This window comes from Flintibacter muris, assembly GCF_943192995.1.
GTDB lineage: Bacteria > Bacillota > Clostridia > Oscillospirales > Oscillospiraceae > Lawsonibacter > Lawsonibacter muris.
In genome coordinates this window covers 1-56,436 of the sequence record NZ_CALPCP010000025.1, presented here as the reverse complement: position 1 = coordinate 56,436, position 56,436 = coordinate 1, and the positions used below count along the sequence as shown (strand labels likewise).

At 54.5% G+C, this 56,436-nt stretch carries 59 protein-coding genes (1 of these 59 only partly in view); 11 read left to right on the top strand and 48 right to left on the bottom strand.

Annotated elements, in window-relative coordinates; all coding sequences use genetic code 11:
- The 15 genes from NFS22_RS16440 to NFS22_RS16380 all read right to left on the bottom strand — a co-directional run.
- Positions 1 to 725 carry the 5' portion of a YitT family protein gene (locus NFS22_RS16440; protein WP_251318790.1) on the bottom strand. It extends 154 nt beyond the left edge of the window, so 725 of the gene's 879 nt are visible here — the first part of the coding sequence; the start codon lies at positions 723 to 725; its stop codon lies beyond the left edge, outside the window.
- Between the two features lie 12 nt (positions 726 to 737).
- Complete coding sequence (gene pgsA / locus NFS22_RS16435; RefSeq protein WP_251318789.1) at positions 738 to 1,262, bottom strand: CDP-diacylglycerol--glycerol-3-phosphate 3-phosphatidyltransferase; 525 nt, start codon at positions 1,260 to 1,262, stop codon at positions 738 to 740.
- Between the two features lie 9 nt (positions 1,263 to 1,271).
- A complete protein-coding gene (rimO, locus tag NFS22_RS16430; RefSeq protein WP_251318788.1) occupies positions 1,272 to 2,600 on the bottom strand; it encodes a 30S ribosomal protein S12 methylthiotransferase RimO in 1,329 nt (442 codons plus the stop codon).
- 28 nt (positions 2,601 to 2,628) lie between these two features.
- A complete protein-coding gene (locus NFS22_RS24125) occupies positions 2,629 to 2,844 on the bottom strand; it encodes an endonuclease domain-containing protein (protein WP_420908880.1) in 216 nt (71 codons plus the stop codon).
- Positions 2,844 to 2,984, bottom strand: coding sequence for a DUF559 domain-containing protein (locus NFS22_RS24120; protein ID WP_420908879.1), 141 nt, complete (start codon positions 2,982 to 2,984; stop codon positions 2,844 to 2,846). Before NFS22_RS24120 ends, NFS22_RS24125 begins: the two co-directional genes overlap by 1 nt.
- A 186-nt stretch (positions 2,985 to 3,170) precedes the next feature.
- Positions 3,171 to 3,785: a regulatory protein RecX gene (locus NFS22_RS16425; RefSeq protein WP_251318787.1), complete on the bottom strand. Its 615-nt coding sequence runs from the start codon at positions 3,783 to 3,785 to the stop codon at positions 3,171 to 3,173.
- Complete coding sequence (gene recA, locus NFS22_RS16420; protein ID WP_251318786.1) at positions 3,785 to 4,906, bottom strand: recombinase RecA; 1,122 nt, start codon at positions 4,904 to 4,906, stop codon at positions 3,785 to 3,787. Before recA ends, NFS22_RS16425 begins: the two co-directional genes overlap by 1 nt.
- A 189-nt stretch (positions 4,907 to 5,095) precedes the next feature.
- Positions 5,096 to 5,596 (bottom strand): hypothetical protein, encoded by a 501-nt coding sequence (locus NFS22_RS16415; protein ID WP_251318785.1) that lies wholly within the window; start codon positions 5,594 to 5,596, stop codon positions 5,096 to 5,098.
- A 17-nt stretch (positions 5,597 to 5,613) separates the two neighbouring features.
- Positions 5,614 to 6,477, bottom strand: coding sequence for a peptide chain release factor N(5)-glutamine methyltransferase (prmC, locus tag NFS22_RS16410; protein ID WP_251318784.1), 864 nt, complete (start codon positions 6,475 to 6,477; stop codon positions 5,614 to 5,616).
- Positions 6,478 to 6,666: 189 nt separating this feature from the next.
- On the bottom strand, positions 6,667 to 7,626 hold the full coding sequence (locus NFS22_RS16405) for a DUF1385 domain-containing protein (RefSeq protein ID WP_251318783.1): 960 nt from the start codon (positions 7,624 to 7,626) through the stop codon (positions 6,667 to 6,669).
- 79 nt (positions 7,627 to 7,705) lie between these two features.
- Positions 7,706 to 9,133 (bottom strand): sensor histidine kinase, encoded by a 1,428-nt coding sequence (locus NFS22_RS16400; protein WP_251318782.1) that lies wholly within the window; start codon positions 9,131 to 9,133, stop codon positions 7,706 to 7,708.
- A 199-nt stretch (positions 9,134 to 9,332) separates the two neighbouring features.
- Positions 9,333 to 10,022, bottom strand: coding sequence for a response regulator transcription factor (locus tag NFS22_RS16395; RefSeq protein ID WP_251318781.1), 690 nt, complete (start codon positions 10,020 to 10,022; stop codon positions 9,333 to 9,335).
- Positions 10,023 to 10,069: 47 nt separating this feature from the next.
- Positions 10,070 to 11,518: a hypothetical protein gene (locus NFS22_RS16390; RefSeq protein ID WP_251318780.1), complete on the bottom strand. Its 1,449-nt coding sequence runs from the start codon at positions 11,516 to 11,518 to the stop codon at positions 10,070 to 10,072.
- A gap of 230 nt (positions 11,519 to 11,748) precedes the next feature.
- A complete protein-coding gene (locus NFS22_RS16385) occupies positions 11,749 to 13,833 on the bottom strand; it encodes a sensor histidine kinase (protein WP_251318779.1) in 2,085 nt (694 codons plus the stop codon).
- A gap of 2 nt (positions 13,834 to 13,835) precedes the next feature.
- Positions 13,836 to 14,528: a response regulator transcription factor gene (locus NFS22_RS16380; protein WP_251318778.1), complete on the bottom strand. Its 693-nt coding sequence runs from the start codon at positions 14,526 to 14,528 to the stop codon at positions 13,836 to 13,838.
- A gap of 272 nt (positions 14,529 to 14,800) precedes the next feature.
- Here NFS22_RS16380 and NFS22_RS16375 point away from each other — a divergent pair, with 272 nt between their 5' ends.
- Positions 14,801 to 16,039, top strand: coding sequence for an IS256 family transposase (locus tag NFS22_RS16375; RefSeq protein ID WP_251318777.1), 1,239 nt, complete (start codon positions 14,801 to 14,803; stop codon positions 16,037 to 16,039).
- A 29-nt stretch (positions 16,040 to 16,068) separates the two neighbouring features.
- Entirely contained in the window at positions 16,069 to 16,437 is a 369-nt protein-coding gene (locus NFS22_RS16370; protein ID WP_338147987.1) for a transposase, read from the top strand.
- A gap of 127 nt (positions 16,438 to 16,564) precedes the next feature.
- On the opposite strand, the gene NFS22_RS16365 is transcribed toward NFS22_RS16370, so the two are convergent.
- Complete coding sequence (locus tag NFS22_RS16365; RefSeq protein ID WP_251318776.1) at positions 16,565 to 17,065, bottom strand: hypothetical protein; 501 nt, start codon at positions 17,063 to 17,065, stop codon at positions 16,565 to 16,567.
- A 154-nt stretch (positions 17,066 to 17,219) separates the two neighbouring features.
- On the opposite strand from NFS22_RS16365, the gene NFS22_RS16360 reads away from it, so the two are divergent.
- Positions 17,220 to 18,014, top strand: a complete 795-nt coding sequence (locus NFS22_RS16360; RefSeq protein ID WP_251318775.1) for a hypothetical protein — start codon at positions 17,220 to 17,222, stop codon at positions 18,012 to 18,014.
- Between the two features lie 483 nt (positions 18,015 to 18,497).
- Here NFS22_RS16360 and NFS22_RS16355 read toward each other — a convergent pair whose 3' ends face one another.
- The 6 genes from NFS22_RS16355 to NFS22_RS16330 all read right to left on the bottom strand — a co-directional run bounded on the left by NFS22_RS16355 (position 18,498) and on the right by NFS22_RS16330 (position 24,844).
- Positions 18,498 to 19,517: a polysaccharide deacetylase family protein gene (locus NFS22_RS16355; protein WP_251318774.1), complete on the bottom strand. Its 1,020-nt coding sequence runs from the start codon at positions 19,515 to 19,517 to the stop codon at positions 18,498 to 18,500.
- Positions 19,518 to 19,657: 140 nt separating this feature from the next.
- Positions 19,658 to 20,902 (bottom strand): murein hydrolase activator EnvC family protein, encoded by a 1,245-nt coding sequence (locus tag NFS22_RS16350; protein WP_251318773.1) that lies wholly within the window; start codon positions 20,900 to 20,902, stop codon positions 19,658 to 19,660.
- Positions 20,903 to 21,096: 194 nt separating this feature from the next.
- Complete coding sequence (gene ftsX / locus NFS22_RS16345) at positions 21,097 to 21,990, bottom strand: permease-like cell division protein FtsX (RefSeq protein WP_251318772.1); 894 nt, start codon at positions 21,988 to 21,990, stop codon at positions 21,097 to 21,099.
- Positions 21,974 to 22,663, bottom strand: a complete 690-nt coding sequence (ftsE, locus tag NFS22_RS16340; protein WP_251318771.1) for a cell division ATP-binding protein FtsE — start codon at positions 22,661 to 22,663, stop codon at positions 21,974 to 21,976. Before ftsE ends, ftsX begins: the two co-directional genes overlap by 17 nt.
- A gap of 256 nt (positions 22,664 to 22,919) precedes the next feature.
- On the bottom strand, positions 22,920 to 24,011 hold the full coding sequence (locus NFS22_RS16335; protein WP_251318770.1) for a PucR family transcriptional regulator: 1,092 nt from the start codon (positions 24,009 to 24,011) through the stop codon (positions 22,920 to 22,922).
- Between the two features lie 107 nt (positions 24,012 to 24,118).
- A complete protein-coding gene (locus NFS22_RS16330; RefSeq protein WP_251318769.1) occupies positions 24,119 to 24,844 on the bottom strand; it encodes a pseudouridine synthase in 726 nt (241 codons plus the stop codon).
- An 83-nt stretch (positions 24,845 to 24,927) separates the two neighbouring features.
- Here NFS22_RS16330 and NFS22_RS16325 point away from each other — a divergent pair, with 83 nt between their 5' ends.
- Positions 24,928 to 25,404 carry a DUF4830 domain-containing protein gene (locus NFS22_RS16325; protein WP_251318768.1) on the top strand — a complete coding sequence of 159 codons (477 nt, stop codon included), beginning with the start codon at positions 24,928 to 24,930 and terminating at the stop codon, positions 25,402 to 25,404.
- Positions 25,405 to 25,474: 70 nt separating this feature from the next.
- On the opposite strand, the gene NFS22_RS16320 is transcribed toward NFS22_RS16325, so the two are convergent.
- From NFS22_RS16320 to coaBC, 8 genes are all read right to left on the bottom strand, one after another.
- Positions 25,475 to 26,317 (bottom strand): mechanosensitive ion channel family protein, encoded by an 843-nt coding sequence (locus NFS22_RS16320; protein WP_251318767.1) that lies wholly within the window; start codon positions 26,315 to 26,317, stop codon positions 25,475 to 25,477.
- A 53-nt stretch (positions 26,318 to 26,370) separates the two neighbouring features.
- Positions 26,371 to 27,402, bottom strand: a complete 1,032-nt coding sequence (mreB, locus tag NFS22_RS16315; RefSeq protein WP_251318766.1) for a rod shape-determining protein — start codon at positions 27,400 to 27,402, stop codon at positions 26,371 to 26,373.
- Between the two features lie 150 nt (positions 27,403 to 27,552).
- On the bottom strand, positions 27,553 to 28,212 hold the full coding sequence (locus NFS22_RS16310) for a ComF family protein (protein ID WP_251318765.1): 660 nt from the start codon (positions 28,210 to 28,212) through the stop codon (positions 27,553 to 27,555).
- Positions 28,209 to 28,391 (bottom strand): toxin-antitoxin system HicB family antitoxin, encoded by a 183-nt coding sequence (locus NFS22_RS16305; protein WP_251318764.1) that lies wholly within the window; start codon positions 28,389 to 28,391, stop codon positions 28,209 to 28,211. The genes NFS22_RS16310 and NFS22_RS16305 overlap by 4 nt, the downstream gene beginning before the upstream one ends.
- Before the next feature lie 379 nt (positions 28,392 to 28,770).
- The gene (locus NFS22_RS16300; RefSeq protein WP_251318763.1) at positions 28,771 to 30,102 is read right to left on the bottom strand and encodes an MATE family efflux transporter; all 1,332 of its coding nucleotides are present in this window, start codon (positions 30,100 to 30,102) and stop codon (positions 28,771 to 28,773) included.
- Positions 30,103 to 30,108: 6 nt separating this feature from the next.
- Positions 30,109 to 30,561, bottom strand: coding sequence for a MarR family winged helix-turn-helix transcriptional regulator (locus NFS22_RS16295; protein WP_251318762.1), 453 nt, complete (start codon positions 30,559 to 30,561; stop codon positions 30,109 to 30,111).
- Between the two features lie 125 nt (positions 30,562 to 30,686).
- Positions 30,687 to 30,815, bottom strand: coding sequence for a hypothetical protein (locus NFS22_RS23765; protein WP_277614835.1), 129 nt, complete (start codon positions 30,813 to 30,815; stop codon positions 30,687 to 30,689).
- A gap of 33 nt (positions 30,816 to 30,848) precedes the next feature.
- Positions 30,849 to 32,045 carry a bifunctional phosphopantothenoylcysteine decarboxylase/phosphopantothenate--cysteine ligase CoaBC gene (gene coaBC / locus NFS22_RS16290; RefSeq protein WP_251318761.1) on the bottom strand — a complete coding sequence of 399 codons (1,197 nt, stop codon included), beginning with the start codon at positions 32,043 to 32,045 and terminating at the stop codon, positions 30,849 to 30,851.
- A 382-nt stretch (positions 32,046 to 32,427) separates the two neighbouring features.
- On the opposite strand from coaBC, the gene rbr reads away from it, so the two are divergent.
- Positions 32,428 to 32,964 (top strand): rubrerythrin, encoded by a 537-nt coding sequence (rbr, locus tag NFS22_RS16285; RefSeq protein ID WP_251318760.1) that lies wholly within the window; start codon positions 32,428 to 32,430, stop codon positions 32,962 to 32,964.
- 155 nt (positions 32,965 to 33,119) lie between these two features.
- Positions 33,120 to 33,326: an SHOCT domain-containing protein gene (locus NFS22_RS16280; RefSeq protein ID WP_251318759.1), complete on the top strand. Its 207-nt coding sequence runs from the start codon at positions 33,120 to 33,122 to the stop codon at positions 33,324 to 33,326.
- A gap of 160 nt (positions 33,327 to 33,486) precedes the next feature.
- Here the strand turns inward: NFS22_RS16280 and NFS22_RS16275 are convergent, their stop codons facing one another.
- Positions 33,487 to 34,113 (bottom strand): recombinase family protein, encoded by a 627-nt coding sequence (locus NFS22_RS16275; RefSeq protein WP_251318758.1) that lies wholly within the window; start codon positions 34,111 to 34,113, stop codon positions 33,487 to 33,489.
- A 344-nt stretch (positions 34,114 to 34,457) separates the two neighbouring features.
- A complete protein-coding gene (locus tag NFS22_RS16270; protein ID WP_251318757.1) occupies positions 34,458 to 35,756 on the bottom strand; it encodes an FAD-dependent oxidoreductase in 1,299 nt (432 codons plus the stop codon).
- A gap of 140 nt (positions 35,757 to 35,896) precedes the next feature.
- Between NFS22_RS16270 and sigK the strand changes: the two genes are divergently transcribed.
- Positions 35,897 to 36,544, top strand: a complete 648-nt coding sequence (gene sigK / locus NFS22_RS16265) for an RNA polymerase sporulation sigma factor SigK (RefSeq protein ID WP_251318756.1) — start codon at positions 35,897 to 35,899, stop codon at positions 36,542 to 36,544.
- 160 nt (positions 36,545 to 36,704) lie between these two features.
- Here the strand turns inward: sigK and NFS22_RS16260 are convergent, their stop codons facing one another.
- The 11 genes from NFS22_RS16260 to NFS22_RS16210 form a co-directional block, all read right to left on the bottom strand.
- Positions 36,705 to 38,423, bottom strand: coding sequence for a DUF3732 domain-containing protein (locus NFS22_RS16260; RefSeq protein WP_251318755.1), 1,719 nt, complete (start codon positions 38,421 to 38,423; stop codon positions 36,705 to 36,707).
- 104 nt (positions 38,424 to 38,527) lie between these two features.
- Positions 38,528 to 40,033, bottom strand: coding sequence for a recombinase family protein (locus tag NFS22_RS16255; RefSeq protein ID WP_251318754.1), 1,506 nt, complete (start codon positions 40,031 to 40,033; stop codon positions 38,528 to 38,530).
- Between the two features lie 544 nt (positions 40,034 to 40,577).
- Entirely contained in the window at positions 40,578 to 41,000 is a 423-nt protein-coding gene (locus NFS22_RS16250; RefSeq protein WP_251318753.1) for an RNA polymerase sigma factor, read from the bottom strand.
- 331 nt (positions 41,001 to 41,331) lie between these two features.
- Entirely contained in the window at positions 41,332 to 41,502 is a 171-nt protein-coding gene (locus NFS22_RS16245; protein ID WP_251318752.1) for a cysteine-rich KTR domain-containing protein, read from the bottom strand.
- 19 nt (positions 41,503 to 41,521) lie between these two features.
- Complete coding sequence (locus tag NFS22_RS16240) at positions 41,522 to 41,950, bottom strand: FMN-binding protein (protein ID WP_338147986.1); 429 nt, start codon at positions 41,948 to 41,950, stop codon at positions 41,522 to 41,524.
- Positions 41,951 to 41,974: 24 nt separating this feature from the next.
- Entirely contained in the window at positions 41,975 to 42,487 is a 513-nt protein-coding gene (locus tag NFS22_RS16235; RefSeq protein WP_251318751.1) for a flavodoxin family protein, read from the bottom strand.
- Entirely contained in the window at positions 42,484 to 43,128 is a 645-nt protein-coding gene (locus NFS22_RS16230; protein WP_251318750.1) for a TetR/AcrR family transcriptional regulator, read from the bottom strand. The genes NFS22_RS16235 and NFS22_RS16230 overlap by 4 nt, the downstream gene beginning before the upstream one ends.
- A gap of 260 nt (positions 43,129 to 43,388) precedes the next feature.
- Entirely contained in the window at positions 43,389 to 43,790 is a 402-nt protein-coding gene (locus NFS22_RS16225; RefSeq protein WP_251318749.1) for a plasmid mobilization protein, read from the bottom strand.
- A 707-nt stretch (positions 43,791 to 44,497) separates the two neighbouring features.
- Entirely contained in the window at positions 44,498 to 44,980 is a 483-nt protein-coding gene (locus tag NFS22_RS16220; protein WP_251318748.1) for a three component ABC system middle component, read from the bottom strand.
- A complete protein-coding gene (locus tag NFS22_RS16215) occupies positions 44,961 to 46,118 on the bottom strand; it encodes a hypothetical protein (protein WP_251318747.1) in 1,158 nt (385 codons plus the stop codon). The genes NFS22_RS16220 and NFS22_RS16215 overlap by 20 nt, the downstream gene beginning before the upstream one ends.
- A 163-nt stretch (positions 46,119 to 46,281) precedes the next feature.
- A complete protein-coding gene (locus NFS22_RS16210; RefSeq protein ID WP_251318746.1) occupies positions 46,282 to 47,592 on the bottom strand; it encodes an ATP-binding protein in 1,311 nt (436 codons plus the stop codon).
- 215 nt (positions 47,593 to 47,807) lie between these two features.
- On the opposite strand from NFS22_RS16210, the gene NFS22_RS16205 reads away from it, so the two are divergent.
- Positions 47,808 to 48,932, top strand: coding sequence for a tyrosine-type recombinase/integrase (locus NFS22_RS16205; protein ID WP_251318745.1), 1,125 nt, complete (start codon positions 47,808 to 47,810; stop codon positions 48,930 to 48,932).
- A 399-nt stretch (positions 48,933 to 49,331) separates the two neighbouring features.
- Positions 49,332 to 49,526 (top strand): DUF5348 domain-containing protein, encoded by a 195-nt coding sequence (locus NFS22_RS16200; protein WP_251318744.1) that lies wholly within the window; start codon positions 49,332 to 49,334, stop codon positions 49,524 to 49,526.
- 27 nt (positions 49,527 to 49,553) lie between these two features.
- Here the strand turns inward: NFS22_RS16200 and NFS22_RS16195 are convergent, their stop codons facing one another.
- Positions 49,554 to 50,120, bottom strand: a complete 567-nt coding sequence (locus NFS22_RS16195; protein ID WP_251318743.1) for an SOS response-associated peptidase — start codon at positions 50,118 to 50,120, stop codon at positions 49,554 to 49,556.
- A 53-nt stretch (positions 50,121 to 50,173) separates the two neighbouring features.
- Between NFS22_RS16195 and NFS22_RS16190 the strand changes: the two genes are divergently transcribed.
- Positions 50,174 to 51,427 (top strand): DNA polymerase Y family protein, encoded by a 1,254-nt coding sequence (locus tag NFS22_RS16190; protein ID WP_251318742.1) that lies wholly within the window; start codon positions 50,174 to 50,176, stop codon positions 51,425 to 51,427.
- Positions 51,428 to 51,431: 4 nt separating this feature from the next.
- On the opposite strand, the gene amrS is transcribed toward NFS22_RS16190, so the two are convergent.
- The 4 genes from amrS to NFS22_RS16170 form a co-directional block, all read right to left on the bottom strand.
- On the bottom strand, positions 51,432 to 52,259 hold the full coding sequence (gene amrS, locus NFS22_RS16185) for an AmmeMemoRadiSam system radical SAM enzyme (protein ID WP_251318741.1): 828 nt from the start codon (positions 52,257 to 52,259) through the stop codon (positions 51,432 to 51,434).
- Positions 52,256 to 53,644, bottom strand: coding sequence for an AmmeMemoRadiSam system protein A (gene amrA / locus NFS22_RS16180; protein WP_251318740.1), 1,389 nt, complete (start codon positions 53,642 to 53,644; stop codon positions 52,256 to 52,258). The genes amrS and amrA overlap by 4 nt, the downstream gene beginning before the upstream one ends.
- On the bottom strand, positions 53,632 to 54,363 hold the full coding sequence (locus NFS22_RS16175; RefSeq protein WP_251318739.1) for a DUF434 domain-containing protein: 732 nt from the start codon (positions 54,361 to 54,363) through the stop codon (positions 53,632 to 53,634). The genes amrA and NFS22_RS16175 overlap by 13 nt, the downstream gene beginning before the upstream one ends.
- Before the next feature lie 336 nt (positions 54,364 to 54,699).
- Complete coding sequence (locus NFS22_RS16170; protein ID WP_338147988.1) at positions 54,700 to 55,131, bottom strand: GNAT family N-acetyltransferase; 432 nt, start codon at positions 55,129 to 55,131, stop codon at positions 54,700 to 54,702.
- Positions 55,132 to 55,638: 507 nt separating this feature from the next.
- Here NFS22_RS16170 and NFS22_RS16165 point away from each other — a divergent pair.
- The gene (locus NFS22_RS16165; RefSeq protein WP_251318737.1) at positions 55,639 to 56,376 is read left to right on the top strand and encodes a hypothetical protein; all 738 of its coding nucleotides are present in this window, start codon (positions 55,639 to 55,641) and stop codon (positions 56,374 to 56,376) included.
- The last annotated feature ends 60 nt before the right edge of the window (positions 56,377 to 56,436 follow it).

Here is a 56,436-nt window from a genome sequence, read left to right as displayed (position 1 = left end):
TTATACAGCCCCACCCCTTCAATAAGGGTGGCGGTGTGGTTGGTCTCCTGAATCTGGGCGCACACACCTCCAGCGCTCTCCCTTCCGGTGACAATCAGCAGGGTGGCCCGCCGCCCGTCCGGGTCCAGCATCTTGATAACCTGGGTACAGGCGTACTGATACAGCATGGAGTACAGCGCCCGATCCCAGCCAAACAGGTAGCCGGCGATGGCCAGCAGCACCACGTTGCCGCAGAAGATATAGCTCCAGGCGTCCACATTCTTCCGCTCTGAAAGGGCAATGGCAATAAAGTCGGTGCCGCCGCTGGTCACCCGCACCCAAAGGCACAGACAGCCGGCAAAGCCGCTTATCATCCCGCCAAAGATGCTGATGAGCAGGATGTCCTCAGTGATATCCAGTGCGGGCACCAGGTCGGTGAAGATACTGGTGAGCACAATGGTCAAGCAGGAGTACAGGGTAAACCGCTTGCCCACCAGCTTGAAGCTGATAAAGGCGGGGATGGCGTTAAGCGTCAGGTTAATGGGGCCGAAGGGCAGCTCCACCCCAGCAAATTCCAGGGCACACCGCTGGATCAGGCGGGTTACGCCGGTAAAACCGCCGGGGAACAAATCACCCGCCGCCACAAAGCTGTTCAGATTGACGGCCACAATGAGGGAGGACAGGGTTATCACCAGCACCCGAATGACAAACTCCTTCAGGCCGGTCTTCTGGGTCATTGTTGTCATAATCGCTCCTTTTTATTTCGCCTCAGCCAGGACATCCGCATTCTTCATAAAGTACTCCACCCCGGAATAGATGGTGGTCAGTACAATCACCGCCGTACAGATCTGGTTGACAATAAAGGGCAGGGGCAGCAGCATCAGGATGATACATACCATTGTAGCGGCGGTTTTCACCTTGCCCGACCATCCGGCGGCGATAACCCGGCCCTTGTCCGCCGCCACCATCCGCAGTCCGGACACGCCAAACTCCCGGACAATGACAATAAGCAGCGCCCATGCGGGCATCTGGCCCACCTCCACAAACCACAGCATAGCGGCTGTAACCAGGCACTTATCGGCCAAGGGGTCCATAAACTTGCCAAAGTCGGTAATCTGGTTGTAGTGCCGGGCAATGTAGCCGTCCAGAGTGTCGGTTATGCTGGCGGCGGCGAAGATGGCCAGTGCCCAATAGTTGGCGTGGGGCACATCCAGATACAGCACCAGCAGAAAGGCGGGAATCATCACAACCCGCAGGATGGTAAGCTTATTGGCGGTATTCATAGTATTACCTCATTCCTCAATCTCACCTGTCAGGTCCCCATCGGCGACCCCGGTAATCCGCACGTTGACAAATTCCCCCGCTGGGACCGGCCCGGCGGCGGTGAACAGCACCCTGCCGTCAATATCCACCGAGTCGGCGTAAGTACGGCCTGTGAAGCAGCCCTCGGTGGAGTCAAAGCCCTCGCACAGGACCTCCATCACCGTGCCCAGCCGCTCCTCGTTGCAGGCATCCATAATTTGGGACTGCAAATCCACCACCAGCTCCACCCGGCGGGCGGCGGTGTCCGGGTCCACCTGGTCCTCCATGGCGGCGGCCAGGGTGCCCTCCTCCGGCGAGAACTGAAATACACCCACCCGCTGGAGCCTCTGCTCCCACAGAAAATCGCACAGCTCCTCAAACTCCTCCTCCCCCTCTCCGGGCAGGCCGCAGATCAGGGAGGTGCGCAGCACCACGTCGGGCATGGCTCTGCGCAGTTTCGCGAACAGCTCTCTCAGCTCCGCCTTGGTGTTCCGGCGGCGCATGCGGGCCAGAATGGCGTCGTTACAGTGCTGGATGGGGATATCCAGATAGTGGAGGATCTTGGGCTGGGTGGCAATAGTCTCAATCAGTTCGTCGGTAATGGCCTCCGGGTAGAGGTAGTGCAGGCGTATCCAGTGAAAATCCAAGCGGCAAAGCCCCCTCAGCAGTCCGGCTAAGGAATCCCCGTTTTCCCCCAGGTCCAGGCCGTAGCGGGTGATATCCTGGGCGATTACAATGAGCTCCTTCACCCCGGAGGCAGCCAGCCTCCGGGCCTCGTCCAGCACGGCCTCCACAGAGCGACTGCGGTATTTCCCCCGCAATTTAGGGATAATGCAGAAGGCACAGCCGTTGCTGCACCCCTCGGCGATTTTCAGGTATGCGGTGTAGGGGGGCGTGGATACCAGCCGCTCCCCGTCCTCATAGGTACGGTGGATGTCAGCAAAATATTCCGGTCTTTTCCCCTCCATCAGCTCCTCCACAGCGGACACCACATCAGTGTAGCTTCCCGTGCCCAGCATGCCATCCGCCTCAGGCAGTTCAGCTCGGATGCCGTCGGGGTAGCGCTGGGTAAGGCACCCCGCTACCAGCAGCTTTTTCAGCTGACCCGCCTTCTTCAGCTCCCCCAGCTGGATGATGTTGTCAATGGCCTCACTCTTGGCTGACTCAATAAATCCGCAGGTATTCAGCACGGCCACGTCCGCCCCCTCCGGCTCTCCGGTGACCACATGCCCCGCCTTACGGCACAGGGCCATCATCTGTTCAGTATTCACCAGATTCTTGGCGCAGCCCAGAGAGATAAATGCAATTTTGTATGGCATGGTATCGCTCCCGTTACAGTTAAATTGTCTACGAATCTTCCGTTCTAAGAATGGCTAAGATCGAGGCGCATACTTCATCAAAGTGATAATCAACATCCAAATTTGTAAACCGAATCACACGTATCCCAGCCTGATTCAATGTCTGTGTGCGCCATTCATCATTTTCCCGGTTTTCTGGTTCAAAATGCTGCCTTCCATCTACCTCGATCACTAAGCTTCTGGTTGGGCAGTAAAAATCCGCAATTAATGGTCAAGGGGCTTTTGCCTTACAAATCTTGGCGACAAATCCCGCAAAAAATTGTACCAGAGTTTTCGTTCCTGAGATGTCATCTTTCTCCGCAAATCAGCCGCTATGGGTTTCAAATATCTTTGATACTGAACCATTTTTCCACCTGCCGTCCAAAAAGCTCTCTCGCCCTCCGCAGAGCAAGCCTCCCTTCGCAAAGGGAGGTGGCATCCGCACAGCGGATGACGAAGGGTTTTCCCTTATCGTAATGTAGCTGTTTCTGTTAGGAGAAAACCCCCACCCGGCTTCGCCGGGAGCCCCCTTTGCGAAGGGGGCCTTTGGAGCTAGTCCCATACCTCCATCCCGTACCGCCGCAGGGCCTCGTTGATTTCGGGCCAGCGGAAGCCCCGGCGGGCCAGGGCGTCGGAGGCCCGCTTGATATCCTTCGGGTCGTGGCTGCCTTTCAGCTTCTTTTCCAAAAAGGCATCAATGGCTTGTGAGTTGTCCTCGATCTGAGCCATAGCCTCCTCCCACAGCTCCCGGGGGATACCCCGGCGGTAGAGCTCATCCCGCAGCTTGCGTTCCCCAAAGCCCTTGGCGGCATAGTGACGCACAATCCGTCTGGCGTACTCCCGCTCGTCGAGATAGCCCAGCTCCTCCATCCGGTCGCAGATGGCGGAGGCCTCCTCCTCAGAGGCCTCCCATTCCAGCAGCTTGCGCACCAGCTCCTTTCGGGACTGGGGCTTTCGCATCAGCAGCTCAATGGCTCTGGTTTTCAGCCCGCTTCGGCGGGCGGCATCCTGAAGCTGGGCCGCCTCCTCTTCTGACAGCTCCTTACCGGTATAAAGGGCAAAGCTGACCACCTCGCCCTCGCCCACGCGGAGGATGGAACCGTCTTCCAGCACTGCCAGCCAGCGGCCCTCCACACGTCTGGAGGGCTTTAATTCCTGGATAACCATTACGCCTCGTCCGCCGGAGCGCCGTCGTCAAAGTCGTCAGCGGACACGTCCACCGCGCGACCCGCCGCCTTGGCCGCCGCCTGGGACTGCTTGCTCATCAGCTTGAAGGCGTTGGCCCGGACCTGCTCTTCCACGTCGGCGGCAATCTCCGGGTTGTCCTTCAAAAACTGCTTGGCGGCGTCCCGGCCCTGGCCAATGCGGGTCTCGCCCATGGAGAACCAAGAGCCCGACTTCTGGATAATGTCCAGCTTGGCGGCCAGGTCCACCATCTCGCCCCATTTGGAGATTCCCTCGCCATAGAGGATGTCAAACTCCGCCTCACGGAAGGGGGGTGCCACCTTATTCTTCACGATTTTGGCCCGGGTACGGTTGCCGATAATCTCTCCGCTCTCCTTGATGGCCTCGATGCGGCGCACGTCGATGCGGACGGAGGAGTAAAACTTCAGCGCCCTGCCGCCGGTGGTGACCTCCGGGTTGCCGTACATCACGCCCACCTTTTCCCGCAGCTGGTTGATGAAGATGACAATGCAGTTGGTCTTGGCAATGGAACCGGCCAGCTTGCGCAGGGCCTGGCTCATCAGCCGGGCCAGCAGGCCCACATGGCTGTCCCCCATGTCGCCCTCAATTTCCGCCCGGGGGGTGAGGGCAGCCACCGAGTCCACCACCACCACGTCGATAGCGCCAGAGCGGACCAGGGCCTCACAGATCTCCAGCCCCTGCTCGCCGGTGTCGGGCTGGGAGATCAACATGGAGTCGATATCCACACCTAGGGCTCGGGCGTAGGAGGGGTCCAGGGCGTGCTCGGCGTCGATAAAGGCCACCTCGCCCCCCCGCTTCTGGGCCTCAGCCACGATATGCAGGGCCAGGGTGGTCTTGCCCGAGGACTCAGGGCCGTAGACCTCGATAATCCGGCCCTTGGGCACGCCGCCAATGCCCAGGGCAATGTCCAAGGACAGAGAGCCGGTGGGGATGGAGTCCACCACCACGCCGGTGTTCTCCCCCAGGCGCATAACGGTGCCTTTTCCGTAGGTCTTGTCCAACTGGGCCAGGCAGGTCTCCAGTGCCTTCTTCTTATCTGCAGCCGGGGCGGCCGACTCGATCATGGGTTTTTTCTGTGCCATGTCAATCATCCTTTCCCGCCGGAAGCTCGGGGCCCCGGCCTCTTACTGTCCCGTATATTACTCTTTTAGCTGTCCTATAAAACGGACTTTTACCTCATCCGCCCCCCTTCGGGGGCACCTTCCCCTTTAGGGGAAGGTGGCGCGGCCCAACGGGCCGTGACGGATGAGGCGGGCGGCCACAGGCCACCCCTACTCCTCCACCCACTCCTGCCAGCTCTTCATCCAGGGGATGCCGTCCCACAGCCTGCCGGTGCGGATGAAGTACTCAATGGCGGTCATTACCGCCCCTTTATCAGAGGTGGTATACTCCCGGCAGATCACGGACTGGCCGTCGGAGCACTCGATGTCGGTCTCCTCGTCTGAGTCCAAGTACTCCGGGTCAAAGGTGGAGAACCAGGCGGCCTCCTCCCCGCTTCCCCCGGTGTTATCCCGGACAAACTGGAGGGCGTACAGGCCTCCGCCGCTCTCCAGCTGCATAAAGTTCTGCTCAAAGCTGGTGTCGTTGGTAAGAAAAATATTCTCCCACTTGCCATCCCGCAGATTTTTCTTCAGCCGGCTCAGGCTGTTGGATGTAATCTCCTTTGGCTCGCCCGGCCAGCGCACATAATATTGTATCGCAATCCCCTTGGGCATTTCTGCCGGGACCTCGGCTACAGGGATAAATTCTCTGTGCTCAATGCACTTTCTCACTTCTAAGCCCCCTGCTTTTAGTTGTTAATTGTCCCCTCCACCACCCGGAGGATATTCTGGGTGTCGGGCAGGACCTTGATGTCCTCATAGCCGTTTTTGTCCAAAATGTCCTCCACGGCTCCGGCCTGGCCCATTCCCACCTCAAAGATCAGCGTGCCGCCCAGGCGGAGGGCGGATTTCCACTTGGCAGCAATGGCGTGGTAGTAGTCCAGGCCGTCCAGGCCGCCGTCCAAGGCCATGCGGGGCTCGTAGTCCCGCACGGAGGTATCCAGGCTGGGAATATCCCCGCTGGGAATATAGGGCGGGTTGCACACAATGGTGTCAAAATCCCACAGAGCGGAGCCGGGGACCTCCAGGGCGTTGACCGACAGGCAGGTGACCCGGGCGTTGAGCTCGTTGCGGCGGACGTTCTGCTTGCACACCCGCAGCGCCCCCTCTGACAGCTCCCCCAGCACCACCCGGCACTCCGGGGCGTTGGCGGCGATAGCCAGCCCCACGCAGCCGCTGCCGGCGCACAGGTCCAGCACCCGGGCCCCTTCCCCCGACTCCCTGGCCTTTAAAATACCCCGCTCGGCCAGCAGCTCGGTGTCCAGCCGGGGGATCAGCACATCCCGGGAGATGTCCAGGGACAGGCCGTAGAACTCCCACTCTCCAATAATATAGGCCACCGGCTCACCCGCCAGGCGGCGCTGGACCAGCTCCTCCACCCGCTGCTCCATGGCTCCGCCGACGTACAGCGACATATCCCGGTAAAACTGCTCCCGGCTTTTGTCGGCGGCAAAGCAGATGATCTCCCGGGCCTCCAGCTGGGCCGACTCCACCCCCGCTCTCTTCAGCCGGGCGCGGGTATCCAGGAATAGATTGTTATAGGTGGTGGCCATCAAATCACCTTCCTGTAATTTTTCACTTCTGTTCAGGTGTGCATACGCCTCCCCTTGTGAAGGGAGGGGGACCGCCGCCGCAGGCGGTGGTGGAGGGTTTTCCTCTCTCAAAAGCTTTTGTTTCTTACGGGGAAAACCCCCAGTCACGGCTTCGCCGTGACAGCCCCCTTTGCGAAGGGGGCCTTTAGGTCACCACGCATCCGTCCCTTTCTCCTCTGGCAGCACCAGCTCCAGGGCCCGGATGCCCACCTCGATCATAGAGTCGTCGGGCTCAAAGGTGGTAAAGTTTTGCAGCCACAGGCCGGGGGCGGTCAAAATTTTGGTGACAGGTCCGTCGTGCCGGCCGGCCCAGCGGTTGAACTCATAGCTGACTCCCACAATGACAGGCAGCATGGCCAGATGGGCCAGAAAACGGAGAATCGCGTTGTGAACCGGCCAGACGGCGAAGACCACAGTGGACACAAGGATGGACACGGCGATTACCATAAACAGAAAGCTGGTGCCGCACCGGGGATGGTGCCGGGGCTGGACACGCACATTGTCCACCGTAAGGGGCAGGCCGGCCTCATAGCAGAAGATGGTCTTGTGCTCGGCCCCGTGGTAGGAAAAGACCCGCTTCATCTCCCCCATCCGGGAGCACAGGGCCAGATAGGACACAAAAATGAGCACCTTTAAAGCGCTTTCGGCCAGATTCCGGGCCAGCATGGAGTCGGTCAGCAGGGTAACAGCCGTCCCCAGCAGGGTGGGCAGAAGGAAAAACAGGCCCACGGACATGGCCAGCCCCAGAATTACCGCCAGAGTGGTAATCAGGGCGGCAAACTTTTCGCTGCCCAGCCGGTCGTTGAGCCAGGCCTCAAATTTGGAGGGCTCTTCCTCTTCCTCCCCGTCCTCGGGGAAAAACTCGGCGGAGTACATCAGGGCGGTGACGCCGTTGTACATGGAGTCGGCAAAGTTGACCACTCCCCGGATCAGGGGCCAGCCCAGAATGGGGTATCTGTCCTTGATGAATTTAAGCTCCTTCTCCTGGATTTCCAGCTCACCGTCCGGCTTGCGGACCACTACAGCCTGCTTTTTGGGGCCGCGCATCATAATGCCCTCAATCAGGGCCTGTCCGCCGCACATGGTCTTGAAATTCTGCTGCTTTGGCATTGAGGTTCTCCTTTGTTGATGAAATCGCTGTCTCCCTTGTCAAAAGGGAGATTTCATATTTATTCTACCAGACCCGCCTCTAATTTTCAATGGGCATGCGGATGGTAACCTGAAAACCGCCGCCCTCGGCGTTGCTCACGTCCATATAGCCCTCATGGCGGGTGACAATCTCCTCGCACACGGCCAGACCAATGCCGGAGCCCCGGGCCTTGGAGCTTCCCTTGTAGAATTTGTTTTTCAGGAAGGGGAGTTCCTCCTCAGGGACGCCCGGGCCGTAGTCCCGAATCCGGATGACGGCCACGTCCCCGGACTGCTCCACTGATACGTCAATCTTTTTGCCGGCCCCGCCGTGTTTGGCGGCATTGTCCAGCAGATTGCAGAACACCTGCCGCAGCCGCTCCGGGTCGCCGGAGATGGGGAGCATCTCCTCCGGGCAGTCGAAGTATTCCAGCACAATGCCCTCCTTGCGGAAGAACTCGGTATAGGTATACACGGCGTCCTCCAGTTCCGCCTTCAGGTCCAGGGGCTCCACCGACAGGGTGAAGCGGCCGTCCTCCATGCGGGAGAACTCCAGCAGCTCCTCCACCATATTGCTCAGCCGCTTGGCCTCGGAGACAATGATGCCCATCCCCTTGCGGATGTCTCCGGCAGAGCGGCACTCCCCGTTCTGGATGGTCTCCGCCCAGCCGGTGATAGCCGTCAGCGGGGTGCGCAGCTCGTGGGAGACGGAGGAGATAAACTCGCTCTGGGTCTTCTCCGCCTGGCGTATCTTTCGAGACATGTCGTTGATGGCGTCGGTGAGCTCACCAATCTCGTCGTCATACTTCTTTTCAATCTGCACCCCGTAGCTGCCGTCGGCGATCACCTGGGCAATCTCGGTGATGCCGGCCAGGGGCTCCACAATGGAGCGGACAAAGTACAGGTTGGAGAAGTAGACCATGGCAAAGATGCCCAGGGCAATGGCGGCGATTACCGTGATGGAAAAGGTGAACTGCCGGTCGATTTCAGACAGGGAGGTGACATACCGGATCACGCCTACCACCTCCCCCTGGTAGATCACCGGGCTGGAGGCGGCCAGGATGCGCTCCCCGGTGGAGGGGTCCCGGCCCCGCCAGGACTTGGTGCTCAGCTCGGCCATGGCCTGCTGGATATCCGGAGTCCCCGGCGTACTGCCGGCGGTGAGATCGTTGCCCGACAGGATGACAGCCCCGGTGGTGTCTAAAAATTGCAGTTCCAGACTGCTCTTGTCCTCATAGCTGCTCACTGTCTGCTGGGCCGCCGCCCGGTAGTCTGACCGGGTGTACATCCGAAAGCCGTTGGCGGAGGAGGTAGCCTTGCGCATCAGGTCGTCCGCCGTGCCGGTGTAGTAGTAGCTCACCAGCATGGCAGCAAAGGCCCCCACCGCCAAAGTCAGGATCAGCAGCACAATGGCCACGCTGTTCAGCAGCCACCGCCGCCGGATACCCCTGATTTTTACTTGGTCCTGTACCCTTGTGGTTTTGGCCATTGTGCCTCACCTGCCTTTCAAAAGCCTCCCTTCGCAAAGGGAGGTGGCATCCACGAAGTGGATGACGGAGGGTTTTCTCCCGGCGAAACGTGTCTGTCTTTTTGGGAAAACCTCCAGTCAGCCTGCGGCTGACAGCCCCCCTTGCGAAGGGGGCCTTTTGCTGCAAAGCTGTTCCAAATCCTTTTGCAACGGGGCTTCTCTAGCTCCCCCATTTATACCCGTAACCCCACACGGTGTTGACAAAGGTTGGCTTCTGGGCGTTGTCCTCAATTTTGATGCGCAGGCGGCGGATGTTCACATCCACAATTTTCAGCTCGCCGAAATAATCCTTGCCCCATACGGTGTCCAAAATCTCCTCCCGGGACAGGGCTTTTCCGGGATTTTCCATAAACAGCTTGACAATGGAGTACTCCACCTGGGTGAGCTTGACCCGCTGGCCGTTTTTCTCCAGGGTACGGTTGCGGGTGTTGAGCAGGAAGGGCGGGTCGCTGATCTCATCAGGGGACAGGGTCGTCTCATCCCCGCCGGTACGGCGGAACAGGGCGTCCACCCGGGCGGTGAGTTCGGCGGGGGAAAAGGGCTTTGTGACATAGTCGTCCGCCCCGGTCATCAGGCCGGTGACCTTGTCCATCTCCTGGGTGCGGGCGGTGAGCATGATGATGCCAATCTTGTTGTCCATGGCCCGCAGGCGGCGGCACACCTCAAAGCCGTCAATGCCGGGCAGCATAATGTCCAGCAGGGCCACCTTGATATCCGGATTATCCCGGACAGCCTCCAGGGCCTCTTCGCCGGTGCCCGCCTCCACAGTCTGGTAGCCCGCCCGCTTCAGGTTGATGACCACAAAGCTGCGGATATTTTCCTCGTCCTCCAGGACCAGTACCTTTCGCATATTGCTCCTCCTTCCCCTCCAAAGGCTCCCTCTATGAGGGAGGCTGATTATTCGTTGTACCAGCTTCTTTTAATGGTGTCAAACCGCTCCAGCAGGTCCATCTCGTCCAGGCCGGAGTTCCAGCCGTCCTCATGGAAGCGGGCGGCGTAGGTGACGTTCTCCTCCTCCCGGAGGATGGTCCAGCCCTCCTCCTCCAAATCGGAGGTGCGGCTGCTGGCCATGCGGTAGATGGACAGGAAGGGCACCGGCTCCCGGTCCTCCCCCAGCCAGTGGGAAAAGACCACCTCACGCCGCCCGGTGACCTGGTCGTTGCGGGAGATGGTAATCTGATCCCGCCAGCTCTCCGGGATGGTGAGATACCAGCCGTCGCTCACATTGTGGTAGGTGGTGACCACATGGTTGCGGTTGCCCCGCTCGTCGTACTGGGCCCAGTCGATGAGCCAGAAGTTGCTGGAGGCGCTCTCCTCGTAGCTGGGCAGCTGGTAGGGAGAGGGCAGCTCGGCCACTATGTCGTTGTTGATGTCGGTGGGGTTGATATCGGTGTAGCCCTGGATTATCTCCCGGCTGATCCCCTCGTTTCCCATGGAAATATTGACCAGCGCGCCGTCCCGGTAGGCCACCACATCAATGACCCGCCCCCCCTCGGCCAGGGTGCTGGTGACATAGAGGGCGGGCTGGTTGTGGCTCCCGGCCAGATAGTTGGTGCGGATGCGGCTGAGGGCGTTAATGCCGGCGGACAGCTCGGTAACGCTCAACGAGGTCATGGCTCCGTCCTCCCAGCCATACAGCTCCACCTGGCTGCTGGGAGCCCCTGCGTCCATCCGGGTAACCAGCACCTCGGTGCGGGAGTCCCGGTCCATATCCAGCAGACGGCATCCGCTGGAGCCGTCGGTGGCCACACTGCACCGGGTGAGCAGCCGTTCAGTGCCCATCAGGTCGCTCCGGGTCATGGCCCGGACTGCGGCCAGGGCCTCCTCCTCATCCACATCCCCGCCGGGCAGGTCCACGTCGTCCAGGGTGTACACCCCCAGCTGATAGGCCCCGGTACTGATCTGCCAGTTGACGGCCACCTCCTTGCGGCCCTCGCCGTTGATCTGGGCGTAGTCGATGGCGTAAATGGCGCTTCCCTCGCCCTCCACCACGCCGGTGACCACATATTCCTCTCCAATTTGGTTGAAAATGTAAATTTTAATGGGCTTTTCAATGCCGGGCACCCGGAAAAAGGTGACCGCGCTCTCCCGAACGCCGTCCCCGTCCAGGTCCTGGAGCTGGATGCTGGCAGTGTTGTCCCCCGCCATGATGGTCACATCCTCCACACGGGCGTTAAACTCCGTACCCAGCCCCGTGCGCACTGCCCGGATGGCGGCATTGAGCTGCTCATAGCCTGGAGACTTCTCCGGCTGCCGGTACAGGTCGTCCGGCGAGCGGAACAGACAGCCGCTCAGCAGTGCCAGCGCCAACAGCGCCATGCCCGCCGCGGTCCACCGCTTTTTCACAGCCCTCCGCCCCCTTTCGACGCAAAATCCACCACATACGGGCGGTATCTATCATCATACCACAAATTACAAAAAAAGCCATAGGTTTTTGTAATTTTTCCGGAGGACAAAAAATCCCGCCCGAATCGGGCGGGATGGGCGGGTCCATGTTACTCCCTCAGTCAGCCCTGCGGGCTGCCGGCTCCCTCTCTGAGGGAGCCGTCGCCGCCAAAGGTGGTGATGGAGGGAGTTCAATTTGCCTGGGGCAGGGTCACGATCGCCTTAAACAGGTCGCCGTCCACGGCCAGGTCAAAGGAGCCTCCCTGGAGCTCGGTGAGGGATCGGGCGATGGACAGTCCCAGGCCGGAGCCCTCGGTGGACCGGGACTCCTCTCCCCGGACGAACCGCTCCATCAGCCGTTCGGCGGGGACATTCAGCGGCTCCCGGGAGATGTTCTTTACTGACAGGGCCACCTGGCCCTTCCCCCGCTCCAGATCCAAGTAGACTCGGGTGCCCTCCATGGCGTACTTGGCGCAGTTGGACAGCAGGTTGTCAATGACCCGCCATAGGTGGCGGCCGTCGGCATAGACCCAGGTCTCCCCCTCGGGGAGGGTGGTCACCAGGGTGAGTCGCTGCTGGGTCAGCCGCTCCTCCCACTCCGCCGTCGCCTGGTCGATGAGCTGGGCCATGCCAATCTTCTCCCGAGCCACCGACAGCACCCCCGTGGACGCTTTCGACGCCTCCACCAGATCCTCGGTGAGCTTTTTCAGCCGCTGGGACTTCCGGTCCAGCACCTCGATATACTCCGCCGCCTTGGGGTCGGTCTGGTCGGTGGATTTCAGCAGGTTGACATAATTTATGATTGAGGTGAGGGGCGTCTTCAAATCGTGGGAGACGTTGGTAATCAGCTCCGCCTTGAACCGCTCGCTCTTCATCTTCTCATCCACCGCCGCCGACAGCCCGGCGGAGATGTTGTTCAAATCCTCCGCCTGGAGGCGCAGGTCGTAGGGCATCCGCCGGGTGTCGATCTGGTATTCCAGATCCCCCTTGGCGATGGTCTTGGTGCCCTGGCGCAGGCGGTGGTAGCCGTAGGCCCACCAGGACAGGAAGAGCAGCAAGACCAGCTGCAAACAGAAATACATCAGCATAAATACACCGTCATACCTCCCCACCGCGATCAGCCAGAAGGAAAATACCACATACGCCCCGAAGCCCAGCACCAGTTTCCAGGTGAAGGGCAGGAAGCGAAGGAAGTCATGGATGGTCTTCACCATCCATGTGACCACCCTGCACAGCAGGGTGGTTTTCCCCAGACAGCCCGCCTTGAGTCGGACAGCCAAGGTGCGCAGCAGCAGAGCGGCGCACCCCACCCCGGCGGCAAAAAAGGCTCCGGCCCCCATCACGCCCAGCTTGTAAAAGCCGTTGAAATCCTGATTCGGAATGGAGTAGACATTGGCCGCTCCCCAGTAGAGCTGCTCCGCCGTCCAGATAAAGCAGGCAGCCAGACAGACCTCGGAAGCAATCATAACCGCGGCGTACAGGTCAAAGAATATCCGCTCCTGCCAGGTGGTGACGGTCCCCTCCGCCCCCGCCCTGTGTCCGGCGGTCCAGAGCACCCAGACCAGGGCCAGCAGGATGAGCGCCCCCAGGCTCAAAAAGCCGGTGAGGTACTGGTCAAAGGCCGCCCGGTCCATGTTCCACATGCTCCAGATCTGGCTGAACTCGTCCTGAATCGAATCGTCAATCTTTTCAGGCACCCCGTACTCCAGCACCAGCTTCAGCGGCGCGGCTTCGGTCTCCGGATTGAGTCCCGCAGTGGGAGGATCAGAATATCCTTCGCCCGTTTCCGGGTCATAGTAGGATGCATTCCCATAGATATCCCCCTCCCAAAGCTCAAAGGAGAAGTAGTGTACATTCTGGACCGCCCGGATCATGGCCTCGTCGTCGTTGAGGTTGGTGCCCAGAAGGGTCTGCCCGTTGTCGGTGAGCACCCGGAAACGGAACCAGGTGTTCTGCCGGGAAAACTGCTCCTCCACCTTGGCCCGCTCCTCCCGCAGGGCCTCCGCGTCAGCGTATGCCAGGGGACTGGCGGTTCCCTCCTCCATCTGCCGCTCCAGCTGCTCCAGCTGCTGGGAGAGCTTGATCCCCTCCACCAACTCCCGCCGGCGTTCGTTCACGGCGTTGTAGTACCGGGAGGAGTTCTGCCAGCTGTCGTCGGCCACCGATCCGAAGCTGAGCATCGCCCGCACCCCGAAGATCCCCGCCCCAAAGGCGGCGGCCAGCAGAACGGCCCAGGCACACAGCTTGGCGATTACATTGCCTTGTAGCTTGTTCACGGCTACGCCCCCTTCTCAATCTTATAGCCCAGGCCCCAGACCACCTTCAAGTACCGGGGCTCGGCAGGGTTGATCTCGATCTTCTCTCGCAGGTGCCGGATGTGGACGGCCACCGTGTTTTCCGAGCCGTAGGCCGGGTCATTCCACACCTGCTCATAGATCTGCGCGGAGGAGAACACCTGCCCCGGGTGGGACAGCAGCAGCTTTAAAATGTTGTACTCAATAGGGGTGAGGCTGATTGGCTCCCCGTCCACGGTGACCACCTTGGCACCGTCGTCCATGGCGATAGGGCCTGCGCTGAGGAGGCCCGGGCCTTTCTCCGCCCCGCCCAGGGAGGTGTACCGCCGAAGCTGAGACTTCACCCGGGCAATTACCTCCAGAGGGTTGAAGGGCTTGGTGATGTAGTCGTCCGCCCCGATGTTCAGGCCCAGAATTTTGTCGGTGTCCTCACTCTTGGCCGTCAGCAGGATGATGGGCACGTTGCTCCCCTCCCGCAGCTTGGCGGTGGCCCGGATGCCGTCCAGCTCAGGCATCATGATGTCCATGAGAATCAGATGGATTTCGTGGGTCTCCGCCGCCCGGATAGCCTCCTTGCCGTTGAAAGCCTTGATGGTTTGATAGCCCTCGCTGGTCAGGTAGATATCCAGCGCAGATACAATGTCTCTGTCGTCGTCGCAGATCAGGATGGTGTACATAAATGCTCCCCCCGTTGTCTTTTCTGTCCTTAGCATAACACAGACTGTTTAAATCGCAAGTGGGAAAATATTAAGATGGCTTTAAAATTTTATTTTCAGTGCGTTGTACTGTAATAGTTTTCGGTTTTTTTGTATCTAACCTGTATCCAACGTGTAAGCAATTCTATGTAGAATGCGGAACTATAGATCATAAAACTCCAGTTATTGTGAAATCACAAGAGTTGAAGCATGAAGGATATGGTGCATATTCGGGGTATTTGATTGTTGAATGTATGGCTAGAAAGAACCGTACGCCGGAAGAAAGTGCTCGTCGAGAAAAAATCCGTGAGCTGCTGCAGATGGCAAACATCGACAGCATGGATGACATCCAGAACCTGTTCAAAGAGACCATTGCCGAGTTCATGGAAAAAGGGCTGGAGGCGGAGCTGGATGACGAGCTGGGCTACAGCAAATACGACTACAAGAACAAGGACACAGATAACAGCCGCAACGGGCACAGCAGCAAGAGACTGCGTACCAGTTTCGGCGACGTGGAGGTGTCGGTTCCCCGAGACCGCAAGGGTGAATTTGAGCCTCAGGTACTGAAGAAAAACCAAACCAGCATTAGCCAAGACATTGAAGAGAAAATCCTGTCCATGTACGCCAAGGGGATGACGACAGGGGACATTGAAACACACATTCAGGAGATTTACGGCATTTCCGTCTCGGACAGCACAGTCAGCCGGATCACGGACAAGATCCTGCCTGTAGCTCGTGAATGGCAGCAGCGCCCCCTGGAATCCATTTACGCCGTGGTATTTCTGGATGCCATCCACTACCATGTCCGCAGCGAAGGGCAGATCGTGAAGAAAGCAGTGTATATCGCAATTGGAGTCAACCTGGACGGAAGGAAAGATGTCCTGGGCATGTGGGTTGGTGAAAATGAGAGCGCTAAATTCTGGGCGACTGTACTCAACAGCCTGAAAAACCGGGGCATAGAGGATATTTTCATTGCCTGCACAGACAATTTGACAGGATTTGATGCGGCCATCCACGCCACCTTTCCTCAAACAGAAATCCAGAACTGCATCATCCACCAGCTGCGTAATTCCAGCAAGTATGTGTCCTACAAGGACCTGAAGGCCCTTATGGCCGATTTGAAGGCGGTCTATGCAGCCGTAGATGAGCAGGCCGCCTTGGATGCCCTGGACGCTTTTGAGGAGCGCTGGGACAAGAAATACCCGAAAATCTCCCAATCCTGGCGGGCCAACTGGGCCAATCTCAGCACCTACTTCAAGTATCCTCAGGAGGTGCGCAGGCTGATCTACACCACCAATGCCATTGAGGGCTTTAACCGCCAGCTGCGCAAGGTGACCAAGGCTAAATCGGTGTTTCCTACCGATGACAGCCTGCTGAAAATGCTGTATTTGGCCATGATGGATATTACGAAAAAGTGGACTGGACGGCGGCAGGACTGGAGCCTGATCCATGCCCAAATGGCCATCTACTTTGCTGAGCGTATGCCCGAGTAACACCGCCGTGGCCGGATGTCAAGGGCAAGATGAACTGCTCCTCTACCCACTTGACATCCGACCCCACCCGCGTTATGTTCTTAACATGGCAGCAGCCCGATTCCACGGCTGCCGCACTGAATAAATTTTGCTCTATTTGCACCCCAAATGGAGTTTACACAGAATTTGGGATTGACCCCCGGAAAATCATATACACGACGAATATCATTGAGGGACTCAATCGCCAATTCCGTCAAATCACAAAAAACAAGCCCAGCTTTACCAACGATGATTCTCTGCGCAAGATGCTCTACCTGGCCTCTCAGCGGATCGTGAAGCACTGGCACGCAAGATGCCAGAACTGGGATATGGTTCTCAATCAACTGCAGCTCATGTTCGCCGGCCGGGCCGTTGGCTGACCCCTTCCCGTAGCGTATCCCGGCAGCCAGGGCGGCATTCACGCCGCCAGCGGCGCGTATACCACACCGTCTGCCGGGACCTGTAGTCTAGGGCTTCAGTCCCCCTGTTTACCCTGTTTTCTCAGCGTCATCCTTGACTTTGTCGATTTTCGCTTACACAGAATTTTACACCGTGCCTGCAGCGGCGGGGAACGACCTTCACATCCACCTGGATCCTTTCTCCCGGACGAGTCATCTGCTGGTAAGGTTTTGGCGTATAAGCCTTTTTCTTCTTCTCCTGTGGGAACATCCCCAGTTTGCGCATGACTCGGAACAGACTCTCAGGCCGGCGGGTGTAGCCGCGCTGTTTCAGGCGGTGCCACAGCTCCACCAGGCCAAGCTGCGGATTGCGGCGGCGCATGTCCCGGATCAGCTTCAGCTCCGCTTCGGTATGCCGGTTTGGATGACTGTGAGGACGCCGGGACTGGCAGGCCAGGGACTCCACGCTCCCATCCCAGCGAGCACGCCAGAAATAGATATAGGACCGGCTCTTGTTGTACTTCCGGCTGGCTCGGCTGACGCCGTATTTTTCCGCATATTTCATTAGGGATTGCCTGTACGCCATGTCCTGTGTTATACTCTTTCTCATGAAGGATGTGGCCTCCTCTCGGTTGTGTTAAGTGTGACAACTCAACTTTAACCGATTTGGCACCATCCTTCTACCTTTTTCTTTCTCTACTGTCCAACATGTATTGTACTCCTACATCTATTGTTTACTAAACATGTAGAAAGCTGGTAATCAAATGGCAAAAAATCCAGAAAAAGGCGGCGGTATCATTCTGCCGGTTCTGATTTCGGTTTTGGCTACCGCAGCAATCAGCGCGGGAGGATTTGGCGCAGGCTATGGTGCGGGCATATTGAGATATGAGGTCTTGGGCAGCCCGCCCCAAGAGCAGGCCCAGCAAGAACAGCGCACGTCAACAAATTTGAAAAGCAGCTCCGCCGGGCCTAATGTAATCGTGGAAGACGGTACAATTACCTGGATGAGTGAAACCTGGATCGCCCATGGAGGAAGTACTGTCCCAGGGTTTGAAGCGTTGGGCTCCAGTCAAGTATCGGCCCCGCCAGTTCAGGAGCAACTGCCAGACAACAATCAGACCGATGAACAAGAGACAGCGCAGCCACAACCCCCGGAAGATAATTCGTCCGCCACAGCGCCGAATCAGCAGCCCTCGACGCAGCCCACCGGTTCCAGTGGAAATGTAACCGCCGCCAAAGGCGGAAACACCCAATCCGGTGTGAACATTAACCCGGCAAGCCCGTCCGGCACAAAGACGCAAAGTGGTGGAACAAATGCGGCGGCTCAGTCAGGTAGTAGCGGAAGTGGGGCTGGGAATGGAAACAACTTCAATACATACAACAATCAGGATCAGAAACAAACCACTGATCAGTGGGTATTGAATACCAGTACAAAAAAGATACATTATCCAAACTGTAGGGATGTTCCGAAGATTGCACCTCAGAACTACGCAACATCAAACCTGTCTGAAGCGGAGTTGCTAAGTCAGGGCTATACTACGTGTGGACATTGCCACTGAAATAAAAACCGCCCCCGGCGCTTGCAACACCAGGGGCAGCTATGAGGGAAGTAAGTTTTGACCAGCCTACTTCTCTCTCTCATTATAATTGAAGATGGGAGGAAAAGCAAGTAAAACGTGCAAACGGAACTGGCAGCGTGGTGAAGCTGTCCGGGAGTCGCCGCAGGCCGTACGCAGTTCGGAGCGCAAGTATAAAAAGGCCGGTCAGGCTTCGGTGTCCAGCTATAAGGCCTCCTGGGAGCGCTTGCGGGCCCTCCAGGACGTCGAGATGTTTCGGGTGACCATAGACAGTCTCCAAAAAATTGTCGACCAGGACGCGGTCCAGGGTCTTTCCAAGTCCAGCATACAGAACGATAAAATGCTGATGAAAATAACCTTCTTTTAATTAGATTTAAGTGGTTATCATACTAACATATCATAATATCAATAACACAACCAGAATGCCCCCTTGTACAAGGGGGCCTTTGAGCACGAGCCAGGGGATCAGGGATTGGGGTAGGCGTACACAATGGGCCGCACCTCGGGGGTGAGGGCCTCCAGGGTATAGCTGGCGTTCTGGTAGCCCTCAATGACGGCGGGCAGGGAGGCTACGGTGCTGGCATGGCTCTTGCTGTCGTGCATCAGGAGAATTACCCGGCTGGATACGCCCAGCCTGTCCAGGGCGTTGCTGGTCAGGGTGGCCGCGGAGGGCGGCTTGCTTACAGCGTCACCATTGGCCCGGTTCCAGTCAAAGTAGACAAAGCCCCGGCGGGTCATCTCGGCCACGATTTCCTGATAGATCTGGCCGTTATAGGCGTTGATGCTTCCCCCGGGAAAGCGGAAAATCTGAGGCGCCACCCCGGTGGCCTCCTCAATGATGTGATACTCCTGGGCAAAGTCGTCCAGGTAGGCCTCCACAGAGCCGTAAATTTTCCGGTAGCTGTGGGTATAGCTGTGAACTCCGATGGTGTGGCCCGCGTCCACAATCTGCTTCATCCACTGCCTGGACTGTTCCGTGTCCTTGCCCACCACAAAAAAGGTGGCCTTTACGCCGTACTGTTCCAAAATGGCCAACACCTCCGGAGTGCGGGCGGAGGGGCCGTCATCAAAGGTGAGGTAGCACACATTGGCCTTGTTTACCGTGTTCCAGTCGTGGGGCTGGGCGTACAGCTCAGGGTACAGCTCCTGGTAGGAGGGAACCTCCGGCCCGTCAGGCTCAGAGGCGTCTCCCGCCGGGACAGCAGACCCGCTCCCCTGGGGGGAACCGCCCTCAGCGCCTGGCTGGTACCAGGTGCCCCCGTCCGCCGCCGGCACCCTTCCCCACTGCTGGAGCTGGCTCAGCTCCGCTTTGGTTCGGGTCAGGGAGGCCTCCAGCCCCACGGCCACCCCGGTGGGAACCAGCACTGCCAGCACTGCCAGGACGGGAACCGCCCGCTTCAGCAGCTTTTTTACAGGGGACGGCCCGCCTTTCAGCCGGGACGGAACTTTCTCCTCCTGCCGCTCTATGGTAATCTCTTCGGACATTGACCCACATCCCCTCCGCCGTTCGACGCACTTCGACGCTTATACCTCTATTTTAGACCCCTTCGCCCCCAAAGGCAAGCCCCAATTTGCGGAAAAATATCCCGCCCTCCGAACTGAGGGCGGGACATGTTCTTTGCTCATTACCACAGGGAGACCTTTTTGCCTCTGCTGAGCACATACAGCGTCTTATCCTTAAAGTAGTTCACCGGGTCCATACGGGTGCTGCCCTTGCGGACCTCAAAGTGGAGGTGATTGCCGGTGGACCTGCCGGTGGTGCCTACGTAGCCAATCACTTCCCCCTGCTTGACCACCTGGCCCTGCTTGCAGCCGATCCGGCTCATGTGGGCGTAGAGGGTACTGGTGCCGTCGCTGTGGGAGACAATCACATAGTTGCCATAGGACCAGCTGCTTCCGGTGCCCTTGGCCGCGTGGATGACCACGCCGCTCTTGGCCGCATAGATGTTGGTGCCTGAGGGGGCAGGAATATCTATGCCGGCGTGGGTGCCCGGCTTGCCGGTAACGGGGTGAATCCGCCCGCCAGCCAGGGAGGAGATGGTGTTATATCCCCCAGGCAGCGGCCACAGGTAGCCGGACTCGCTGGGCACCTTGGCGATTTGAGAGGCGTACTCCCGCTCCTTGGCCTTGATCTGGCTGTCCAGCTCCTTGGCGGCCTTGTTCAGCTCCTCCTCCATCTCCTCCAGAACATCCTCCTGGGCGCTGATTTCGGCAATGAGCTTGTCCACCTCAGCCTCCTGGGCCTTCAGCTCATCCTGGGCGGCCATCTGCTCGGCCTTGGCCTCCTCCTGCTGGGCCTGAGCCCCCTCCAGGGCGGTGCGGTCGGCGGTCACCTTCTCCTGGAGCGCCACCAGGTCGTCGATCACCCGGTTGTCATACTCAATGATCTCCTGGATCATCATGTAGTTGTCCAGCAGCTCAGCAAAGTCGCTGGAGGAGAACAGGATGGACCAGTAGGACACCTCGCCCTGCTCCTCCATATACCGCATCTGGCGGCAAAACAGCTCAAACTGGGCTTTCTCCGCCTCCTCCGCCTCCTCCAGCTCCGCCGTCTTCTCGGTGATCAGCTGGTCATACATGGCAATCTGCTCGTTGATGTTGGCAATCTCCTGACGGATCAGGTCAATCTGGTCCTCCAGCAGCTGCTTTTTTTTCATGGCGGCGCTCTTATCCGCCTGGACCGCTTTCAGTTGCTCCTGGATCTCCTTTTTCTGGGAGGCAATGGTGCTGGACTTACTTTTCAGCGCGTCGATCTCCGCCTGAGTGACAGCGGAGGACTCAATAACCATCCCCGGCCCTGTCATAGGCAGAACCATAACCGCCGCCAGAACCAGGCCCAAAGCCCGGCGGAACAATTTGCTCTTTTTCACAGTGCGCCCTCCCCTCAGCGGATCATAAAGATGTTAGCGATAATAGGCAGCAGCATCAGCAGCGCCAAAAATCCCGCCAGGATGGACATAAACAGCTTCTGCTTCTTCTGGTTCTTCATTTGGAGGACCTCCCTGTCATTCTTGATTTCTATAAGGGCAGCCACAGGCCGCCTCTGCACACGGGCGCCGATCCGCTACACCTGCAAGAACTTCCGGATGGCGAACAGCGAACCTATCACACCGATAAACACGCCCACGCCGCAGAACACAGTCAGGATGGTAACGGCCATAGAGCCGTAGCTAATCATAGTGACCAGAGACAGTCCGTTGCCCTGGATGGCAAATTTGGCCACCATCTGGTACAGTCCCCACTGGACAAAAAAGGCAATCAGGGCCCCGGTCAGTCCCAGCAGCATACCCTCCACCACAAAGGGCCACTCGATAAAGCCGTCGGTGGCGCCGCACATCTTCATAATGGCGATCTCCTCCCGGCGATAGAAGGTGGCCAGCTTGATGGTGTTGGCAATGATAAACAGAGAGACAATCAGCAAAATGCCAATGAGCACCATGGCCACGGCGGTGGCGATATTGCGCACCATCACAAAGCCATCGGCAATCTCGGTGGCGGCGTTGACGTAGCCCACGCCCTCCACCTGTTCCAGGGCCGCCTTTGTCTCGGCCATCCGCTCGATCTCCACCACATGGACCCGGTAGCGGTCCCGCAGAGCGTCGTCGGGCAGCTCGTTGAGCACCTGAGTTGTATTGCCGTGCTTGGCCTTGAACTCCGCCGCGGCCTGCTGCTTGGTGACAAAGGTGAGCTTCGACACATTGTCCACCTGGGCCAGCGTGGGCTGAAGCATCCGGGCCTGATCCTGGGTGAGGGCGTCGTCTATGTAAACCAGTATCTCGTTTTCGTTCTCCAGGTCGCCCAGGGTATTGTCCAGATTAACCGCCAAAAGGGTAAAGGAGCCCATAATGAGCAGACAGGCCACGATCATGCACACCGCGGCAAAGGACATAAATCCATGGGTGAAGATGGAGTGAAACCCTTCGCTGACATAGTATCCTGTATTAAATCTTCTCGACATTGTAGTAACCACCTGTCTCGTCGCTGATGATCCGTCCGTTTTCGATGGTCACCACCCGCTTGTTGAAGCGGTTGACCAGATTTTTCTCATGGGTGACCACCAGCACGGTGGTGCCCAGCTCGTTGATGCGCTCCAGCAGCATCATAATCTCCAAAGAGCGCTGGGGGTCCAGGTTGCCGGTGGGCTCGTCGGCGATAATCATGCTGGGGTTGTTCACCAGCGCCCGGGCAATGGCCACCCGCTGCTGCTCACCGCCGGACAACTGGCCAGGGTAGCGGTCCCCCTTCTGGTCCAGGCCCACCAGCTGGAGCACGTAGGGGATGCGCCGGCGCAGCTCCCGGTTGGAGGCCCCAATGGCCCGCATGGCGAAGGACAGGTTGTCATACACCGTCTTCTTCTCAATCAGGCGGAAGTCCTGAAAGATGACCCCCAAAGTGCGCCTCATCTGGGGCACCTGCCGGGGCGTGATGTTGTTCAGGTTGAAGCCGTTCACCATCACCCGGCCATCGGTAGGTGCAATTTCCGCCGTAATCAGTTTAAGCAGGGTGGACTTGCCCGACCCCGACGGCCCCACCAAAAAGACAAATTCCCCGTCGTCAATGCGCACATTGACCCCTTTCAGGGCCTTGGTGCCGTTGTCATATTCTTTCTGTACGTCGATTAAGCGAATCATAGTGCGCTCTGCTCCCCGTTCAGCCAATTATTTTTCTCAGGCTGTCAGCTTTTTAGTGTATCACAAATCAAAAACCATGTAAACATATAATCTGTAAACGTTGGTTTCCTTTTTCTGTCGCCTTAGGTCGATTTTTACCGTTTTGTCATTTTTGTAACCTTATTGTAACCTATCGCCCGGGAAATAGCAAGGGGGTTTTTGGAATTTTTTCATAAAAACAGCGCCGCCCCATGGGCGGCGCTGAATATATTCTTGATTAAGACTCGATTCCCCGGGAGATGAGGTATTTCTTGACCATCAGTGCCACCTTAAAGGTGATGGCGTCGTCAAACTCCCGCAGGTCCAATCCGGTGAGCTTTTTAATCTTCTCCAGCCGGTACACCAGGGTATTCCGGTGGACAAACAGCTTCCGGGCGGTCTCGGACACGTTCAGGTTGTTCTCAAAGAACTTGTTGATGGTGAGCAGGGTCTCCTGGTCCAGAGCGTCAATGGGGCTCTTTTTAAAGACCTCCTGAAGGAACATCTGGCACAGGATGGTGGGCAGCTGATAGATCAGGCGGCCAATGCCCAGGTTCTCATAGTTGATGACGGTCTTCTCCGTGTCGAACACCTTGCCCACGTCGATAGCCACGCTGGCCTCCTTGTAGGCCCGGGCCAGGTCACGGATGTGGGGGACAATGGTGCCGATACCCACCACCACCTTCACGCCCAGCTCCTGGTTGACGGCGGTGACGATCTGCTTGGCGATCTTGCCCAGGTCCTTGGAGTCGGCCCCCTCGGACAGCTGCTTAATCAGGGCCACGTCGGTCTCGTTGATGGAGATGACAAAATCGGTCTGCTTATCGGGGAACAGGTTCTGGATTACGTCAATAGCGGACACGTCGGCGGGGCCCAACTGGCGCACCAGAAAGGCGGCCCGGGGGACTTCGGAGACAAAGTGGAGCTCCTTGGCCTGGGTGTAGATGTCACCCAGGAGGATATTGTCGGAGATGATGTTTTTGACAAAGGTAGCCTTGTCATGCTTCTCCTCATAATAGGTCTTGGCGCCGTTAAAGGCCACTACGGCCACGGCGCACAGGGAGGCGGCCAGCTCGTCCTCGCCCTTGACAAAGGCGGCGTAGTCAAACTGGGCCCCCCAGCCCGCAAGGGGCTTAAAGGTACGGCCCTCAAATCGGGCCAGATTGTTGTCCGCGCTGTTGATGGCGGCGACCACGCCGGGCCAGTGCTCGCCAATGCAGGTCAACTCGCTGCAGGCAACCACGATTCCTTCCGCGTCCACCACACCTACCATGCGGTTGATGTTGTCCTTCATTTGAAGTACGACTCCCTGGAACATCCTGCTTGACACAGCGATCCCTCCTACATTCTCTTTTGTGACGCTGTCTTATTATAACTGGTATCCCCCCTGTTTGGCAAGGGTTTTTTTTGATTTTTTTGTTCAAATCGACCAAAATTTTAGATAGTCTGCTCTAACCCCCACAGTTCCGCCCGCTCCTGGGGGGTCAAAAACCGCCAATTTCCCGGTTTTAGCCCCTCGTCCAGCGCCAAAGGCCCCATAGACAGGCGGTGGAGAGCGGTGACCGGCTTCCCCCGGGCGGCCAGCATCCGCTTCACCTGGTGGTACTTGCCCTCCCGCAGGGTGACCAGACAGACTGAGCCGTCCCCCAGCGGCTCCAGCACCGCCGGAAGGCAGCGCAGGCCGTCCCCCAGCTCCAGGCCGGCGGCCAGGGCCCGGACGTCCTCTTCGTCCACCCGGCCCTCCACCTCCGCCCGGTACACCTTGTCCACATGCTTTTTGGGGGACAGCAGGCGGTGGGCCAGACTTCCGTCGTCGGTGAGGAGAAGCAGGCCGGTGGTGTCCTTGTCCAGCCGTCCCACCGGGAACAGCCCCCGGCGGCGCAGCTCCTCCGGGAGCAGGTCCAGCACCGTGGACTGAAGCCTGTCCTCCGTGGCCGACAGCAGCCCTGCCGGTTTGTGGAGCATCACGTAGACAAAGGGGGCGCAGTCCACCGGGATGCCGTCCACCGTGAAGGACACTGCCGACGGGTCCAGCTTCTCCTCCGGGCGGAGGGCGGGTCTACCGTCCGCCAGCACCCGGCCCTGACGGACCAGCTCCCTGACCTCCTTCCGGCTCCACCGCCCGGTGGAGCTGAGCAGCTTGTCTATGCGTTCCAAAGCCATAAGGGCTCCCCTCTTTTCCGCATATCTCCAAAGAATTCCGCATATGGTGAAGGGAGAACAAGCCACGGAAGGAGATATGTGCTGTGTTGATCGTAACTGCCAAAATGCCCAGGCGCAAGCTGACATTGGGGGTGGCGGTGGCCGCCCTGCTGTGCTGCTGCGCCATCGCCCTGAACTTCGGCCAGGCCGTGGGACGGGAGGTCTCCGCCTCCACCCTGCCCAGCCCCAAGGGGATTAAAGACAATCAGGACCGGATCGATTACCTGTCCGCCTACGGCTGGCAGGTGTCGGAGGAACCCCTCTCCACCCAGGAGCTGCTCATCCCCCAGGAGATGGACGACAGCTACACCGAATATCTGGCCCTCCAGAACGGCCAGGGCTTTGACCTGCAAAAATACGCCGGCAAGCGGGTAAAGCGGTATACCTATGAGATACTCAACTACCCCACCGGCGAGACAGGGGTTCAGGCCAATCTGCTTATCTGCAAGAACACCGTAATCGGCGGCGAGGTGCTGTCCCCCCAGCTGGACGGATTTTTGCACGGGCTCGCCATGCCTTGAAGGCCGGCGGGGGTGGGGGTGCGGCTGGTTTAGAAACGCCCTCCCATCTTCCCAAGGGCGAAAGGCCCTGTCATAGAGCGGCTTTTTCCCGATTCTCCACAATATGCACGTTCAGATGGTCATAGGTCATCTCCACCCCGTGGCGGGCGAAGGACTCCCGCACTCCCTCCAGCAGGGCGTAATACACGGTCCAGTAGTCGCCGGAGGCGGTCCACAGGCGGGTGAGGTACTCAATGCTGCTGGACTGGTATTCCGATACGTAAACCACCGGGGCGGGGTCATCCAGAATACCCGGGGTGGCCTCCAGCACCTCCTGGATGGCCGCCCGCACCTGGGCGGTGGGGGCGTCGTAGGAGGCGGTGAATTTTAAATCCATCCGCCGCTTACCCAGGCGGTTGTAGTTGATGATCTTGGCAGCGGACAGCTGGCTGTTGGGGACAAAGATTTCTTTGTTGTCCGGGGTGACGAAGGTAGTATAGGACAGGGAGACAGCGGCAATCGTGCCGCTGACACCGTCGGCCTCCACATAGTCGTCCACGGAAAAGGGCTTGGTCACCAAAAGCACCAGCCCTCCGGCCAGATTGGACAGTGTATTCTGCATAGCCATGGACACCGCCAGGCCCGCCACACTGAGCACAGCGATAATGGAGGTGGTCTCTAGGCCCAGCGTCCCGGCCAGCATCAGGGCCAGCAGGAACCAGAGAAAAATGTTCACCGCGGTGTGGATGTAGGTTTTGATGGCCCCCACCGATTTGCTTTTGTTCAGCAGCCGGTCCACCATCCCCATCAGCAGCCGGATGACCAGCCAGCCCACCAGCACCATGATGAGCACCCGCAGCACGTCGCCCAGGGTCAGGTCCTTGACGCCTATGGTCCTGCCTACCGTTTGCAGGACTTCATCCACCGTTTCCATCCAACTCCTCCTTATCAAAACAGCCGGCCTCAGGCCGGCTGTTGGCTGTTTGATTAGTAGTTCATCTGCTTGCGGCGGGACAGATTCATAGTACCGTCCTGCATCTGGTCCAGGCTGTCCAGGCTCTTGCCGGTGCCAAAGGCCACGCAGGAGATGGCGTCGTCAGCCACATGAGTGTCAATACCGGTGTGGGACTGAACCAGCTTGTCAAAGCCCCACAGCAGGGAGCCGCCGCCGGTCATGACAATGCCGTTGGTGGAGATATCGGCCACCAGCTCAGGGGGCGTGCGCTCCAGTACGCCGTGGATGGCCTCCAGGATGGAGGCGGAGGTCTCCTCAAAGGCCTCGATCATCTCGCTGGAGGTAACATTGAACACCCGGGGCAGGCCGGTCATCAGGCAGCGGCCCTTGATCTCCATGGAGACCTCCTCAGGACGGGGGAAGACACAGCCAATGCTGATTTTCAGCTCCTCGGCGGTGCGGTCGCCAATCAGAACATTGTGCTTGCGGCGGATATACTTGACCACTGCCTCGTCAAACTTGTCGCCGGCCACCTTGATGGAGGCGGACTCCACCACGCCGCCCAGGGAGATTACCGCGATGTCGGCGGTACCGCCGCCGATATCCACCACCATGTGGCCGTCCGGCTTGGTGATGTCGATGCCCGCGCCGATGGCGGCGGCCACCGGCTCCTCAATCAGATAGGCCCGGCGGGCGCCCGCCTGGATGCCGGCGTCCACCACGGCGCGCTCCTCAACCTCGGTAATGCCGGAGGGGACGCAGATGAGCAGACGGGGCTTGAACAGAGAGAAGGAGGTCACCTTTTTCATAAACTCCTTCAGCATCCGCTCGGTCATGTCGTAATCGGAGATGACGCCCTCCCGCAGGGGACGCATGGCCACAATGTTGCCGGGGGTGCGGCCCAGCATGGCCTGGGCCTCGGTGCCCACCTTCAGCAGCTTGCCGGTGTTTTTGTCCATGGCCACCACAGAGGGCTCACGCAGGACAACACCCTTACCCTTGATATATACCAAGACCGAGGCGGTGCCCAGGTCGATACCGATATCCTTACTAAAGAAACCCATTCTCTGTTCCACCTTATATATTTATTCTAATTTCCAAAACCGCCCGGATGGGCGGCACTTAAACTCCACTTTTTATTATAACCCGAGTGTCCCCGGTTTTCAACCGTTTTTTCCAACAATTTTCTTCTTTTTTTCCAGCCCATGACGCACTTAACCATGCCGGGCCTGGGCCAGGGTAAGGCACCAGATCTCCTCCGCGCCCTCCTGGCGCAGCAGAGCGGCACACTCGCTGAGGGTGGAACCGGAGGTAACCACGTCGTCCACCAGCACCACCCGCCGGCCTGTCAGGTCCAGGCCGGGCAGGGCTGCGTAGGCTCCCCGGGCGTTGGCCCGGCGGGCACTCTCCTCCTCCAGCTCCGACTGGGGGGAGGTGTCGCGCACCTTCTTCAGGGCGGGTCCCGCCGGGATGGACAGCAGCCGCCCCACCTCCCGGGCCATCAGCTCCGCCTGGTCAAAGCCCCGCTCCCGCAGCCGCTCTCTGGACAGAGGCGCCCAGCAGATCAGGCCGGCCCTTTGGGGAAGATGATCCTCCAGACACTGGGCCATCAGAGCGGCGAAGGGCCTGCCTAGAGCCCGCACCCGGCTGAACTTGTACCGGTGGACCGCCCCGGGCACCATGTCCCGGTAGGCCAGGGGCGAGAAACAGCTATTGGCAAAGTCCACCCGGCGCTCCGCCGCCTTCCCCTCTAGCCAGGGCAATTCAGGCTGGCACACCGGACAGACCGGGGCCCGGGGATTGTCCAGAATTTTCTGGCAGAAGGGACATTTGGGCGGAAAGAGCAGGTCCAGCACCCTCTCCCGGACGCTCATTTCAGCTCGTCCTCCGGGATGGGGCCGTGCTCCTTCTCAAACGCGCGGATACAGGACAAAATAAGGTAGTATGCCTGACCGTTGATGGTACGGCCCTCATACTTGGCTATATAGCGCAGCTTTTTGTGGATCTCCGGGCTGACCCGGAGTCCAATATTTTTGATCGATTGTTTATCCATACCAAGTACTCCATTTCTCAGGCTTCATGAGTATATGGTAAATGATCCGCAATCTTTTGCTTGAATTTGCATGCATTTTATACGCTTACTATTTTGTTTTATCCTCTGGAATAGATCCATTTTCCTGCTCATAATCCCGAACACATTTTCGAATCAGACACAAGACCTGACCGCTCATTGTACGTCCTTCAGCCCCTGCTACATATTGAAATTTATCATGGAGCCCGCTGTCCAATATCCTGTGCGGTAATGTGCAGGATGTGTCCTCGGTCTGGGCGCCGCGGATCCTCTGTCCTCTCCAACGCTCTTTGTAATTCTTTCAGTTCTATATTTGCAGTTTACCATAGTTCCCTATAATTTTAAGTGCTGTTTCTCTGATTTACCAGTAATGATACTGCCTGCGGTTGGTCCAGATGAGGGCCAGGGCCACGGCGGCGCCCAGGCCGTCGGCGGCCACTACGGCCAGCCAAATGCCGTCCAGTCCCAGGGCCAGGGGGAGCAGGAAGGCCAGTCCGCCCCGGAACAAAAAGGTGCGCAGAAAGGAGATCAGCGCCGATATAGGGCCGTTGCACAGGTCGGTAAACAGTCTTGAGCCGAAAATGCCAAAGCCCACAAACAGATAGCTCAGGGCAAAGATACGAAAACCGTGGACGGTCATATCCATCAGCTCCTCGCTGTAGCCCACAAAGGCCTGGGCCAGGGGGCGGGCCAGCAGCTCAGACAGGGCCACCATGGCCAGAGAGCACAGCACAATCACCCGCAGGCACTTGCTCAGCAGGCTTTTCAGCTCCGTCCGGTTGTCCGCTCCAAAGTGAAAGCCAATCACCGGCCCCACCCCCATAGCAAAGCCCAAAAAGACGGCGGCAAAGGCAAAGTCCACATACATCATCACCGAGTAGGCGGCCACCCCCGATTCCCCCACCAGGTGCATCAACTGCCAGTTGAACAAGATGCCGATAAGGGAGGAGGACAGGTTGCTCATCAGCTCGGAGGAGCCGTTGGAGCAGGCGTTTTTCAGCTCCCGGGGGTAGAGGCCTGTGGGGCACAGCCGCAGCCGTCCCCGTCTGGGCCGGAGGAAGTAGAGCAGGGGGAGCACACCTCCGGTCAGGTAGCTGAGCACCGTCCCCCAGGCGGCCCCGGCGATCCCCATATCGCACAGGGCGATAAGCACATAGTCCATAACAATGTTGACAACTCCAGAGGTCAGCGACACCGCCAGCCCCAGCTTGGGCAGCTCCGCCGTGACAAAGAAGACCTGAAAGGACATCTGGAGCATAAAGGGGGCGGTGCCCGCCAGCAGGACCCGGCCATAGGCGACGCAGTCGTCCATCAGCAGGTCGCTGGCCCCCGCCAGCCGGGCGATAGGCTCAATCAGCAGCGCCCCGCCCACGGAGAACACCGTTCCCAGCCCCAGCACCACCAGGATAATCATGGAAAAATACCGGTTGGCCAGCTGGTCTTTGCCCTCGCCCATGGTCCGGGCCACAATGGCGCTGCCTCCGGAGCCCAGCATAAAGCCGAAGGCCGCCAGAATCATGGACACTGGAAAAACAATATTAACCGCTGACAGCGCCAGCTCCCCCACCAGGTTGGACACAAACAGACCGTCCACCACGCTGTAAATTGAGGTGAAGATCATGGTCACAATGGAGGGCAAGGTAAAGCGCAGCAGCTTGGAGTAGGTAAAGTGATCGGAAAGTTGGATTCTCATAAAAATCTATTCCTCCTGCGGTATATTTAAAAGATGTTCCGCCTCCCGGAGCAGCAGCTCTATGCGCTGACGGTGCAGGGCCAGCAGGCATTCCCGGTCTTTCTCGGCCATGACAAGAAAGGCCAGCTCCTCCAGCTGCAGAACCGGGCGGACAGTTCGGGCGGCCAGGGCCTGGCCCTCCGGGGTGAGCTCCAGGTACTTGCGCCGCCCCGGAGGCTCAAAGAGCCGGATGTCCCCATCCTGCTCCAGCTGTTTCAGCGCGGAGTGGATGGTCTGCTTGGTGAGGGAGAGGTAGCTGCACAGCTCCGTCTGAGTAAGAGGCCGCTGGGCGGCCTCCAGGGTGTAAAGGACCCAAAACGCGGAGTCAGAAAGATTAAAATGCCGGGCCAACCTGTGGTACAGGCTGGCCTCCTCCTTGTACAGGCGGTTGTATTCTTCATTGAACTGAGTAAAATTCATGGTGTCCCCCTCCAAAAACAAAAAGTCCGAAATCGGACTTTTACTAGTGTAGTCTGATTTCGGACTTTTGTCAAGAGGTATTTTGCAAAATTTAACGGAGAGGGGCGGCCCCTCTCCGTATTCGTTTAATTTTTGACGGGTTTATATTGTTCCTCGCCGCTCTCAATATATTTGATCAGGTTGATAATTTCCTCTGCGAACCATCCTGCGCGCTCCAGCGCCATAGTCAGCCGGACATTTTCCTGTATATTCATTTACACAGATCTCCTGTTCACCATTGAAGAGAGTTATTTTATCATAAGGCTGACCGCAATGTCAAGAATACGACCGGCCGCCGCCTCCTTGGACATGAGGGGGAGCTCCTGTGTGCCCTGTCTGGTGATAACGGTCATCACATTGGTGTCGGTGCCGAAGCCGGCCCCGGCGACCTTTAAATTGTTGGCGCAGATCATATCCACGTTTTTTTTCTCCAGCTTGGCCCGGCTGTTTTCCAACATATTCTGGGTCTCCATGGAGAAGCCGCACAGCACCTGGCCCGGGCGGCGGTGCTCGCCCAGGTGTTTCAGAATATCCTGGGTGCGGCGCAGGGGGATGGACAGGCTGCCGTCCTCCTTTTTGATTTTGTCATCCGCATACCGGGCGGGGGTGTAGTCGGCCACGGCGGCGGCCTTAAAGATGAAGTCGGCCCAGCTTTGCCGGGCGGCCACCGCCTCAAACATGTCCTGGGCGGAGGTGACCTTCACCACCTCCACAAAGGGGGGCGGGGCGGCAGAGGCGGGCCCGGATATCAGCACTACCTCCGCCCCCCGGAGCATGGCCATTTTGGCGATAGCGCAGCCCATTTTCCCGGTGGAGTGGTTGGTAAGATAGCGGACAGGGTCCAGGGCCTCCTGGGTGGGACCGGCGGTGACCAGAACATGTTTTCCTTCCAGGTCGTGAGGCAGGGCGAGCTGGCGCAGAATGTGCTGGAGGAGAACCTCCGGCTCAGGCAGCTTTCCTGCCCCCACCGCCCCGCAGGCCAGCCGCCCGCTGGCAGGGGCAATCACTTGCCAGCCATAGCGGCGCAGAGTGTTCAGGTTGTCCTGAGTGACGGGGTTTTCAAACATTTTGGTGTTCATGGCCGGGGCAATGAGCTTGGGGCAGGGGCAGGCCAGCACAGTGGTGGTGAGCATGTCGTCCGCCAGGCCGTGGGCCAGCTTGGCGCACACGTTGGCGGTGGCGGGGGCGATTATCACCAGATCTGTCCGATCGGCCAGGGAGATGTGCTCCACCTGATGGGAGAAATTGCGGTCGAAGGTGTCCACCATGCACCGCCGCCCGGTGAGCTGCTCAAAGGTGAGGGGAGTGATAAACTCAGTGGCGTGCTCGGTCATGACCACCTCCACACCGGCGTGCTGCTTTACCAGCGCCGAAGCCAAAGCGGCCGCCTTGTAGGCCGCGATTCCCCCGGTGACCCCTAACAGAATAGTCTTGTTTTTCAGCATAGTGTTTCCTCCTTACGTTCCCCGCAGGGAGAGCCTCTCTTCACAAAAAGGCTTGGTCCAGCTCTTTGATATCGGTGGACTGCTTGGCAAGTTTCACAAACTGCGTCGTGTTGTTCATCTTCCACTGTAACTCTGTAACTTGCATTGTAACAGATTCAAGGCATGTGGTCAAGTCGGCCTGTTCCTTGGTGCGGCCGTCTGTCAGGCATTTATACACATTATTGGCTGTTTATGCCTGCCCATTTGCTTCTGCGGATGGCCACAGGCCGCCTCTGCGGGGCCTGGAATGACAAAGGGAAAGGCTCTTGACAACCCTCTGAAAAGCTGATATGATGGTTCTGCATTAAATGCGAATTATTCTTATTATTAGGGAGGACTAACCATGCCTGAACTGAAGGGAAGCAAGACCGAGCAGAACCTGTGGACCGCCTTTGCCGGGGAAAGCCAGGCCCGGAACAAGTACACCTACTACGCCGCCAAGGCCAAGAAGGACGGCTTTGTCCAGATCGCCCAGATTTTTGAGGAGACCGCTGCCAACGAGAAGGAGCACGCCAAAATCTGGTTCAAGCTGCTGGAGGGTATCGGCACCACCGCCGAGAACCTGGCGGCGGCCGCCCAGGGGGAGAACTACGAGTGGACCGACATGTATGCCAAGATGGCCCAGGAGGCCCGGGAGGAGGGCTTTGACCATATCGCGTTCCTCTTTGAGGAGGTAGGCAAAATTGAGAAGGAGCACGAGGAGCGCTACCGCAAGCTGCTGGCCAATGTAGAGGGCGGCCTGGTCTTTTCCCGGGAGGGAGACATGGTCTGGCAGTGCGCCAACTGCGGACATATCCACGTGGGCAAGCAGGCCCCGCAGGTCTGCCCCGTCTGCGCCCATCCCCAGTCCTTCTTCCAGATTAAGGCGGACAACTATTGAGTTTGAAAAACCCCTTGCTCATCCTTTTATACCCCTCTTTGCGGGAGCATATTTGACTATCTGCAAAAGCTGGCATTGCTTTATACACTGCCAGCTTTACCACTTCAAACGGTGAGACGTCAAGGCTCTATGCTGCCACAAAAGAGGCGGCAAAAATGGCCGACTATATCAAAGATAATCTTTCCCGATCCATTCCCGGCTCCAGTTCCGCCGCCGACGAAATTCTGAAATATAAAGGGCTCCTCGATTGTGGGGCCATAACTGCGGCAGAGTTTGAGGCAAAGAAAAAACAATTTCTGCCCGCTCGCTCGGCCCGAGATAGCGGAGTTTTCGGCCCATGTTCCCCGGCCTCCTTTCCCTAAAACATAAAAAAATTGAAGTGCGTCGAGCTCTTTCGAGCTTTCGCACTTCAATAGTAAATCAACAGTTGCGGAAGTTTGCTGATGTAGTAAGTTAAATGCAGAAAAGGTCTTTCAACCTTTTTCTGCCAAAACGGGGGTAGAAACGGGTGAAAGGGGTGATTTATGATTGAAGAGAACCGCTTTGCCGGCCGGCGCCCCACTCTGTAGCCCGGCGGGTAAAGGTTTTCCGGGAAATGCCTAATTGTCTGCCTGCTTCTGTAGCAGTTACATACCCATTCCACCAGTCCTCCGCCAACTCCTCAAAGCCCTCTGGCATAGGGATTCGGTCGGGGCCAAAGCGGACTCCGCGCTCCAGAGCCGCTGCAATGCCCTCCGCCTGTCGCTGACGGATGAACTCACGTTCTGTCTGGGCCACATAACTCAAAAGCTGGAGCACGATGTCTGCCACCAGCGTACCAGTCAAATCCCGGCCCTCCCGGGTGTCCAGCAGCGGCATATCCAATACCACAATAGCAACACTTCTTACCTTTGTGATGTGGGACCATTGCTCCAGAATCTCCTTGTAATTTCGCCCCAGCCGGTCAATGCTCTTGACTATCAGCACATCTCCGGGCAGGAATGTTTCCACCAGCTGCTGGTACAGGGGACGGTCGAAATTTTTCCCTGACTGCTTTTCCACCGTAATATGCTCCAGAGCTACACCAAACTCCCGCAGAGCTGCCACTTGCCGGTCCTCTCTTTGACTGCGCGTAGATACGCGGGCATAGCCATACATTATGCCTGGCATCCCAATCCTCCTCTCTTTTTCTTTTGGGATGACAGTATTATATAGGATATCAAAATAGCGCTGAGCAGGTTTTTTCGAAAAAACAACTGTTTATAACAATCGTCAAAAGTTCTGACAAACAGGCCGGCCAGGGAACCAGGCCCTATAGATGATTTGCAGGGGCCGCCGCCCTAAGCAGCCCGATAACTGCAATTTTGCTGATTGCTATAATTGCTCCTATCATAAAAAACAGCGACAAAAATGCGGAGTGTCCTTCACGGATGTTCAAATCCTATCGGGACACTCCGCATATCTTGCAGTACAAAAGAAAGGAGTTTGGAAATCCGGGCTTTGCTGGACTTTAACTAAGGTTGTAAGTCGTCAGTGGATGGATTATCAATGAGAGTTCCATTTGTACCAAAGCGGGAGCCATGGCAGGGGCAGTCCCAGCTGTGTTCAGCGGCGTTGTATTTCAGCGCGCAGCCCATATGGGGACAGCGGGGGGCAGTTGGGGTGAGGATTCCAAGAAGGGATGTGAGTCCATTCAGGGCCAGCTGAGGGCGAAGCATGGTTCGGGCGGGGGAGAACAGCGAAGTATATGGGTTGTCACGTCCAAGTATCAGATCTGTCAGAACGGAGGCCGCCACCATGGAGGAGGTCATCCCCCACTTGTTGAAGCCTGTAGCGACATAAAGACCAGAGGTGTTCTTGCCATAGGGACCGATATAGGGGACGCCGTCCAGAGTCATGCAGTCCTGCGCGGCCCAACGGGCTGTCACCTGGGCGTTGGGGTAGTGAGCCTGAGCAAAAGCCTCCAATTCTTTCCAGCCGCCGCCCGGCTTGCCTGTGCGATGGCTTCCGCCGCCCAGAAGCATCAGATTGCCGCAGCTACGGAAGGACAGTCCTTTTTCATCTTCGTCCAGATACATTCCATCCACATTTGAAGCGTTTGTTAGGGCCAGCACATAGGATCGGTGCTGGTACAGTTTTAGAAAATAACCGCCGTGTTTGTTGAGGAGGGGAAAATGTGTGGTAACTATTATTTTTTCCGCAGAGACAGTTCCACCGTTGGTGACCGCTTTCCCAGGCCCCAGCTCCAGAACCTTTGTGTGTTCATAGATCCGCAGGTCCTTAGCGATGGCAGAGATAAATTTTAAAGGATGAAACTGGGCCTGACGCTTAAATTTTACCGCCCCCGCCACATGGAAAGGGAGGGGCGGTGTCTCTACATACTCTGAGGCAAAGCCCAGCCGCTCCAGCGCCGACAGTTCCTGATCCAGCTTTTTCCGGCTGGTGATGGAGTAGACAAAAGCGTCTTTTTCCTCAAAATCGCAGTCAATATTGGCGCATAGCCTGCGGTATTGCTCCAGTGCCGCCTGGTTGGCCTCCAGATAGAGCCGAGCACGGCCAACGCCAAATTCCCGAATGAGCTTGTGGTAGATCAGACCGTGCTGAGCTGTAATCTTCGCTGTAGTATTTTTGGTAGTGCCGCCGCAGATGCGGTCGGCCTCCACTAGGGCATAGTCCACCCCCGCCTGAGACAGCTGATAGGCACACAAAAGTCCAGCCATACCGCCGCCGATAATCAGCACGTCGGATTTCAGATCTGACTGAAGAGGGGGAAACCGGGGCAGTTGTGCTGTCTGGGTCCATATGGAGTCCATTCCATCACCTCAATAGAGTTAGGATGGCGGAAATATAGATAGATTATACTGTTTCCAAACGAAAACAGGCTGTTGATTTGGACGCTGGCTGGCATAGGGACGTGCCGGAAGAGAATAAGGTAAGGCGGAGGTGTTGTAATATGCTGTCGCCTGTAATTTACCTGATGATGAACGGATTGTTTTTTACCCTGCGCTTGTCTGGGGGAGGCGGCTCTTTCCCCCGCCCGCTGAAAGCGGCGGAGGAAAAGGAGTATCTGGAGCGGTGCGCTCAGGGGGATCTGGAAGCACGGAATGTTCTTGTGGAGCACAACCTGCGTCTGGTGGCCCATATTGTGAAAAAATATTATGCCCAAACCGGAGATCAGGACGATCTGATTTCAATTGGGACAATAGGGTTGATTAAAGGAATATCCACCTTTAAAGCGGATAAAAATGTGCGGCTGGCAACCTATGCCAGCCGGTGCATCGAGAATGAAATATTGATGCATTTTCGCTCCCAGCGCAAGCTTCAGGGAGAGGTGTCCCTTACAGAAACTCTGGAGGCAGCGGGGGATGGGGGGTCACTGTCTCTCATGGATGTGATTGCAGTGGATGACAACATGCTGGAAGACCTGGACACCCGGGATGCCTGTGTAAAGGTCCGCCAGTGTGTTCAGACCTGTCTGACACCCCGGGAGCGCATGATTATCACCATGCGTTACGGTTTGGATGACAAGGCCCCGCGAACCCAGCGTGAGATTGCCGGACAGTGCGGCATCAGCAGATCCTATGTATCCCGCCGCGCTTAATGTAAACGATGCCCGGAAAGCCTTGCGGAGCAAGGGCTTGTCCGGGCATCTGGCGTTTTGAGTAGCGCCGCGCTTATTGTAAACGGTAAGGAAGTTTAGGAGAGGTAAGTGGTTATTCATCAACTCTGAAATTCCGATACTCCTTGTAGGGTAACTGACATCAAATTAGCGCCATACCATTTGTCCAATTGTAGCGGGTATGTTTCAAAAATTCATCTCTGATTTCTAATGCATGTCCATCTACATGATCCACAATCAGAATCTGTGGAAGAATACCTGTATCTTTTTCGATACTTCCAAACTCATCAAAAATTGTTTTGTACATTTTCCCTACCGCTACGATATCTGTATGTGGCAACTCATTAGTTCTCTCATCGCCACGAGGAAAATATACTTGACTTGGTTGGTCGAAGAAAAGGAATAGCGGCATTGGAGATTTCTTGTTAGTTGCAAACAATCTGAGAAAGCTCAAGAACAGTGCAATATGGCAAGAAACCCAGTTTGCACCGCTCCCCATTTCATACAGGTAGATTTTTTCTCTACCTTTTTGATGATGATATAAATCAAAGGTTTGGTCAAATAATCCGAAATTGAGATTGATTGGCCTATACTCTTTTTCAAAGTCTAACGTATGGGACAACCGATTCATATTATTGGACAAAAATGTCTGAGCCTTACTTAACTGATTTGGCAAATCATAACCAGCAAGTCTTTCTTTAAGCTTTCCAATTTCGTTTTTTAGATTTTCAATATCCTCATCAACTGTCTCAAAAATGCCGGTATCACTCATTTCTGCGTAAAGCATTATTCTTGCCTTAGCATAGTTTGCTTTTTCGCGCTTCGACACTAATTCTTTAGAAGTCATGAATTTCTTCTCTAAAATATTTATTTCTCGCAATGTGTCTTTGATCTCTTCTTCAATTTTCCTAAGTCCATCATTGAGTTTTCTTACGTCTTCCGAAAAATCCATTGTATACTTTTCGGTAATTTGAAGTTCAGCAGCAAGCCATTCTGTTGCTGCTGATAGCTCATTGTCAGCCTCTGCAATCTCAGCACAATCATGTCCACACAAAGGACATATATATTGGGATACTTCAACTGGAGCTGAATCTGTTTGCTGTTTTACTTGTCTCAGCATAGATGTAAATTTTCCGCCTACCTCAGATGTAGAACTAACTCTATCTATCCGTAATCTAATATCCCGTTCCTCATCTCGCAAAGACTCTAGTTGTACATGCAAATTATTATATCTTGAAACAATTTCTGCCTCACCGAAAAACTGCACATCGTCAAATTCTGGGAGTTCTTTAGATAATCTGAGCATTTTCTGTGCTGTGAGTGTCGGCTCTAATTTCATACCGAGTAACGCATAATAATCGCACAAAAGCGGGGATAAACTTTTTTTAACATACGCAGTACTCTTTATATTTACCTTTTGTTGCCTTTCTTTGCGTCGAAGCTGCGCTTCAAGCGCATTAAGCTCAATGAGTGTACTATAATATTCTTGGCCGATCATACCTGCAAATACAGGAAATTGATCAATCGCATCCTTCCTTTTGTAATAATCCGAAAAGCGATAAAATAATGCAAATTTACTGGCCATTAGGTTTTGATGCTGGAACATATATGAAACCATATTCCGTAAAGATGCTCTTTTTCCGCTTTGATTCTCATCTGTAACCATATTAGAGATAAATAGGCCTAATTCACACTCAATTTCCCACTGAATTTCTTTGTAATTACAAAATTGTTTGTCCGTAAAATAGTTTAATCCAAGGGTTGTTGCATCAAAGTCAGCATTTTCTCTTGATATGCACATTTTTCCCCCATCATGCCAGCTTTGGCGTGCAATTATAATTATATGATCTCTGATGAACATAGCAATTGTATACAAATGTGTAAAGTCTGTTATTTTTCCTTTTGGTAGCAACGCTTAACAAGGGCACACAGGCCGTTGTATAAGGCGCAGATTATAAAAGGTGCTCAGATTTTCCACTCAAAGGAAACACGGTCACTGGTGGCCTGAACCTGGGACAAAATAATGTCAGTCACTCGCCGCCGGTCGTCAAAGTCGATGTTGTTCCAGTTATGCAGATGGGCGGACAGAAATTCAATCTTTTGCGGGGAGATCGTTTCAGCGTTCAGCGCCGCAATCTCCTTGATAAGCCGTTGCCTGTTGGCGTCCAGCTCCTCGATTTTACCGTTGGCATAGGACAGCAGAACTGCATTAGCCCCGGTCAGTGTATTCAGCAGTTTTTCAATTTCGTCCTCCACCTGAGCCAGTTCCACATTCAAAACGGTCAGCTTAGGGTTGACAGTCGTTGCCCTGGCGGTCAGAGTTTGAAATTCGGAGAGCTTCTTTACCATTTCTCCATAGACGAATTGTTCAAACTCCGCCGTCCGAAGCGTCCCGCAGCCCTCACAGCTTTTGTTGTCGGCACGCTTGGAGCAGCGAAGATACTGCGTTCCTGTCGGATTGCCTACGCTCATAAGGGCATACCCGCACCGCCCACACTTGATTTTTCCGGCCAGCCAGGTATTCCGAGCCTTGCGCCCGCCCTGGAACGTGATATTTGCTAACAGCTTTTTCCTGCACCGCAGCCAGGTATCAGCAGGGACAATGCCCTCGCTGGGGGCCAGCACAAGGATTTGTCCCCGCAGGTCCTTGTTTTTTCGTTCCTGCACGTCCCGGCCCTGGTAGAGATAGCAGCCATTTGTTCCGGCGAAGTCCGCCGCGTCATTGACTACCACCGCACCCTGGCCCTTGAAAAACTCGTACAGTTCCAAGTCAGCCTGGGCGTAAATCGGATTGCGGAGCAGTTGGGAGATAAAGCCCCGTTTCAACTCCTTGCCGTAAATCAGGATATTGTTTTCAGCAAAGTACCGGGCAATATCTCCGAATGACATGGACGGTTCGGCGTACATCTCGAACATCAACCGGGCGATGTTTGCTGTGGCAGGGTCCGGGATCATCATTTTCGTCCGTATGCCTTGGATGGTGGTGGGCTCCAGCTTAAAGCCGAACGGGGCCGCGCCACTCATGTGGAAGCCCCTTTGACACCGGGAATAGTAAGCGTCGGTCACCCGCTTCTGGATTGTCTCGCGCTCCAGTTGGGCAAACACAATGCAGATATTCAGCATGGCCCGGCCCATTGGTGTGGAGGTATCAAACTTTTCCGTGGAGGAAACGAACTCCACGTTGTATTCCTGGAACAACTCCATCATGGTGGCGAAGTCCAGAATAGAGCGGCTGATACGGTCCAACTTGTAAACCACAACCCGGCGAATTAAGCCTTGCCTGATGTCAGCTAAAAGCTCCTGGAATTTTGGCCTGTCCGTATTCTTCCCGGAGTAGCCCTTATCTTGATAATCCTTGTGGTTCCCACCCCTTAACTCATATTTGCAGAACTCGATTTGACTTTCAATGCTGATACTGTCCTTGCGGTCTACGGACTGTCTGGCGTAGATAGCGTCGATACGGTTTTCCATGATAGCTCCTTTCCTGTCGGGAAATGGAGCTGTCAACCTTTACAAATATATTATACCAAAGACAGCCCCAAGGCACAAGGATGTGGGAAAACGCAGAAAGACAGCACCCGGAAAAGTGCTGTCTTTCAACCTTGCCCCACCTCTGGTCACGGTGACCAGAAGCCCAGCGAGGATAATTCCATTTCGATCTATAATTGCGCCGTATTTGCCACGCACCCCGGCACAGGGGAGCACCCCAGGCCGCCGGCGGCTCCGGCTGTCATAGCTCCGCAGGATTGCGAAGCTCCCCCGCAAGTCTATGGGAGGGCGTGAGCAAGTTTCATAATCCCCCGCGCTGTCGTCGCGCCCGGCTTGCCGGGGCCGGGTCAAAGGCTTGCGTTAATCGCTCGGCCCGCTTTCTTCACCTCCTCAAGCGGGCTGTCCTGGCGGCGCGCCTTTCGTCGCTATTCACACAGGTTTTGTGCCTGGAATACTGTGTATTCAGTTGTCCTCAGTGTATAAGCCTCCTTACCTATCAGGCGGGAAAAGGGCCGTTTGTTGCTCCCTACCTGTAAAAATTTTTCAAAATTTCACAGAGATTTTTCAAGCCCCGGCGAATACTGCTGCAAATAGAGCTTTCCACCACATTTTCAGCCCTGGCAATCTCGGACTTTTTCTTGCCCAGAATGTAGTGGGCATACACTCTCCGGGCCTGGATGGGCGGGAGACGGTCAAGGGCGGCGTAGAGGACGGAACGGTTTTCCTCGTCCAGAATGATTTCCTCCGGGGTCAGGGGAGGGAACATCACATCCGGCTCAAAGCCGGGGTCAACGTCCAGGGAACACTCGTTATGCTCCCGCTTGCGGCGCTTGTAGCTGTCACACTGGCAGCCCCCGGTGGAGAGAACGACGGCGATTTCGTCGGAAACTTCCAGGGTGATATTTTCGGTCAGGTGGGGATAGTAGCGGTTTAATTTGATGGTTGTCATAAGTAACCTCCATTTCGATGTTGGCGGAAAGGGACAGATCGAAATGGAGGGGCGGGGAGCGGCAGCGAGCCTCTGGACACGGTGACCAGAAGCGCCGGGATAAAAAAACGCCCGCACAGCGCAAGACTATACGGACGTGTCTGGGCGACGGGATATTACAATTTTCGCGGTTGCGGCCAGGGCTGCCCTTTAGGGGGAAAGGGCTTTTTTTGACAAGTCAGGTGGGGGAATAAAATAGAAAGGCACAGCATTAACCTCCTAACGGCTGCCGTACCTTTCGATAGAAAAGCCGATAACCGCATTTTTCATCTGCGTGTTATCGGCCCTGCGTCTATGCGTCTGGCTCTTTGATAACTGTTATTTTCAAATTCTTTGCGTCAATTATAGTTTCCTTTTTGCATTTTGGACAGAAAAGAGGATAATTTCTTAAGACAGTATCTTCTCGTATTCTGTCGCGGGTCTTATTCCCGCATATAGGGCAAAGTATCCATTCCATTAACATTTACCACCTTAACTTTTCGCTAATTGTCCTTAAGGGCGTTTTCAACTGCCTTTTTCAAAACTGTACTGGAATTGGTTGCGCCTGTTACGGCATCAACATCTATCCTCTGTTCTGAAATAATTTTCTCAACAACTGCTTCCGCAGCTTGGCCCCGCTCATTTTTGTGTTCTAAAATACGGATGTTTGTAATTACTCCACCATGTACTGTAACTTCTACTTTAGCATGGATGAAATTAACATCGCATTCGCCAATATAGACCCCATTCGGAATATCCGAAAGGCAGATTTCTTCAATAGAAATTTCACTTACAGCGTGCTTATAATCGGCCACTTGCTTCAAATAGATTGTAAGAAAAATGCCTCCTACCAAAATAGCTAAAGCAATAATGGTTACGGTTGCTTTTTTTATAGAGCATTTCATCTCCAACACCTCTCTATTTTTCGCCATATCTGTTCAGGTACTTTCTTTGCTTTACCAGTATTTGCACAGACTACTCCCCATTGACTTCATCCCAGCGGTTTTGAAAAATTCGTCCATGTTTCGTATTGCTCCCCTGCTCTGTCCAAATAACCACGAAAATGGGGCTGGCGTATTGCAGGCGGTCAAGAGCATATATTTTTTCCCGGACAATCGAGGTTCTGGAAATGTTGCAGTTTCTTTCATAGCCGTTCCCAGCAAACGGTCAAACAGATTTTTTACCGGGGCGGGGACATTAGCCCAATATGTAGGTGCCGCAAGAAGTACAATTTGACTTTCGTGCAACAATAGAACGATTTCTTGCATATCGTCTTTTTGAATACACATTCCAGAGTCCAGACACCTTCTGCATCCAGTGCAAAAGGATATTTGCTTTTCGTACAAATTGATTTTGCTCACGATATATCCAGCTTTTTCTGCTTCGCGGATTGAATAGTCTAACATGGTGGCAGTTACTCCATCCGCACGAGGACTGCCTAAAATAGCAAGTACCTTTTTTGAATTCACTGTGTTTCCTCCGTATTTGCAATAGATTGATAAATCATGTTAAAGCCGTGTTGAAGAAATTCGTTTGGGGACAAGCCCATTTCCTTTTGGATGTAGTCCTTTTTATTCGCTGCCAAAAGAATAAGTCCCGATAGCATCCCCCAACATGAAAATGATGTTGGTATAAGTTCCATATCACGGCGCAGATCACCGCTTTCAATACCGGACAGCAAAAGTCCTTTTATCATTTTGTTTATTTCTTCTCCTACCTGATAACTTTCTTTTTCTTCCGGGAAGAAATCCTGGTTTTCAAAATTGATATTGATTTTTTCAAGCGTCATCTTAAAATAAAAAGGATATTCTTCCTGATACCGTACTAACTCTTTGCAGATCAAGTCGTACTTTGCCCTTGTTGACTTTTGATGTTGTAAAGCAGAAGAAATATAGGAACAAAGTTTTTTCATGCTGTCTAACACTAATATGCTTACAATTTCTTCCTTGTTTTCAAAGTACACATAGAGAGTTGCTTTGCTATATCCTGCCGCCTTAGCTATGTCATCCATAGACGTTGAGGAAATACCTCTTTCAGCAAATAATTGAGAGGCCACAGATGCAATGTTTTCCCGATGTACACTTCTTGGCTCCTTTTTTCGTCGGCCCATAGTATCTCCCCCTATAATTAGACTCTTAGTTTAATTATAGGGGGAGATAGGTGTTTTGTCAATAGCCACATACATAATTTTGCGGGAGTTTCCAAGGGAGCACGTAAGTGGCAAGCAGGGCAAGTGTATAACACTTGCGATTTTCGCCTTGCGAAAATGCTTGTTGGGGTGCCCCCAAACCCGCCGGGAGCTTCTGGTCACCGTGACCAGAAGCTCCCCTGTCTGCGGCCCCGTCGCTGACGCTCCTGGGCCTTATGCGCTTACAGCGCCACTATCTCCGAAAGTCTCTCCAGCAGTTCAGAGAGCGGTTCCCATAAATCCGCATAATCTTTTTGCAGAGCCTTGATTTCATTGGGGTAAACTCCTCCTTGGGTATTTGCCCGGACAGCAATCTGATTGAGATTATTTGCGCACCGCCTTTGCAGAGAGACGATTTCTTTGACAGGAGCGAGGTCAACATGAAGTACATAGCCGTTAAGAGCCATTTTCCGCATATAGGCCGAAAGGTTGCGGATGCCCACATCTGCCATACGTTCCCGGATTTTTGCCTGTTCATCCTGGGACAGCCAGACACAAACCGATGTACTCCGAATACGTTTCTTTCCTGCAACTACTGTTGACTGACTTTCGGAGCCGTAAGCCACTGATTTTTTGCTACTCATAGATACCTCCCATAAATTCAAATGTTGACAGTATTCCGATAAATTGGGCCTGGGGAATGATACTATACCAGCCCCTATGAAACCAGGGCCGGAAACCCTTGCGGGGCAAAGCTTTGAAATTGCTAATTGTCCACATATCAGCCGTGGAAAGACAGCGGTTTGAGGGGGAAGCGGTTCGACTCTATCCCCCCGCCCTTTCCCTATCCAGGGAAAGGGGGCGGCTCTGGAGGATATATCCCCCGTCGCGCCTTGGGAGGTAGCACAACCGGGGCAGCCTGTCAAGGGTGCGGAGCACCGCCGCGTAGCGGCGGCTTTGCCCTTGACAGGCTGCCCCGGCTGTGCTATGGGTGGCGCGGCGACGGGGGATAATCCAGCAGAGCCTCCGTGGACGGAACGGGGAAAATAGGCGGGGTGCTTCTGGTCACGGTGACCAGAAGCCATACAAAAACACCGCTCCGTTTTTTAGCGGAAGCGGTGTTTTGTGTAAGGTTGACAGCCCATTTAGTTTGTTGTGCGTATGTATGCTCTTGTTAAGGGAAGATACTGTACACCGGGTACTACACAAACAGTAGTCAATTACCTCCAATAATGCACTCTTACCTGTTTTTGATTCACCAGTAATAATGTTCACCCCAGGTTCCAGCGAGACAATCCGTTTCTCTCCATTTTGACAGAATAGAATAATTGCGCTAATGTAGCTTTTCATTTTATTCCACCCCCAGATAATATGCTAAGTGGTCATATGTAGTCTTTGAGAATATTTTGCCAAGATAAAAAGCACAGCGAAGCCATTCCCGCACCTCTCCGTTGTATGCCTTATAAGTTGTTTCCTTTAACAAGTTTATCTCACAACCTACTACTGTTGCTTTGCCTTCCGAAGAAAGGATTATTATTGCTTTTTTCCCATATGGGAGTAATATATTGTATCTCTGTGCAAAACCTGTTAATCGCTCTCTTCCTGAGATCTCGTTTCCACGTACCTCTTGTTTTTCAGAAAAAATCGTGTTGACCCTACTTGTAGTTTTAGCAGTTTTCAGCCTTTCTCTCGATTCTGAGTATGTAAGGATTGGTAAAGACATTAGGGCTTTTTTTATATGACACGAAGATCCGTATCCACTAAGAAAGCATTGAAGCAAAAGTGCATAATAATGTTCATTCATACTGAGTTTTTTAATTTGATTGATGCTCATCTTCTCCTCCTATTTTCCACTCAAAACCGCCATCGTCAACGAGATCATGAATTACGCCATGTTGGAAAAAGTATTGGTTATCAATTATGGAGCCAAAATCAGCCGCATCCCACTCCATGGCACAAAGATACAATTTCTGAGAAATGAGTATCTGTTCTGCTTGTTTTTTCCCGATTGCATCCAGTTTCTTCTGCCCTTTTGCATAGAAAAGTTTTTTTGAGAGGCTGTCTTTATATGCATCAATACTTGATAGGTACAAAATATCATTGTGAAAATATTGGAAAACGGTCATGTCCATTTTCCAATAATCCGATATAGCATCATGAACCATCTGGGTATATGCAATATCATGTATAGCTTTAACAAATCTTTTATCTTGCAGCTCATTTTCCTGCTCAATAGGAACTTCACTCTGTGCAAATTCTGTTGGCAATGATCTTTTCTGAGCATCTATATGTGCAGCAGATTCCGCTTGTAACATTTTCTCGAATGCTGCACGTGTTACCTCCCATTTATGTGGAGGATCTTTTACTAAAATCAGTATTCGACCAAGTAATGCGCCGATAAAGGAGTCCCTATTTGTGTCTGGAATATGACCAATATATTTAGAAAACTCTTCAGAAATCCCCACTATATTTTTCCGAGAGGATTCAATCCAAAACTTCCCAAGTATTTCTAATAACTTGTCCTTATCATAACCCTGATGAAAAATCCGTATATACTGTTTTCGAAAACCCTCTTCTCGTTTTTTTGAGAGAGATCCGATTGATTCCAACTTTCCTAATTTATCTTCTTTGCTCAATTTATTCCAATTATAGAGTGGGGATGATGTTTTTATTTCAGAAGTACAATAGAGGATTAAAGAGCTAAAAACCTTTATTCTGTCAAAGTCATCATACCAGTTGGCTAATGTTTTCCAGAAATCAATATTCCTTTCATTCAATGATGTTTTCCCAAAGTGATGTTTAATTTCTTTTTGAAATTTTCCAGCAGTCCCAGTAAGAATACTTACATCTCCATTAACTTCAATTTGGAGTGTGTCTCCTTCTTCCAGTTCAAAGCAGTCTCGCAAAGCAACTAAATACTGAAAAATGTCGCCGGCTTTCTGTCCAGTGGCATCATTTACCGCTTTTGTCACAATAACTCCTCCTATACATACAAATATGCTGACTAATTATTGCAAGATTAAAAATGCTTTGCTTCATAATCTACCAATGTATGACTCATTTTCAATATTTTGATTATGAGGAAGTCTCTACATTATTCAATATGCTTAACGCTCAGTTTCACAGTAGTTAACATCATATTAGCAGGAAATCCAATGCTCTTATAAGTTTAATCCCATCTTGAGTTTGTGTCAAATCACACTCCAGTGCAATAACCAGTTTCTCATAATTATCCCGAATCTTTCGCAAAGGTGCCAGTTCACGTTCCCGGGTTTCTGGGGCATTCATGTTTTCTGTGACTTGGATATACTTCTTCTCATCCGCCTTAGTGGCAATGAAATCCACTTCCTGATTGTCAATCTTTCCAATGGCCACATCATATCCTTGACGCAGTAGTTCAAAATAAATGATGTTTTCTAAAATATGCCCACTGTCTCCGTCTCGGTAGCCTAGCAAGTAGTTCCGCAAGCCCATATCCACGATATAATACTTCCCCAGCGTTCGCAGATATTCCCGGCCCTTGATGTCGAACCGCTTGATTTCGTAGAAGATATACGCCTCCAGCAATGCCTCAATATAGCTCTGGATGGTATGCACCGCAGGTTTCCTGCGGCCTTTTTCTTCTAGCAGGCCTTCATTGACCAGCGTATTGCCGATAGAGGTCGCAGACACATTATTGCCAATATTATCCGCCAAAAACATGATAATCTTGCGGAGTAAGATTGGATCGGTGATGGTTCTGCGGCCTTTGCGCTTTTCCCGCTCCAGAATGTCGTTGACAACAGCGGCGGAGTACACGCCGTCCAAAGCGGCAGTTACGCGGTCAATTTCCAGCCCCACGTCAGCCAGCATAGGCATCCCACCGAACCGGGCGTATTCGTTGAACAATTCCCGCTCATCGTAAATGTCGCCGTCCTGGTCGGTAATTCGACGTTTCAATGCCCCGGTAGGCGACTTCTTTTCCGTCACCGTGTACCCATGGAAATCCAAAAATTCTCTAAAAGAAAGGGGGAGTACCTTGATTTCCACATATCGGCCTGACAGATAGGTGGATAGTTCTGAAGACAGCAGATAAGCATTTGAACCTGTGATATAGATGTCGCAATCAAAATCTACTCGGAAGGAGTTGACTGCATTTTCCCAACTTGGAATTCGCTGTACTTCATCGAAAAACAGGTACATCCGCTGATCGGGTAGGATCCGAGCTTTCACATATTCATAAAAGCCCCTGACATCCATATCAGGAAAACTCATAGACTCAAAGTTCATTTCCAAGATCTGATCCTGAGTAATGCCAGTTTCAAGCAAATGCTGTGCCATCAGTTTCATAAGGCTGGATTTGCCACAGCGACGAATGCCAGTTATAACTTTGATCATTTCGGTATCTTGAAATGCAATTATCCTGTTCAAATAGAGATCTCGGTTTTTTAAAGAGAACTTTTGCACAGTCTTCACCACCTTTTATTGTAGCATATCATAGTTATGCCCAAAAATCAAGTTTATTACATTAAAAGAATAAAAAAGTCCTTTTTCTGATTTTGTGACCTAAAAGGAAAAAATCAAAAGAAAGGTTTGATAATAAAATACTATGTGCTATAATACATAAATGCCCCGAAAGTCAGTGTTGGCTTTCGGGGTATTTTGTGCGAGGAGTAATTTTAATGGCATCTATTGTGAAAAGAGGCAACAGCTATTCAGTCGTTTATATGACGTCAATCCAGGGCCAGCGAAAGCAGAAATGGGAGACCTATCACTCTCTGGATGAGGCTGAACAAAGAAAGCAATTCTTAAATCTTTGTCAGAAGATCAAAACTAGAAAAAAGGACGAACATATTGATACTGTTGGAGATTTAATGGAGCGCTATATTTTATTGCATGGACAAATGAAGTGGTCACTTTCTACATTCCAATTGAATTGTGGATTGATCCGAAATTATATTCAACCTTGGTTTGGTCTGATTCGTCTACATGAATTGTCTCCACGCTTGGTGGCAGAATTGTATCAGAACATTCTGAGACGGCCCCAATATAATGGACAAGAATGCAATTCTTACAAAAAAACGATAGGCCCAACGACCTTAAAAAGCATACATAAACTGCTGCATAGTGCTTTTGAACAAGCAGTCTTATGGGACTATGTTCCCAGAAATCCATTCCACAGAGCGACAGTGCCCAATACATTTCAGCAAGAATGTCATTTTCTGCTGGCAGGGCAAATCTCAATTCTTTTGCAACAATGCCATGAGCCCTGGCTTTCCTTAGCCATCAATTTAGCCTTTGCCGGGACATTTCGCAAAGGGGAAATGCTTGCTTTGACTTGGCAGGACGTAGATTGGCGCAACAGGTCGATTCGCATTAGCAAGACAATAAAGCGAGTTAGCCGAGAGGCATTACAAGCATTGAACTACCAAGATGTTCTATATGAATTTCCATCAGTGTTATCTATCAAGAAGACATCCTTGGTTCTTAAAACTCCTAAAACCGTATCCAGCATTCGAGAGGTATATTTACCTGAAACGCTTATAGCAATTTTGTATGAGTTTTATCAAAGCCGGAAACATGTGAATACCCTTTCTGTGTTTCCAGATCTAATTTTCTGCTATGAGGATGGACGGCCTATCCAGGAAACAACGCTGACGAAACATTTTCATACAGCATTGGAGAGAGCGGGTTTGCCTTACCATTTCATAGCTTGCGGCATAGCAGCATTACCTATAAATTGGCTCTTTCGGGAGGAGATATCAAAGCCGTGCAGGGAGATTCCGGACATGCTCAGGCAGGTATGATTACGGAACGATATGGGCACATATTAGAAGAAAACCGCCGGAACACTTCCCAACGGTTTGAAGAACTCTTTTATCAAAAGATGGATTGCTAATATAAGTGAAAGCGAACTGCGGAGCGTCCGCTTAGGAGAAAACAGAACCCATTTTACCCTGTTGTGCCGTGATGCTCTACAATCCCGTAAAGTCCAGGAATACCAAGGGTTTGCAAACGAAGTCCTTGGATTGCGGTACGCCACATACCGTCCTGTTACGGCCTGTTCCAGCGGCTAATATTAGCAAAGTATTAGCCATTTCGGCTATCTCCATCATCAGAGGTCATCCCGTTCGAGGGTGCATCGGACAACTTCAGTATACAGATATCTTTCAAAAAGTCAATCCAAAGTTCAGGAGGCGATTCCAATGAGAGAAGGCATTTTAATTCCCGATATGCAAACCGGCCGCGTCGATATCCGTTTCAACAGCGATGACTGCTATGGTGGTCTTCATTGCGGTACCACAATGGATATTTGGCTGAATGAGCAATGGGTACCCACCCGCATTGAGATGGACAGCCGCGGCTGGTTTCTGGTCGGCGTTCAGATCGAGACACTGTGAGGACAGAGAGTGCGCATCCGCTGGTGATCAGACGGCAGCACCCTCCAAGGCTGGCTGCAAAGCCGTCAATTTTGCCGAGGCCATTCCAGTATCATGGAGCCAAGGCACCACTTCATCATCCGTCAGCAGGACCGGCATCCGGTCATGGACATTGATGATAGTGTCATTGGGGGCAGTTGTCAGAATTACAAACCGTTCCTCCCCCTGAAAAGTGTTCCAAAGCCCGGCCAGATACAGCCTGTCCTGCCCCGGCAGCCGAAAATGGTATTTCCTTTTTTGACCATCCCATTCATAGAAGCCGGTCGTAGGCACGATACATCGCCGCTCCAGCAGGGATCGGCGGAACATCGGTTTATCCAGCGCCGTCTCACCCCGTGCGTTGATGATGACCCCCTTGCCTTTGAAACTGGGGAAACCCCAGGCCATCGGCTTGGGGGTCATTTGTTGTCCGTCCGGAAGTAGGATAGGTGCGGCGTTGGTAGGAAATATCTCCCCGGTATGGATGCTGGCAGCCCCAAACCGCGCCTGCACCTCGGCCACAATCTGGGCGATCTCCTTGGACTGCTCCGGTGCTAAACTGTATCTTCCACACATAGCTGTGACTCCTTTCGAGGATGAAGGCCGGACTGCCCTCATATACTGAGGACATGAAGCCTGTGATTTTGCATTCGGATATGAACAATTTCTATGCCAGCGTGGAGATCCTATATGATCCCACGCTGCGGGACAAGCCAGTGGCGGTGGCTGGAGACGAGGAGGCCCGCCACGGCATTGTGCTGGCCAAAAACGATATTGCCAAACGGTTCGGCATCCGCACCGGGCAGGTGCTGTGGGAGGCCCGGCAGCAGTGCCCCGGCCTGGTCTGCATCCCTGCCCATTATGAGCGTTACCTCGCGTTCTCCGCCCAGGCCAGGGACATCTATACCAGTTACACAGACCAAGTAGAGTCCTTCGGCCTGGACGAGTGCTGGCTGGATGTCACTGGCTCTGTGGGGCTGTTTGGGGAAGGGCCGGCCATCGCCGATGATATCCGGGGCCGCATGAAGCGGGAGCTGGGGCTGACCGTATCGGTAGGTGTGTCATTCAATAAAGTATTTGCCAAACTGGGCTCAGATATGAAAAAGCCGGACGCCACCACGGTCATCACCCCGGAGAACTATCGGGATAAGGCTTGGAGCCTTCCTGTGAGTGACCTGCTTTATGTGGGCCCTGCCACCACCCGGAAGCTGAACCAGTATGGGATCACCACGATTGGGGAGCTGGCCCAGGCCAATCCTGATCTTCTGTACTGGCTGCTGGGCAAAAACGGAATCATGCTCCATCAGTTTGCCAACGGGCAGGACCACTCCGGCGTCCGGCGCTATTATGCCGTACCGCCCATGAAGAGTATTGGTAACTCCACCACTGCACCCCGGGATTTGGTCAGTGAGGACGATGTAAAGATTACCCTCATGGCCCTGTGCGAAAGCGTGGGAGCCAGACTCCGGGAGCAGAACTGCCTTTGCTCTACCGTAGCTCTGGGTATCCGGGACAACCGCCTGCTGTCCTACGACCGGCAGGCCAAGCTGAACCGTCCCACAGCGAACACATTGGACATCTGGGAAACGGCCATGGAGCTGTTCCGGAGACACCATACCAGCAGGGAGCCTGTGCGCAGCTTGTCGGTGAAAGCCAGCGGGCTGACGCCGGCGGACGGCGTTGTGCAGTTGTCGCTGTTCCCGGAGGAGCAAAAAGCCCAGCGCCGGGCCGACATCGACCGGACGCTGGACAAAATCCGGAGCAAGTACGGGTATCATAGCATCCGCCGGACCATTGCGCTGGTAGACCCGGCTCTGGATCTGGACGCCAAAGAGGAGCATATCATCCATCCCATCGGCTTTTTGGGGACACTCCATGAATAGCGGCTCAGCAGTTTCCGGTGTAGACATAGGACAAATACCCCCGCGCCGCTTCAGCCAGACGATAGACCTGCTCTACGGGCGTTTGCGGACGGTCCAGCATCTGGTACTGGGGGAAGAATCGGGACAGGTGCAGAGGAATTTCCGGGCTGATTGAGGCCAGCCAGCGGGCCAGCTCCCGGATTTCCCCCTCGCTGTCGTTTTCTCCGGGAATGAGCAGGGTGGTCACCTCCACATGACACCGCTCTGCCGCCAGGACAATGGAACGCTTGACCGTCTCCAGGTCCCCGCCCAGCCGCCGGTACCATGAGGGTGTAAACCCCTTCAGGTCGATGTTGGCGGCGTCAACCAAGGGCAGCAGCGCCCGCCAGGGTTCCTCCTCAACCGTCCCGTTGGTGACCAGCACATTGACCATGCCCTGCTCATGGACCAGCGCGGCGCAGTCCCGGACGTACTCATAGCCGATTAACGGTTCGTTGTAGGTGTAGGCCACGCCGATGTTCCCATGGGGGACAAGCTCCGCCGCTTGGGCGGCCAACTGCTCCGGGGACACCTCCACAGTTGGTATCCCACTATCTCCAGCCATAGAAATTTCATGGTTTTGGCAGAAGGGGCAGCGTAGATTGCAGCCAAAACTGCCCACAGATAAAATAAGGCTTCCGGGATGGAACCGGCGCAGGGGCTTTTTCGCAATGGGGTCCAGGGCCAAGCTGGTCAGCTTCCCATAGTTCAGCGGGACGACGACCCCATCCCGGCAGCCCCTGGCGCGGCAGAGGCCGATCTGACCATCTTCCAGTTTACAGTGATGGAAGCACAGCTCGCAGGTGGCGCTCATGTGTGCCGCACCACCTCGAACCGCTCCAGAGTGTATTGCTCCCGGCTGCTGATGCCGCCCTTCTGGCGGGCGATGTCAATTTGCTGTTCTATCGTGTCCACACCCTCCAGGTCGGGCAGCAGCAGGCCCCGCCTGCCGCCGCAGGACACAATGACGCCGTACCGCTTGATATCCAGCTCCGCCGGAGAGGAGATGTCCTCCGGTTCCCCCAGAACGTCCACGCTGTACTCCAGACTGTTCAGCTCGTTCGCCCGCACCGGCGCAAACCGGGGGTCCCTGGAGCAGGCGGAAACGGCATTCTGGACGATCTCCCAGGCCACGCTGTTTGTGGTCGGCCCTGTGGTTCCGATACAGCCCCGCAGCTGGCCGTGGGCATGTAGAGAGACAAACGCACCGGCGGCTCTGCCTGTCATCTCGCCGGGCAGACCGTCCGGCAGTGTGTCCAGCTGTTTTCCTGTGCGTACATAGGTCTCCAGCGACAGCCGGGCCAGCTTGACCCAGGGGTCCTCGGCCGCCTTACGCTCTGCCAGACGGGCGTGTTCCAACTCCTCGCACTGCTGCGCAAAACGGCGGTTCTCGTCCGGGCCGGTTACTGTGAAGACGGCCACGCCGTAGCCCACGCCGAAGGTTCCCTCGTAGCTGAGCAGGGCAGGGGATACAGCCAGACCGTCCAGCGCCCCGGCCATGATTTGGAAGGAGCGCAGGCCGCATTCCGCCGCCCGTTCGCAAAGTCCGGCATCCATTGTGAGGAATTTCAAAAAATCCCCGTCCGCCATGGCCTGGGTCACCCGGCGGTCAAAGACCGGGCCCTCCGGGGCGTAGCCGTAGGGGCCGTCGTCTTTCAGTTTGTGGGACAGGTCGCCGCTGGCCACGAACACCGCCCTGCGGCCCAAGGTCTCCACCGCCCGGGCGATGCACTGGCCCAGCCGGTAGTGCTCCAGCGGAGAGAATCCGGACAGGCCGATGCGCAAGATAGGACAGTCCACCCCCGCATCCTGAAGGAAGTACAGCGGGAGGAAGCCACCGTGATCCAAGGAGGGGTCCTTTTCCCCCAAGGTTCCGGCCCGGATGCCGGCGTTTTCCGCCTGACGGATGATCTCCTCCTGTAGTTCCATGTCATATTCCACCGTCAGCCGGGTCTGGGACGCACCGAAGGCGGACATATCGCCGGACGTGCCCTTGCCGGGGGAGATGTGGAAGTAATCGGCGTACATGACCAGATGGGGCGTGGTGACGATCAGCACCTCCGGCTCCCATGCCGCGGTTTGCTGGGCAGCGGCGCGGTAGGCGTCGATGGTGTCCTGGACTTCCCGTTCCTGGCCGCGCCCTACAGTGGGGATGATGATAGGCGGGTGGGGGACGATGATAGCTCCTATGATTGGCATGAAAATCCCTCCGTTCTCAGGCCGTCCAGACGGAAAATCCAGGCATCCGGGACGGCGGATTGAATCAATTTGCGGTTCAGATTGTACCAGCTTCCACATTTATCCAAAATGATGACGTCCGCTGTGACCACCCGTTCCATGCGGGAGAGCAGGCCATCCACACTGGGGTGCAGTTCCGCCTGGACCTCCACCGCATGATCCCTTGCCTGATCCAGCAGCAGCGCCCGGAGGCGTCCGGAGTTGGATACCTGCTGATCCAGATAGAACAGGGCCTTTTTCACCCCGAGTTCATCCAAGTGAGCGAACAGAAGCTCTACCGCCCTGACTGTTTTGTCCACAATGCGGTAGGTTCCCCGCAGTCCGGCCAGATCGCGGATGGTGCCGTCCATTCCCGCCAGGAGCAGCGAGCCGGAAAGCGCCACTTCCAGCGTGATGATAGTATTGAAGCCGTCAAAAACCAGTTCTGCCGGGGCCTGTGTCAGCTCCTTCCGCCTGCGTTCCATCAGGGCTGCCTTGGTAGAAGTTATGCGGGCCAGGGCCAGCCGCTGGCGCTCGGAGAGCAGGTGGTGGTTGCCGATAAATGTGGAGGCGGATTTGACATCATAACCCCGGTTCAGCAGAAATACCAGTTCCTGCCCAGCCGCATTCAGCTTCTCCGCTGCTTTGGACCCAAATTCCATAGCATCCTTCGGTTCATAGCCTCGTTTGACAATTTCCACAGCGCAGTTCACTCTTTCCACAAATCGGACATTTTTCGCTTCTCAAACTCCTCAATTTCAACCAATGCAGCAGGACGGATACTCGCTTTTCCGCAGTCCGGGCACTGTTTGACAGGTGATACTCTGGAGAACAGGAAGTGACAGCTATCACACGCATATATCATTTTGTTCGCCTCGCTTTCATGTCCTTCCGTTTTGCACGGAACCAGATTTATAATCCCTTTACCTTTTGTGTTGATAGACACCTATAAATTATTCTCATCGTCGAAATGACTGAACGGGCAGCTATCCAACATGGATAACTGCCCTGCAAAAAATTTGTACAATCGCTCAAAATCAAGTCTCTTCTGTTTTAACAATGGCAAATCCATTTTTTATATACATTTTAATTGCTCCCTGATTCCAATCCGCAACATGCAGAACAATTGGAGAAATGTTGTTGCTTCGCATATGAGAAATAGCAAACTGCAATAACGCTTCTCCGTAACCCGCTCTTTGATAGCTTTTTCCCACAATCAAATCATCTATTTCATTGTCATATATGGCAAGCGAACCAACTAATTTTCCATCAATTTCTAAGATATATATTTTATCTTTTTTGTGCTCCAATTCTTCTTTGCTGTCACAACAATCTACCGGAAATCGCTGCAAAGCTGTTCTCATGTCACGAAAGCATTCCTCATAAATCCTCTTGTATTCTTCATAATCAAAAGCTGAATAGTTCCTGAGCCGCAAAGGTGACACAATAGATCTGCCCCGATATTCCATTGTATGCGCTATAATTTTCATTTTTCCGCATCACCCGCAAGGTTTAATTTAATATTTTAATTATATCACAGCCAACTTTTATTTTCAATCTGCGATCAGTAAAATCGCCGGCGTTTAGATCCATCAACACGAAAAGCAAAAGGGACGATTTTTATAGTCCAAATTCCGCAAAGAGGACGTGCGGCAGAATCAAGCTATTCTCTTTGCCCAGCTCTTGTGCCTTTTCAGTTTAGCACGGAGCTGTTTTTTCAATCCATAACAAAGAAGGAGGCCAGCCAGGTGAAGTGCCTATTAAAGTACCAATGGGTAAAGCTCCCCCGCAATCAAATGCCGCCCGGAAAAGGTATCATGGGTGCCTGGGCGCGGTTGGCTTCCAGAGCGGCCTTCCGAAACGGACAGGCCCGCTATTGCAGATATGTCAATCAGGTCACCATCGGCTCATGGGCAGGCGGTATCGTAGGGCTCAAGAGCATTTTGGGCATCAAGAACCGGAACGAGGCCCTGGAGATGATGGACAAGCTGGTCCAACTGGGCTACATAGATTATGAACTGAATCCCAAAACAAAGAAACTTACTTATCAGATCAAGGATTGGGTGGTCCAGTGCTCCGGTGAACCCTGTATGGGTGCTGAGGCTGTCTATGCCACCCCGGGCTATGGCTTCCTGTGCCTGCCCAGAAACATCACCCAGCGCCTCGTGGAGGCGCACGATTACTTTGATGAGGCGGACGCATGGCTGGATCTCTGGTGCCACACTGTATGGCAGGATCCCGGCAATGCGTTTTCTCATATTGCGCCTGCAGTCCAATATGGGCAGTATGGCGCTGTTTTGACCCTGGAAACCCTTGGCCGTCGTTGGGGATGGGAAAAGACAAAGGTCTGGCGCTTTTTCAAAAAACACGCGGATGCCTTCCCGCTGTATAAGCTGCCCGGCTCTTTTGGCTGCCTGATCTTCAACACCGGCTACCCAGCAGGAACCTCTTTCTCTCTCCCAGAATCTAATCAGATTAAACGTATTTTGGAGGAAATACGCATTTGGGGCGAAAAAACTCATTCCAAAAGCGGTAGTGACCATGTGCGGCTGAATCGGTGGATTACCTGGTACAGCCGGAAGGTCATACCATCCATGCTGGAACAGCCTCAGCCTGCTGTCCCGGCAGAGCAGCGCCGTGTTGCAGTTTCGGGCTGCCCTATTACGCGCGCGTATTTTTCTCCGTGTAGGCATTGTAAGAAGCTGTACCAATAGATAAAAAGGTGCTATAATGAGGGTATGATACAGAAAAATGAGAGACGCAGGTATGCGAGC

Bases quoted from the DNA above. Each gene is read 5' to 3' on its own strand.
- NFS22_RS16295 (WP_251318762.1), bottom strand. From the start codon at position 30,561: ATGAATTTTACTCAGTTCAATGAAGAATACAACCGCCTGTACAAGGAG.
- NFS22_RS16240 (WP_338147986.1), bottom strand. From the start codon at position 41,950: ATGGCGAAAAATAGAGAGGTGTTGGAGATGAAATGCTCTATAAAAAAA.
- NFS22_RS16360 (WP_251318775.1), top strand. From the start codon at position 17,220: ATGGCAAAAAATCCAGAAAAAGGCGGCGGTATCATTCTGCCGGTTCTG.
- amrS (WP_251318741.1), bottom strand. From the start codon at position 52,259: ATGAGCGCCACCTGCGAGCTGTGCTTCCATCACTGTAAACTGGAAGAT.
- NFS22_RS16255 (WP_251318754.1), bottom strand. From the start codon at position 40,033: ATGGAAAACCGTATCGACGCTATCTACGCCAGACAGTCCGTAGACCGC.
- NFS22_RS16320 (WP_251318767.1), bottom strand. From the start codon at position 26,317: ATGGAAACGGTGGATGAAGTCCTGCAAACGGTAGGCAGGACCATAGGC.
- ftsE (WP_251318771.1), bottom strand. From the start codon at position 22,663: ATGATTCGCTTAATCGACGTACAGAAAGAATATGACAACGGCACCAAG.
- NFS22_RS16370 (WP_338147987.1), top strand. From the start codon at position 16,069: ATGAACTGCTCCTCTACCCACTTGACATCCGACCCCACCCGCGTTATG.
- coaBC (WP_251318761.1), bottom strand. From the start codon at position 32,045: ATGCTGAAAAACAAGACTATTCTGTTAGGGGTCACCGGGGGAATCGCG.
- pgsA (WP_251318789.1), bottom strand. From the start codon at position 1,262: ATGAATACCGCCAATAAGCTTACCATCCTGCGGGTTGTGATGATTCCC.
- NFS22_RS16245 (WP_251318752.1), bottom strand. From the start codon at position 41,502: ATGTTAATGGAATGGATACTTTGCCCTATATGCGGGAATAAGACCCGC.
- NFS22_RS16170 (WP_338147988.1), bottom strand. From the start codon at position 55,131: ATGGAATATCGGGGCAGATCTATTGTGTCACCTTTGCGGCTCAGGAAC.
- ftsX (WP_251318772.1), bottom strand. From the start codon at position 21,990: ATGTCGAGAAGATTTAATACAGGATACTATGTCAGCGAAGGGTTTCAC.
- mreB (WP_251318766.1), bottom strand. From the start codon at position 27,402: ATGGGTTTCTTTAGTAAGGATATCGGTATCGACCTGGGCACCGCCTCG.
- NFS22_RS16250 (WP_251318753.1), bottom strand. From the start codon at position 41,000: ATGACAACCATCAAATTAAACCGCTACTATCCCCACCTGACCGAAAAT.
- NFS22_RS24120 (WP_420908879.1), bottom strand. From the start codon at position 2,984: ATGGTTCAGTATCAAAGATATTTGAAACCCATAGCGGCTGATTTGCGG.
- rbr (WP_251318760.1), top strand. From the start codon at position 32,428: ATGCCTGAACTGAAGGGAAGCAAGACCGAGCAGAACCTGTGGACCGCC.
- recA (WP_251318786.1), bottom strand. From the start codon at position 4,906: ATGGCACAGAAAAAACCCATGATCGAGTCGGCCGCCCCGGCTGCAGAT.
- NFS22_RS16355 (WP_251318774.1), bottom strand. From the start codon at position 19,517: ATGTCCGAAGAGATTACCATAGAGCGGCAGGAGGAGAAAGTTCCGTCC.
- NFS22_RS16200 (WP_251318744.1), top strand. From the start codon at position 49,332: ATGAGAGAAGGCATTTTAATTCCCGATATGCAAACCGGCCGCGTCGAT.
- NFS22_RS16400 (WP_251318782.1), bottom strand. From the start codon at position 9,133: ATGGCCAAAACCACAAGGGTACAGGACCAAGTAAAAATCAGGGGTATC.
- NFS22_RS16405 (WP_251318783.1), bottom strand. From the start codon at position 7,626: ATGCCAAAGCAGCAGAATTTCAAGACCATGTGCGGCGGACAGGCCCTG.
- NFS22_RS16260 (WP_251318755.1), bottom strand. From the start codon at position 38,423: ATGTTCATCAGAGATCATATAATTATAATTGCACGCCAAAGCTGGCAT.
- amrA (WP_251318740.1), bottom strand. From the start codon at position 53,644: ATGCCAATCATAGGAGCTATCATCGTCCCCCACCCGCCTATCATCATC.
- NFS22_RS16190 (WP_251318742.1), top strand. From the start codon at position 50,174: ATGAAGCCTGTGATTTTGCATTCGGATATGAACAATTTCTATGCCAGC.
- NFS22_RS16375 (WP_251318777.1), top strand. From the start codon at position 14,801: ATGGCTAGAAAGAACCGTACGCCGGAAGAAAGTGCTCGTCGAGAAAAA.
- NFS22_RS16230 (WP_251318750.1), bottom strand. From the start codon at position 43,128: ATGGGCCGACGAAAAAAGGAGCCAAGAAGTGTACATCGGGAAAACATT.
- NFS22_RS16395 (WP_251318781.1), bottom strand. From the start codon at position 10,022: ATGCGAAAGGTACTGGTCCTGGAGGACGAGGAAAATATCCGCAGCTTT.
- NFS22_RS16195 (WP_251318743.1), bottom strand. From the start codon at position 50,120: ATGTGTGGAAGATACAGTTTAGCACCGGAGCAGTCCAAGGAGATCGCC.
- rimO (WP_251318788.1), bottom strand. From the start codon at position 2,600: ATGCCATACAAAATTGCATTTATCTCTCTGGGCTGCGCCAAGAATCTG.
- sigK (WP_251318756.1), top strand. From the start codon at position 35,897: ATGCTGTCGCCTGTAATTTACCTGATGATGAACGGATTGTTTTTTACC.
- NFS22_RS16310 (WP_251318765.1), bottom strand. From the start codon at position 28,212: ATGAGCGTCCGGGAGAGGGTGCTGGACCTGCTCTTTCCGCCCAAATGT.
- NFS22_RS16365 (WP_251318776.1), bottom strand. From the start codon at position 17,065: ATGAGAAAGAGTATAACACAGGACATGGCGTACAGGCAATCCCTAATG.
- NFS22_RS16425 (WP_251318787.1), bottom strand. From the start codon at position 3,785: ATGGTTATCCAGGAATTAAAGCCCTCCAGACGTGTGGAGGGCCGCTGG.
- NFS22_RS16305 (WP_251318764.1), bottom strand. From the start codon at position 28,391: ATGGATAAACAATCGATCAAAAATATTGGACTCCGGGTCAGCCCGGAG.
- NFS22_RS16275 (WP_251318758.1), bottom strand. From the start codon at position 34,113: ATGCCAGGCATAATGTATGGCTATGCCCGCGTATCTACGCGCAGTCAA.
- NFS22_RS16165 (WP_251318737.1), top strand. From the start codon at position 55,639: ATGATGGACAAGCTGGTCCAACTGGGCTACATAGATTATGAACTGAAT.
- NFS22_RS23765 (WP_277614835.1), bottom strand. From the start codon at position 30,815: ATGAATATACAGGAAAATGTCCGGCTGACTATGGCGCTGGAGCGCGCA.
- NFS22_RS16220 (WP_251318748.1), bottom strand. From the start codon at position 44,980: ATGAGCATCAATCAAATTAAAAAACTCAGTATGAATGAACATTATTAT.
- NFS22_RS16225 (WP_251318749.1), bottom strand. From the start codon at position 43,790: ATGAGTAGCAAAAAATCAGTGGCTTACGGCTCCGAAAGTCAGTCAACA.
- prmC (WP_251318784.1), bottom strand. From the start codon at position 6,477: ATGGCCACCACCTATAACAATCTATTCCTGGATACCCGCGCCCGGCTG.
- NFS22_RS16270 (WP_251318757.1), bottom strand. From the start codon at position 35,756: ATGGACTCCATATGGACCCAGACAGCACAACTGCCCCGGTTTCCCCCT.
- NFS22_RS16300 (WP_251318763.1), bottom strand. From the start codon at position 30,102: ATGAGAATCCAACTTTCCGATCACTTTACCTACTCCAAGCTGCTGCGC.
- NFS22_RS16380 (WP_251318778.1), bottom strand. From the start codon at position 14,528: ATGTACACCATCCTGATCTGCGACGACGACAGAGACATTGTATCTGCG.
- NFS22_RS16205 (WP_251318745.1), top strand. From the start codon at position 47,808: ATGGCATCTATTGTGAAAAGAGGCAACAGCTATTCAGTCGTTTATATG.
- NFS22_RS16280 (WP_251318759.1), top strand. From the start codon at position 33,120: ATGGCCGACTATATCAAAGATAATCTTTCCCGATCCATTCCCGGCTCC.
- NFS22_RS16330 (WP_251318769.1), bottom strand. From the start codon at position 24,844: ATGGCTTTGGAACGCATAGACAAGCTGCTCAGCTCCACCGGGCGGTGG.